Annotated in this window: 48 protein-coding genes and 2 tRNA genes (2 of these 50 cut by a window edge); 17 read left to right on the top strand and 33 right to left on the bottom strand. The window is 47.2% G+C overall.

Translation table 11 applies throughout. From position 1 onward, the window contains the following. Window positions 1-536, bottom strand: partial view of an HDOD domain-containing protein gene (locus tag HG547_RS02460; RefSeq protein ID WP_169546910.1) — the 5' portion only. 304 nt of this gene lie to the left of the window's left edge; the window shows 536 of its 840 coding nt (coding positions 1-536); the start codon lies at window positions 534-536; the stop codon falls past the left edge of the window. A gap of 365 nt (window positions 537-901) precedes the next feature. On the opposite strand from HG547_RS02460, the gene yegQ reads away from it, so the two are divergent. Next, window positions 902-2,275 carry a tRNA 5-hydroxyuridine modification protein YegQ gene (gene yegQ, locus HG547_RS02455; RefSeq protein ID WP_037415375.1) on the top strand — a complete coding sequence of 458 codons (1,374 nt, stop codon included), beginning with the start codon at window positions 902-904 and terminating at the stop codon, window positions 2,273-2,275. A 3-nt stretch (window positions 2,276-2,278) separates the two neighbouring features. After that, entirely contained in the window at window positions 2,279-2,530 is a 252-nt protein-coding gene (locus tag HG547_RS02450; RefSeq protein WP_011621854.1) for a YfhL family 4Fe-4S dicluster ferredoxin, read from the top strand. An 85-nt stretch (window positions 2,531-2,615) separates the two neighbouring features. On the opposite strand, the gene HG547_RS02445 is transcribed toward HG547_RS02450, so the two are convergent. Further along, window positions 2,616-3,152 carry an SCP2 sterol-binding domain-containing protein gene (locus tag HG547_RS02445; protein WP_037415374.1) on the bottom strand — a complete coding sequence of 179 codons (537 nt, stop codon included), beginning with the start codon at window positions 3,150-3,152 and terminating at the stop codon, window positions 2,616-2,618. A gap of 138 nt (window positions 3,153-3,290) precedes the next feature. Between HG547_RS02445 and HG547_RS02440 the strand changes: the two genes are divergently transcribed. Next, entirely contained in the window at window positions 3,291-4,292 is a 1,002-nt protein-coding gene (locus HG547_RS02440) for a peptidase U32 family protein (RefSeq protein WP_169546908.1), read from the top strand. 31 nt (window positions 4,293-4,323) lie between these two features. Beyond that, a complete protein-coding gene (locus HG547_RS02435) occupies window positions 4,324-5,196 on the top strand; it encodes a U32 family peptidase (RefSeq protein ID WP_169547036.1) in 873 nt (290 codons plus the stop codon). A 15-nt stretch (window positions 5,197-5,211) separates the two neighbouring features. Here HG547_RS02435 and HG547_RS02430 read toward each other — a convergent pair whose 3' ends face one another. Beyond that, complete coding sequence (locus tag HG547_RS02430; RefSeq protein WP_037415369.1) at window positions 5,212-5,931, bottom strand: DUF998 domain-containing protein; 720 nt, start codon at window positions 5,929-5,931, stop codon at window positions 5,212-5,214. Between the two features lie 702 nt (window positions 5,932-6,633). Here HG547_RS02430 and HG547_RS02425 point away from each other — a divergent pair. Continuing rightward, on the top strand, window positions 6,634-7,992 hold the full coding sequence (locus HG547_RS02425; RefSeq protein WP_037415367.1) for a YjiH family protein: 1,359 nt from the start codon (window positions 6,634-6,636) through the stop codon (window positions 7,990-7,992). Window positions 7,993-8,485: 493 nt separating this feature from the next. On the opposite strand, the gene HG547_RS02420 is transcribed toward HG547_RS02425, so the two are convergent. Continuing rightward, a complete protein-coding gene (locus HG547_RS02420; RefSeq protein ID WP_169546906.1) occupies window positions 8,486-8,821 on the bottom strand; it encodes a hypothetical protein in 336 nt (111 codons plus the stop codon). Window positions 8,822-8,889: 68 nt separating this feature from the next. After that, window positions 8,890-9,267, bottom strand: coding sequence for an SMI1/KNR4 family protein (locus HG547_RS02415; protein WP_169546904.1), 378 nt, complete (start codon window positions 9,265-9,267; stop codon window positions 8,890-8,892). 546 nt (window positions 9,268-9,813) lie between these two features. On the opposite strand from HG547_RS02415, the gene HG547_RS02410 reads away from it, so the two are divergent. The 3 genes from HG547_RS02410 to HG547_RS02400 all read left to right on the top strand — a co-directional run bounded on the left by HG547_RS02410 (window position 9,814) and on the right by HG547_RS02400 (window position 13,343). Then, the gene (locus HG547_RS02410) at window positions 9,814-10,908 is read left to right on the top strand and encodes a UDP-2,3-diacylglucosamine diphosphatase (protein ID WP_169546902.1); all 1,095 of its coding nucleotides are present in this window, start codon (window positions 9,814-9,816) and stop codon (window positions 10,906-10,908) included. Window positions 10,909-11,009: 101 nt separating this feature from the next. After that, on the top strand, window positions 11,010-12,812 hold the full coding sequence (locus HG547_RS02405; protein ID WP_248278683.1) for a lysophospholipid acyltransferase family protein: 1,803 nt from the start codon (window positions 11,010-11,012) through the stop codon (window positions 12,810-12,812). A gap of 99 nt (window positions 12,813-12,911) precedes the next feature. Then, complete coding sequence (locus tag HG547_RS02400; RefSeq protein WP_055647269.1) at window positions 12,912-13,343, top strand: CBS domain-containing protein; 432 nt, start codon at window positions 12,912-12,914, stop codon at window positions 13,341-13,343. Window positions 13,344-13,373: 30 nt separating this feature from the next. Here the strand turns inward: HG547_RS02400 and HG547_RS02395 are convergent, their stop codons facing one another. Next, a complete protein-coding gene (locus tag HG547_RS02395) occupies window positions 13,374-14,726 on the bottom strand; it encodes an NCS2 family permease (RefSeq protein WP_069453326.1) in 1,353 nt (450 codons plus the stop codon). A 517-nt stretch (window positions 14,727-15,243) separates the two neighbouring features. Between HG547_RS02395 and torE the strand changes: the two genes are divergently transcribed. From torE to torD, 4 genes are all read left to right on the top strand, one after another. Further along, window positions 15,244-15,414 carry a trimethylamine N-oxide reductase system protein TorE gene (gene torE, locus HG547_RS02390; RefSeq protein ID WP_011071462.1) on the top strand — a complete coding sequence of 57 codons (171 nt, stop codon included), beginning with the start codon at window positions 15,244-15,246 and terminating at the stop codon, window positions 15,412-15,414. Window positions 15,415-15,440: 26 nt separating this feature from the next. Next, window positions 15,441-16,619 carry a pentaheme c-type cytochrome TorC gene (gene torC / locus HG547_RS02385; RefSeq protein ID WP_169546898.1) on the top strand — a complete coding sequence of 393 codons (1,179 nt, stop codon included), beginning with the start codon at window positions 15,441-15,443 and terminating at the stop codon, window positions 16,617-16,619. Window positions 16,620-16,634: 15 nt separating this feature from the next. Further along, a complete protein-coding gene (torA, locus tag HG547_RS02380) occupies window positions 16,635-19,124 on the top strand; it encodes a trimethylamine-N-oxide reductase TorA (RefSeq protein WP_169546896.1) in 2,490 nt (829 codons plus the stop codon). A 67-nt stretch (window positions 19,125-19,191) separates the two neighbouring features. Next, window positions 19,192-19,845, top strand: coding sequence for a molecular chaperone TorD (torD, locus tag HG547_RS02375; RefSeq protein WP_169546894.1), 654 nt, complete (start codon window positions 19,192-19,194; stop codon window positions 19,843-19,845). Window positions 19,846-19,933: 88 nt separating this feature from the next. Here torD and torS read toward each other — a convergent pair whose 3' ends face one another. Beyond that, a complete protein-coding gene (gene torS / locus HG547_RS02370; protein ID WP_169546892.1) occupies window positions 19,934-23,008 on the bottom strand; it encodes a TMAO reductase system sensor histidine kinase/response regulator TorS in 3,075 nt (1,024 codons plus the stop codon). A 56-nt stretch (window positions 23,009-23,064) separates the two neighbouring features. Here torS and torT point away from each other — a divergent pair, with 56 nt between their 5' ends. Next, window positions 23,065-24,132 (top strand): TMAO reductase system periplasmic protein TorT, encoded by a 1,068-nt coding sequence (gene torT / locus HG547_RS02365; protein ID WP_169546889.1) that lies wholly within the window; start codon window positions 23,065-23,067, stop codon window positions 24,130-24,132. Between the two features lie 28 nt (window positions 24,133-24,160). Here torT and torR read toward each other — a convergent pair whose 3' ends face one another. Continuing rightward, window positions 24,161-24,871, bottom strand: coding sequence for a two-component system response regulator TorR (torR, locus tag HG547_RS02360; protein ID WP_037430273.1), 711 nt, complete (start codon window positions 24,869-24,871; stop codon window positions 24,161-24,163). A gap of 179 nt (window positions 24,872-25,050) precedes the next feature. On the opposite strand from torR, the gene HG547_RS02355 reads away from it, so the two are divergent. Then, entirely contained in the window at window positions 25,051-25,443 is a 393-nt protein-coding gene (locus HG547_RS02355) for a PilZ domain-containing protein (RefSeq protein ID WP_086024078.1), read from the top strand. Between the two features lie 96 nt (window positions 25,444-25,539). Here the strand turns inward: HG547_RS02355 and radA are convergent, their stop codons facing one another. Further along, entirely contained in the window at window positions 25,540-26,904 is a 1,365-nt protein-coding gene (gene radA, locus HG547_RS02350) for a DNA repair protein RadA (RefSeq protein ID WP_037415324.1), read from the bottom strand. A gap of 102 nt (window positions 26,905-27,006) precedes the next feature. Between radA and HG547_RS02345 the strand changes: the two genes are divergently transcribed. Continuing rightward, the gene (locus HG547_RS02345) at window positions 27,007-29,385 is read left to right on the top strand and encodes a PilZ domain-containing protein (protein WP_169546887.1); all 2,379 of its coding nucleotides are present in this window, start codon (window positions 27,007-27,009) and stop codon (window positions 29,383-29,385) included. 1 nt (window position 29,386) lies between these two features. Here HG547_RS02345 and HG547_RS02340 read toward each other — a convergent pair whose 3' ends face one another. Further along, a complete protein-coding gene (locus HG547_RS02340) occupies window positions 29,387-30,373 on the bottom strand; it encodes an alpha/beta hydrolase (RefSeq protein ID WP_169546884.1) in 987 nt (328 codons plus the stop codon). A gap of 104 nt (window positions 30,374-30,477) precedes the next feature. Continuing rightward, window positions 30,478-31,470 (bottom strand): phosphoserine phosphatase SerB, encoded by a 993-nt coding sequence (gene serB / locus HG547_RS02335; protein WP_169546882.1) that lies wholly within the window; start codon window positions 31,468-31,470, stop codon window positions 30,478-30,480. Between the two features lie 43 nt (window positions 31,471-31,513). Between serB and HG547_RS02330 the strand changes: the two genes are divergently transcribed. After that, complete coding sequence (locus HG547_RS02330) at window positions 31,514-32,725, top strand: AhpA/YtjB family protein (RefSeq protein ID WP_211164520.1); 1,212 nt, start codon at window positions 31,514-31,516, stop codon at window positions 32,723-32,725. A 168-nt stretch (window positions 32,726-32,893) separates the two neighbouring features. Here the strand turns inward: HG547_RS02330 and deoD are convergent, their stop codons facing one another. From deoD to pnp, 11 genes are all read right to left on the bottom strand, one after another. Beyond that, entirely contained in the window at window positions 32,894-33,604 is a 711-nt protein-coding gene (gene deoD / locus HG547_RS02325) for a purine-nucleoside phosphorylase (protein ID WP_011621831.1), read from the bottom strand. A 91-nt stretch (window positions 33,605-33,695) separates the two neighbouring features. After that, window positions 33,696-34,910: a phosphopentomutase gene (locus HG547_RS02320; protein WP_169546880.1), complete on the bottom strand. Its 1,215-nt coding sequence runs from the start codon at window positions 34,908-34,910 to the stop codon at window positions 33,696-33,698. Window positions 34,911-34,919: 9 nt separating this feature from the next. Next, on the bottom strand, window positions 34,920-36,251 hold the full coding sequence (gene deoA, locus HG547_RS02315; protein ID WP_037415345.1) for a thymidine phosphorylase: 1,332 nt from the start codon (window positions 36,249-36,251) through the stop codon (window positions 34,920-34,922). A gap of 184 nt (window positions 36,252-36,435) precedes the next feature. Then, complete coding sequence (deoC, locus tag HG547_RS02310) at window positions 36,436-37,206, bottom strand: deoxyribose-phosphate aldolase (protein ID WP_169546878.1); 771 nt, start codon at window positions 37,204-37,206, stop codon at window positions 36,436-36,438. Window positions 37,207-37,617: 411 nt separating this feature from the next. Then, window positions 37,618-38,475, bottom strand: a complete 858-nt coding sequence (locus HG547_RS02305; RefSeq protein WP_169546876.1) for an outer membrane protein OmpK — start codon at window positions 38,473-38,475, stop codon at window positions 37,618-37,620. Window positions 38,476-38,823: 348 nt separating this feature from the next. After that, entirely contained in the window at window positions 38,824-40,083 is a 1,260-nt protein-coding gene (locus HG547_RS02300; RefSeq protein ID WP_037415347.1) for a NupC/NupG family nucleoside CNT transporter, read from the bottom strand. A 176-nt stretch (window positions 40,084-40,259) separates the two neighbouring features. Next, window positions 40,260-41,024, bottom strand: coding sequence for a TatD family hydrolase (locus HG547_RS02295; RefSeq protein WP_169547034.1), 765 nt, complete (start codon window positions 41,022-41,024; stop codon window positions 40,260-40,262). Window positions 41,025-41,034: 10 nt separating this feature from the next. Continuing rightward, window positions 41,035-41,217 carry a hypothetical protein gene (locus HG547_RS20955; protein WP_306299126.1) on the bottom strand — a complete coding sequence of 61 codons (183 nt, stop codon included), beginning with the start codon at window positions 41,215-41,217 and terminating at the stop codon, window positions 41,035-41,037. Between the two features lie 69 nt (window positions 41,218-41,286). Next, a complete protein-coding gene (gene prfC, locus HG547_RS02285) occupies window positions 41,287-42,867 on the bottom strand; it encodes a peptide chain release factor 3 (protein WP_037415348.1) in 1,581 nt (526 codons plus the stop codon). Window positions 42,868-42,966: 99 nt separating this feature from the next. Continuing rightward, a complete protein-coding gene (nlpI, locus tag HG547_RS02280) occupies window positions 42,967-43,869 on the bottom strand; it encodes a lipoprotein NlpI (protein WP_047535362.1) in 903 nt (300 codons plus the stop codon). 191 nt (window positions 43,870-44,060) lie between these two features. Next, complete coding sequence (gene pnp, locus HG547_RS02275; RefSeq protein WP_037415351.1) at window positions 44,061-46,160, bottom strand: polyribonucleotide nucleotidyltransferase; 2,100 nt, start codon at window positions 46,158-46,160, stop codon at window positions 44,061-44,063. 195 nt (window positions 46,161-46,355) lie between these two features. Between pnp and HG547_RS02270 the strand changes: the two genes are divergently transcribed. Next, window positions 46,356-48,410, top strand: coding sequence for an EAL domain-containing protein (locus HG547_RS02270; protein WP_047535359.1), 2,055 nt, complete (start codon window positions 46,356-46,358; stop codon window positions 48,408-48,410). Window positions 48,411-48,496: 86 nt separating this feature from the next. Here HG547_RS02270 and rpsO read toward each other — a convergent pair whose 3' ends face one another. From rpsO to glmM, 11 genes are all read right to left on the bottom strand, one after another. Next, entirely contained in the window at window positions 48,497-48,766 is a 270-nt protein-coding gene (gene rpsO / locus HG547_RS02265; RefSeq protein WP_037415266.1) for a 30S ribosomal protein S15, read from the bottom strand. Window positions 48,767-48,891: 125 nt separating this feature from the next. Further along, window positions 48,892-49,845: a tRNA pseudouridine(55) synthase TruB gene (gene truB / locus HG547_RS02260; protein ID WP_037429691.1), complete on the bottom strand. Its 954-nt coding sequence runs from the start codon at window positions 49,843-49,845 to the stop codon at window positions 48,892-48,894. Beyond that, entirely contained in the window at window positions 49,845-50,288 is a 444-nt protein-coding gene (gene rbfA / locus HG547_RS02255) for a 30S ribosome-binding factor RbfA (RefSeq protein WP_037415260.1), read from the bottom strand. The genes truB and rbfA overlap by 1 nt, the downstream gene beginning before the upstream one ends. Before the next feature lie 66 nt (window positions 50,289-50,354). Further along, window positions 50,355-53,012, bottom strand: coding sequence for a translation initiation factor IF-2 (gene infB, locus HG547_RS02250; protein ID WP_169546874.1), 2,658 nt, complete (start codon window positions 53,010-53,012; stop codon window positions 50,355-50,357). Between the two features lie 25 nt (window positions 53,013-53,037). Then, complete coding sequence (gene nusA, locus HG547_RS02245; protein WP_169546872.1) at window positions 53,038-54,537, bottom strand: transcription termination factor NusA; 1,500 nt, start codon at window positions 54,535-54,537, stop codon at window positions 53,038-53,040. 29 nt (window positions 54,538-54,566) lie between these two features. Further along, window positions 54,567-55,022, bottom strand: coding sequence for a ribosome maturation factor RimP (gene rimP, locus HG547_RS02240; protein WP_037415241.1), 456 nt, complete (start codon window positions 55,020-55,022; stop codon window positions 54,567-54,569). A gap of 168 nt (window positions 55,023-55,190) precedes the next feature. After that, window positions 55,191-55,267 (bottom strand) — tRNA-Met (locus HG547_RS02235). Between the two features lie 83 nt (window positions 55,268-55,350). Next, window positions 55,351-55,437: transfer RNA gene (locus HG547_RS02230), tRNA-Leu, on the bottom strand. A gap of 11 nt (window positions 55,438-55,448) precedes the next feature. After that, on the bottom strand, window positions 55,449-55,781 hold the full coding sequence (secG, locus tag HG547_RS02225; protein WP_011716140.1) for a preprotein translocase subunit SecG: 333 nt from the start codon (window positions 55,779-55,781) through the stop codon (window positions 55,449-55,451). 1 nt (window position 55,782) lies between these two features. Next, window positions 55,783-56,565, bottom strand: a complete 783-nt coding sequence (gene tpiA / locus HG547_RS02220; RefSeq protein WP_011071430.1) for a triose-phosphate isomerase — start codon at window positions 56,563-56,565, stop codon at window positions 55,783-55,785. Window positions 56,566-56,758: 193 nt separating this feature from the next. Continuing rightward, a protein-coding gene (gene glmM, locus HG547_RS02215; protein WP_047535342.1) for a phosphoglucosamine mutase crosses the window boundary here: on the bottom strand, window positions 56,759-57,671 show its 3' portion. The gene runs 425 nt beyond the window's last position; the window shows 913 of its 1,338 coding nt (coding positions 426-1,338); its start codon lies beyond the right edge, outside the window; it ends in the stop codon at window positions 56,759-56,761.

Here is a 57,671-nt window from a genome sequence, read left to right as displayed (position 1 = left end):
AATTGCTCAATACTGGTAAATAACTCAGGATGGGCCTCCGCCTCGGTGAGCACAGGCAAAGCACCGATATTATGGACTAAACCTGCAAGGGTTAAAGTGTCTAAATTTAACTGGCTAGTACGACGCTTATTGTACATCTGCAATATGGCACAAGCCGCGGCCGTCACATCGATAGAAGTACGCCAAACCTCATCCATCACTTCCCACACCATTTCATTGGTGGAAATAAATAGCTGCTCCATCGCCACTGATGTCGCAATACTCTTAATTTGGATTAAGCCAATGCGGGAGACTGCGCTATTAATACTCTCGGCGGGAATCCCACGACTATACAAGGCACTGTTGGCCACTTTAATAATACGCGCCGAAATGGCCGCATCTTGACCAATCACCTCAGCCACTTGCTTAAGACTTGCATCTGAGCGGCTCACCACTTCTTGCACCCGCATGGCGACTTCAGGCAAGGTTGGCAATACTAAGGCATCATCTTTTAATTTTTTAAGTAATCCGACTAACAGTAGATGTTCAGTAGACATCTTCGCTCCCATCAATCTGCAAACATAAAGCGGTAATAGTTGGAGTATATCAGTTGACGATCATTTGATGGGCAGAAAAAAGCATCAGACGTTAATTATTTGTATTACGCTGTTATCAATTTAGTCTCACGACAAAACATTTTACGCTTTGATATCTCAGATTAACTTAAAAGTGAAAATCAATGGAAACACACAAATGGATTCATGGTCTCGCGCGATCGTCAGAGCAAGAATGGTAGGTATATTCGTAAAACGCGAACTATACCTAATCTTAGACGTAGCAATTTGCATAACCCTACTTTGATTGTGTAAAATGCCGCCCCCGCGCACTGCGCCTCCATCTACCAACCAATTCGAGAGTCATTATGTTTAAACCAGAGTTGTTATCTCCCGCTGGGACGCTGAAAAACATGCGTTACGCCTTTGCCTATGGTGCAGATGCCGTGTATGCCGGTCAGCCGAGATACAGCCTAAGGGTACGTAATAACGACTTTAAAATGGAAAACCTCGCAACGGGTATCGAAGAAGCCCATGCGTTAGGTAAAAAGCTTTATGTAGTGAGTAATATTGCCCCGCACAATGCCAAGCTCAAAACCTACATCAAGGATATGGAACCCGTGGTAGCGATGAAGCCCGATGCGCTGATCATGTCAGACCCAGGTTTAATCATGATGGTACGTGAGGCCTTCCCTGAGCAGGTGGTGCATTTATCGGTACAAGCCAACGCCATTAACTGGGCATCGGTCAAATTCTGGCAGACCCAAGGCATTAAACGAGTGATTTTATCCCGCGAATTATCCTTAGATGAAATCGAAGAAATCCGTCAACGTTGCCCCGATATCGAGTTAGAAGTGTTTGTCCACGGCGCCCTGTGTATGGCCTACTCTGGCCGTTGTTTGCTGTCGGGTTACATCAATAAGCGCGATCCAAACCAAGGCACTTGCACTAACGCCTGCCGTTGGAAATACGATGTGCATGAAGCCCAGCAAACTGACTCGGGGGATATCATTGCTCTGTCGCCACAAGCTAATGCGGTGCAAATCGAGACGCCGACCTTAGGCGCGGGTCCTGCGACCGACCAAATATTCCTGCTGCAAGAAGCCAATCGCCCCGGCGAATATATGCCAGCGTTTGAAGATGAGCATGGCACTTATATCATGAACTCTAAGGACTTACGCGCAATCCAACACGTTGAGCGTTTGGCGAAAATGGGCATCGACTCGCTGAAGATCGAAGGTCGTACTAAGTCTTTCTACTATGTGGCCCGTACCGCACAGCTATACCGTCAGGCCATCGACGATGCCGCCTCAGGCAAGAGCTTCGATCGCAGCCTGATGAACCAACTCGAAGGCTTAGCGCACCGCGGCTACACCGAAGGTTTCTTACGTCGCCATGTACATGATGAATACCAAAACTACGACTATGGCTACTCGGTCAGCGATACCCAACAATTTGTCGGTGAATTAACCGGTAAACGCAATCTGGCTGGCCTTGCCGAAATCGAAGTGAAGAACAAATTCTCTGTCGGTGATAGTGTTGAATTAATGACGCCGCAGGGCAATATCAGCCTCACTATCGAACAACTCGAAAACCGCAAAGCCGAAGCGGTTGAAGCGGGATTAGGTTCGGGCCATACCGTTTACTTGCCCGTGCCGAAAGAGGTTGATCTGAACCACGGCATTTTACTGCGTAACCTGCCTCAAGGTCAGGATACCCGTAACCCACACGAAGCAGGCTAAGGCATGGCATTACTGATCGACGACAGCTGCATCAATTGCGACATGTGTGAACCTGAATGCCCAAATCAGGCCATCACCATGGGGGAAGAAATCTATGAAATCGACCCAGACCGCTGCACCGAATGCGTAGGCCACTACGATAAGCCGACCTGCGTCTCCGTCTGTCCGATTGATTGTATTGACCCTGACCCTAACCGCGTCGAGTCCCACGACGAGCTGTTGGTCAAATTTGCCATTCTCACGCAAAAAATTTGAGTGAGCGTCAGCCGTTTAAACTTAACAAAAAGCCCCGCAATCTAAGCGGGGCTTTGTTTATCGGTTGATTACAACCACGTTCGCATCAGCTTAAGCTTGGGGATTTAGCTAAAATCACCGTCGGTTTTGCCTCAAGCTGCAAACGCACAATGGCATCGGCCAGCTTTTCAACGCTTAAGCGGATCGGCGCAGGTAAGCTGGCAAATTCGATACTGAGCAGCAGATTTTTCACCTCAAGCCCTAACTCGGTATCGCCCTCGATGCTGAGTTTACGTTGGAAAAACAACGTGTCTGGGTCTTCTTTCGCCGCCGCGACTAGCAATAATTCAGCTGACTTGGCACTAAAGGTCACTTGGGCATCGGTGAGTTCACGCACCTGCCAACGGCCATCGAAACTCACTTCAAAATGCAGATTTAGATCTTCAACTCGAATCGCAACCCACTTACCAGCCAAAAAATCTAACTCGCCATCTTCAGCCTGCGACGCCAGCAGCTGTGTTAGTAGTTGGCTTAGCACCTTAGCCTTGAGGCTAAAGGGCACTTTAGAGAGTGGCAAACGGATCAGTTTTGGGGTGAGTTCTAACAATTGTTTAGCAAGATTAGCTGAAAAAACAGCGGACATAAGCAGTTACCTAAGGATAAAAAACACTATATCTCCCAGTTTACCGAGATTTTATGATCTTAAACCTGTTTTAAATCAATTCACCGCCATTCAATCTTCCCTACACTCTGCCCCTGTTATTTTATCGGGAGCACCATTATGGAGTTGTTGTGTCCAGCAGGAAACCTGGCCTCGCTAAAGTCGGCGCTGCAGGCCGGAGCCGATGCTGTCTACCTTGGGTTAAAGGATGATACCAATGCACGTTCATTCGCGGGCTTAAACTTCACCCCTGCAAAATTACAGGAAGCCGCCGAGCTCACCCATCAGCGGGGCAAGAAAATCTTCCTCACCTTAAATACCTTTCCTAAGCCAAATGAAGAGCACCGCTGGTATCAAGCCATCGACTTAGCGGCCAGTATTGGCGTTGATGCCTTAATCGTTGCCGATCTGTCGCTGCTCGACTATGCCCACAGGCAATATCCGCATATTCCGCTGCATTTATCGGTCCAGGCCAGCGCCACCAACTTGGGCGCACTGAGTTTTTATAAAGAGGCTTTTAATATCGCGCGGGTGGTATTACCCAGAGTGCTGTCGATGAAACAAGTACGCGACCTCGCCAAGGTCAGCCCTGTCGATTTAGAGGTCTTTGCCTTTGGCAGTCTGTGCATTATGGCCGAAGGCCGCTGCCACTTATCCTCCTATGTTACTGGTCAATCACCAAACACTGGTGGCTCTTGCTCGCCAGCGAAACACGTGCGCTGGCAGGAACAGGGCCAAGACAGGCTGACTCGCCTCAACGAAGTCTTGATTGATAAATCAGGGCTCGATGAACAAATGGGCTACCCCGTCGTCTGTAAAGGCCGTTATCTCACCCAAGACGATGATAAACCGCAATATCTGCTCGAGTCTCCCACCAGCCTAAATACCCTTAGCTTGCTGCCTGAGCTTGCCAAGGCGGGCATAGTGTCACTCAAGATTGAGGGGCGTCAGCGCAGCCCTGCCTATGTAGAACAGGTGACCAAGGTTTGGCGCCAAGCGATTGATACCTATCTTCATCAGCCAGATAAATTCCAGACGCAGGCCCATTGGGAGCAAGCCCTCGCGAAAGTCTCCGAAGGCCAAATTACCACCTTAGGCGCCTACGAGCGTGACTGGCAATAGCCCTAGCGATAACCACGAAGAAGAAACGATTATGAAAATTTCCCTCGGCCCACTGCTCTATTGCTGGGAAAAACAACAGGTCATCGACTTTTACCAGCAGGTGGCCAATAGTCAGATCCCGTTAGTTTATTTGGGTGAAGCCGTCTGTAGCCGTCGACGCGAACTCAAATTTGGTGACTATCTCGAACTGGCCAAAATGCTGAAATCTGCGGGTAAAGAGGTGGTGCTGTCAACGCTCGCCCTTATCGAAGCGCCCTCGGAATACACAGAGCTTAAACGTCAAGTCGATAATGGCGAATTTAGCATCGAGGCCAACGACATGGCGGCCGTGTATCTCGCCAATGAGCACAAGCTGCCCTTTGTCTGCGGCGCCAGCATCAACAACTATAATCGCGCTAGTCTAGATATTTTGCAGCGCTTTGGTATGCAGCGCTTTGTGATGCCAGTAGAACTGTCAAAGGCTTGGCTGAGCCAAGTGGTCGCGCACAAGCCCGCATTCGAAGTCGAAGTGCTCGGCCATGGCTACTTGCCGCTCGCCCACTCGGCGCGCTGCTTTACTGCAAGGCATCAACATTTGTCGAAGGACAGCTGCGAAACCGTTTGCCGCCAATACAGCAAGGGTTTACTAGCGCAGACGCAAGAGGCGCAACCTTTACTGAGGTTAAATGGCATTCAAACCCAGTCGGCCAGCAGTGTCGATTTACGCAGTGAAATCAATGAAATGATAAAGGTTGGCGTAGATGTGTTTCGGGTTTCGCCCAGCAGCGTAGCCTGTATCACTAAAGCCGATGCGCTGGTCGAGGCGTTAACTAGCAAGGCAACGGACGCTCAGTTTCCTCTTAGCGATGAGCACTGTAATGGCTACTGGTTTGGCGAAGCAGGGCTAAAATCCTTAGTCAGATAAAAGACATAGCCTACTTCACTCAAGCGTTTGCTCCTGGGTCAATGTGGGGATACATGATGGTGGCGTTAATAGCAGCGCCACCGTCCAACTTAATAGACTCCCAAGCCCAATCCATTCCAGCAATGCAGGCCACCATAAATCGGGCCTTGGCAATTGCAGTACCATTTCTTGATAGAAAGGTCTGTCTCCTTCCGTTAAGCCCAATGCTAACAGCGGCACATAGAGAAAAGTCATCATACTGAGCAATACCAACAGCGCTAATAATATCGTCAAGCGCTGACGGTGCTGCGAGCCGAATCCCACCCATAGTAGATAACAAATTGCACTTAAGCTGCCAAAGTAGAAAAACCATTTAAGTGCGAGGATATGCAAGTGATACACATTGACCGGAAATAGCCCAACACAGGCCAAGGCTAAAAACGTCAGTGCTAAAGCGCAAAAGAAAGGATACCCCCAAAACCCGCTTACAGTCTGTAGGGAGGAAAGACAATAAAAAACAACGCTTAAACTGCCAAAAAATAAACCGCCATTGAGCACCACGGCAAAGCTAGAATGGCCATAGGTTCCCAATTCACTCAGTGTATGATTTAAAAAATTGAAGGAGCGTGTTTCAGAGTAATCAAATCCGAATACTGCCACACAGATCCCCAGCATCAATCCAAAAATACCAAGAAAACCAAACTTAGTGGCAAGTGCCGAGCCCCTTGTCGCCATATTCATTTTTATAACAGTCATGGATAATTTAGCCAAACCAAAGTAGTACTAACTTACATGGAATTACAAAGAATTAAAGCGGCCCCCATCCTCTTTAGCGTAATATTTTATTTCATCACTATTCGCGATTTTTTAGTCATCGCAAAAACACTCGGAATTTAGTCATTTTTCAATAAAATATATGCAAATTCAAAGTTAAAAATGAATAAATAATCACAACAAATTCAATTATCGCTGTATCGTCCCAAAAGGTTAACCCATCATTGCCACCAGTGTTAGTTCGCTCACATTAAGTTAGCAACAACTGAAGCCCCGATACGATTCATGGACAAAAAAGCATCTAAAAGTGTATTTAGTGAAGATCCATTGAGAAAATTTTGAACAAAATATCACAAAAAAACCAATAACCCCAAGAGCAAAACAACTCAATAAACAATTCGCAACATAACAATGTAATCACTTGATTCAATTAAAATAAATCGCATCAAAACGTAATTTCGCACCCAAATCATTCATTAGAAATCGCCCAAATAACTATGCTATTTTGCTGCTTATCTCAAACAAATTTCCGAATCGTTTTACATGGCGGCGCTAAGCGAGTAATCTTCCCCCTTCTCGATTTTGAGTTGAATGAAAATGCACCTCACCCCAGCAAAGAATGCGGTTTTGAGAGAGCATTTATTCAAGTTTATTTGTGCGACTCGTACTTTAAGGTGTACACCATTGGCTACTGAACATAAAAACCGCAACATTAAGACGATACTCACCTTTATCGTCCCTTCGCTGATCGGTCTGCTGCTGTTTATGACCCCTATCAGCTATAACGATGCGATAACTATTCCAATCGCAATCATCTCTAAAGCACTGCAAAGCGTGTTAAGCGATGTATTAACCTTAATCGTGACAGTGATTGTTGTCGCCATGGCCTTTGCCTCTGTGCTGACAAAGTTACTCAAACCTAAGTTTGTGCTGAACAATCACTTCCTCAATGGTTTACTCAACATCAGCCCGCTATGGCTTACCACCCGTGTCGTTGGCGCTGTCTTTATCGTGCTGACCTACTTTGGCATTGGCCCCGAAGCGATTAACTCTTCAAGTACCGGTGCCTTAGTGCTGAACGACCTGTTACCCGTACTCTTCTCGGTGTTTATCTTCGCCGGTATGTTGCTGCCACTGCTATTAAACTTCGGTCTATTAGAGCTATTTGGCACCCTGCTGACTAAAGTGATGCGCCCAGTGTTTAACCTGCCAGGTCGCAGCGCCATCGACTGTATGGCCTCTTGGTTAGGTGATGGTAGCGTTGGGATCCTGCTGACCAGCAAGCAATACGAAGCGCGTTTTTACACCCAAAGGGAAGCCGCGGTTATCGGTACCACCTTCTCGGCGGTGTCAATTACCTTCAGCTTAGTAGTGATCTCTCAGGTGAAGTTAGAGCATATGTTTGTGCCCTTCTACCTGACTGTGTGTTTAGCGGGTTTTGCGGCGGCCGTGATTGTACCTAAGTTACCGCCACTGTCGTGGAAGAAGGATAACTATATCGACGATACGCCACGTCAACCCGATGATGAGATGATCCCCGCAGGACACGGCGCACTCTCTTGGGGCTTTGATAAAGCGCTCGAGAAAGCGGCCAGTGCTGGTGGTATCAAAGCCGTCTTAAATGAAGGTATTAAAAACGTTATCGATATGATATTTGGCATTCTCCCTGTAGTAATGGCCATTGGTACCACGGCGCTGATCATCGCCGAGCATACGTCCATCTTCAATTACTTAGGTATGCCGTTTATTCCGTTACTGGAACTGCTGCATATCCCTGAAGCGACCGAAGCCTCTAAAACCATCGTTGTCGGCTTTGCCGATATGTTTATCCCGTCGATTTTAGCCAGCTCTATCGAATCGGATATGACCCGCTTTGTGATTGCTGCGTTATCTGTAACTCAGCTGATTTACATGAGCGAAGTGGGCGCACTGCTGATTGGCAGTAAGATCCCAGTGAATTTTGTTGAGCTATTTGTCGTGTTCGTACTGCGTACCTTAGTGACTCTGCCAGTGATTGCCGGGGTGGCTCACCTGCTGTTCTAAGCGCAACATCACCTTAAATATCAAGGGGAGTCAGATTAACTGACTCCCCTTTTTTGTATCACTTATAAATGCATTCATTAACGAACTCATACACAAACAGGCTGTTTTGATTACTTCGTTGGGTGTGGGTTAGTCGTACAAATTCCACTCATCATCACATAACTCAGTTGGGACAAAAGAACGTTCAATATAAAAGGGCGACCCATGGTATTTGCTCGACGACACGCAGCGAGTCCATCCGTGGATGCTCGACCGCCCCGTCCATGGGGCGGACGGTCGTCTCGCAAACCTCCATGGCTAACCTATTTAGCGTTGGCGTAATCTGTAAGTTTTAAAAAGAAATACGCAGCATGTTTTGGGACATTTTCGAGTTAGACTTTTAGCTCGAATTAGTGAGTTTCGAATTAAAATTTCTATGGATTAACGCCCGCCACACACGCGAGCAACTTGTTGCGAGTCGAGCGCCCAACGGGCGCATTTGTGCTGGCGATTGTTAGCAGCGATTGCTGATAAGGCCATACTGCGTTTCAAATAATTCAACTAGCTGATTTAATTCTGCGCTTTGGGGAGCTGGATTTATCAGTTCAATATTTTGTACTTTGCTACATTCATCATCTTCAAATTGCAAAGCTAAACTGCTGGCCCCACAACTCCAAAAAGAACTGTTGCTTGTAAAACTATGATATTCCCAAGTGCCACCAACATCTCGGCATTTCAAGGTTTCCCATATAAGCGTTTCAATGCCCTTAGAGCTTTCAAAATTGGCCCATCCGTCTTCAGGTATTATTGAAATTCTCACGTTTAAACCTTTTCCTGCTAACGCCGCCATAAAGGGCGAGCGAAGCGAGTCCAGCCCACGGCCTTTTGTGGGCGGTCTTTGATGGCCTGGTTATGTGATTACTCTTCATCGTATTCAAAATCTGAGGCCACCCATTCACTAAAACTGCTACAAACAAACTCACTTAACTCAGGGTCCATGCTTCCATGATCTATAAGAGCAACTTTCGGATCTTGATCACTAAGTTTAAGAATAAATGCCATACCACCGCCATCACTACCGATATTAATATAGTCTGGAGCGTATTCCTTTGTTTGATAGCACTCATTTCTCTCAATAAGCATATCTGGCAAATAAAGGTAAACATCTCCGTCCAGCTCTTTGTCGAAGGACAAAAGGAATTGTCGATAGGTTTTAGGTAGAGTGCACCCAAAATATTTTTCTACTTCGACTATATGATTCATAATATTTTCACATAACATTTTATTAGTGCGCATGCGCGTTTACCTCATTAGACCAGTAAAAAACGCGCACCATTAACAGTTTGTATTGCAAAGAACTTATCAGCTTTTTATCTAATACACCATCCGGAAAAACGCGCATGCGCGTTTTCCAAACCTATTAACTAATTTTGGGAAAGTTTATACGGATGATTTTTAAGGGTTTTATAAATTTTAGTCTGGATAAACGCGCAAACTAATGAGTTTAAAAACACTCAAAAGCATCTAAATTTAAATACGACTGTATATCCATATATTGTTAGTCGCTTTACGGTAGGGCCAAACATTGGGTAAATAGATGAGATTTTGTAGAGCAATTCATTCGTCAGTTTTCAATTCACTAAATGAATGCTAGCCAGCTTTGGGGCAAAAATGAGTTAACTCAATCTATCGACAGTCAATGCCCCCAGAACGGAATCTTGTTGGATTAACTCCAGCCTAATCCACCCTGTTGTCATCTGCATGTCACTTAAGCTTCATCATTCAGTCAAAGCCCGTCACTAATCTCTAAGGCAGTCAACAGCCGCATAGGGTGAATATGAGATGACTGGAGCTAATTACAGGGGACTTGATCGAACGCTTATCGACGCACTTAAGACTCCCCGCAATTCTTCCCGTAACACTCCTTCCAACTCTTCCGACAATGCTCCATCCAGTGTTTACGACACTTCTTTCTCAACCCCTCATATTGCGAACGCCAGCAATGCCGCAAATAACCAAACCCTCACAGTTAACGCCCTCTGGTTATCGGATATCCATCTCGGTTGTAAGGATTGCAAAGCCGACTATCTGTTAAACCTATTAAATACCGTGCGTTGCCAGCACTTGTATCTGGTCGGCGATATTGTGGATTTATGGGCGCTCAAACGCCGCCTGCACTGGCCCGAGAGCCACAATAAGGTATTGCAAAAGCTGATTGAACTGGCACAAAACGGCACTCAGGTGATGTATCTGCCGGGTAACCACGATGAGCTAATCAAGCCCTATGCCGAACTGACGCTGCTGAACATCAAAATTGCTCGCCAACATATTCATCAGGGGATTGGTGGCCACAAACTGTTAATGCTGCATGGCGATCAGTTCGATGCAGATGTTTGCGTTGGCCGCTTCTACGCTATCTTGGGCGATCACCTCTACGACTTGTTGCTATTCCTCAACCGCAATCTCCATCGCCTGCGAGAGCGTTTAGGCTACCCGTATTGGTCACTTGCCAGCTATATCAAATCCCGCGTTGGCAAGGCGCAGACGGCTATAGCCCGTTTTCGCCAAGCCGTGGTGAATTATGCCCAGCACTATGATGTGGATGGCGTGATCTGCGGCCATATCCACCAGCCAGAGCTATCGATTCACGCTCGAGATAACCAATACAGTACGCCGGATAAACGCCAGATAGTCTATGCCAATGATGGTGACTGGGTAGAAAACTGTAGCCTGATCACCGAAACCTTAAACGGGGAATTACAGCTCTGCCGCTGGAATGAGCAAAGCTTAAACCTCGATATTCTGAACAGTATTGTGCTGGCGAAAACGCCGCCCAAAGCGCCCATTCGAATGCCTACTCAAGCCTCAAAACCTATTCCACCAACGGCCACAAACAGCCCCAAACAAACAGAAATCCAACCAAGGGATGTCGCCTAATCATGAATCAATTAACTCCTCATACCCCAAACACTGAATCATTAAGTCCTAACACATTAAGCGCCAACGCATTAACGCAGGACGCAGCCAGCGGAGCAGCCATGCTAATGCCTACCTTAAAAGCCAGTTCGATGATCTTTACCGTCGATAATGTGGTAGAGCAAAACCTGCCCGCCCTCAAGGACAAACCTTGGTTAGCCAAGCCGACTAAGGCCATGCTGCGCTACCTGTTGAATGAAAAACAATGTAACGACATAGCCAATCAATTTGCCTATCTGCAAGGGGTCGATTTTGTCGAGCAAGTGCTCGCCAGCTTCGATTTTAGCTTTACCGTGCCCGCCAACGAGGTCGAAAATATTCCCTGCGAGGGCCGCGTGGTGATCTTCGCCAATCATCCGATTGGCTCCCTCGATGCCCTCGCCCTGATTAAACTCATCAGCGAAATTCGCCCCGATATCAAGGTTGTCGCGAACGAGCTCCTGATGGCGCTCGAGCCTTTGCATTCGATCCTGCTACCAGTGCGCAATATGACGGGCGGCACGCCGAAACAGCACCTCGAAAAAATCCACCAGCATCTGCGCAATGAAGGCGCGGTACTGATTTTCCCGTCGGGGGAAGTCTCTCGCCTGCGTCCGAGCGGCGTGCGCGATACCCAGTGGCACTCGGGCTTTTTAAAGATGGCGATTTCCTGTAATGCGCCGCTGCTGCCGATTTTTTTGGATGCCAAAAATTCTGCCACCTTCTACGGCGCCTCGATGATTTACAAACCCTTAGCTACACTGCTACTGGTCAAGGAGATGTTTAAACAGGCCAAACGCAACATGCCCATTCGTATCGGCGAGCTTATTCCGAATGAAGCCGTGCGCTCAATGGATTTCCCGCTAAAGACCAAGATAAAACTGCTTAAAAATCATCTGTATCGCATTGGTAAAGATAAAGACCCGCTGTTTATTACCCAAAGCGCCATAGCCCACCCTGAGTCGCGCCGAGAGTTGCAGGCCGCGCTGCAACAATGTGAACTCCTCGGTGAAACCCAAGATAACAAGCTGATTTATTTGTATCAGCATCAGGACAGCAACCCCATCATGCGCGAAATTGGCCGCCTGCGGGAAATTGCCTTTCGCACCGTCGGCGAAGGCACGGGCAAGCGCCGCGATATCGATAAATACGATTCCTACTACCAACATCTGGTGCTGTGGGATAAAGAACAGTTTGAAATTGTCGGCGCCTATCGTTTCGCCAGCGGCGAGCAAGTGCTAAATCGCTACGGCGACAACGCCCTCTACAGCCAATCCCTGTTCCAATATGCCGACAGCTTTATGCCCTACGTCAAACAAGGCTTAGAACTTGGCCGCAGTTTTGTGCAGCCCAAATATTGGGGCAAACGCAGTCTCGACTACCTCTGGTTTGGCATTGGCGCCTTCCTCGCTAAACACCCTGAATACCGCTACCTGTTTGGCCCAGTGTCCATCAGCAATCAACTGCCTGGCAGCGCGCGGGAGATGCTAGTGCATTTCTACTCCAAGGAGTTTGCGCCAGCAGAGCAGCTCGCGGTATCCATGTCGCCCTTTGGACTATCCAAGCAGCGCAAATTGCAGTTGGATGAAATCTATTCGGGCGAGGATTACCAAAGCCACTTTAAGCAGCTAAAACAAATGCTGGCGAGTATGGGCGCCGCGGTGCCAACCCTGTACAAGCAGTATGGCGAGCTGTGTAAGCAGGATGGGGTGAAGTTTCTAGCCTTTGGTATCGATGCCGATTTTGGCGACTGTGTCGATGGTTTGGTTCTGGTCGATACCCATAAACTCAAGGGGAAAAAGTATCAACGTTATATCGGTGCTCATTTACCTGAAGACTTACGCAATCCTTTGATGGCTGAAGATGGATCCGACGAGCAGGATTAAGCATAATCCTGTTTAAGGTATTGGCTAAATAAACATCGGTCTGTTATAAGTATCTGTAATACAGTGCATTAAGGATACATATCCTTGTAAGGGTTTATCATGCCGATCATTATCGCCGATATTATGCGCACCCGAGTCGTCACGGTCGAAATGGACGATCGTTTAACCGTGGCGAAGGAGATTTTCGAGCAGGCAAACTTCCACCATCTGCTGGTAGTGGATGAATATAAACTCGAAGGCGTACTGTCAGAGCGCGACTTGCTGCGTGCTATCAGTCCGAATCTGGGCAGCAGCGCCGAAACCTCGAAAGATCTCGAAACCCTGCAAAAACGCGTCCATCAAGTAATGACCCGCAATCCGGTGACCGTAGCGCCACATGTGTCGCTCGATGTCGCCAGCCGTACCTTGCTGGAACACAATATTGGTTGTTTACCCGTACTGGAAAACGGCGATCTGGTGGGGATAGTGACCTGGAAGGATTTACTGCGAGCCTATTGTGAACACAATGAGGTGAATGAAAGCGAGTGCTAACGGCACTCGCTTTCGACTTTATAGAGTAACCTAGATTGCCCAGCCACCCATATAGAAGGCCACAAGGCCCAAGGTAATGGCTAACACACCTAACTTAAGTTGACGCCATTCGCCGCTAAAAATACGGCCAACCACTAAGGTTACAAAGCCGAGCATAATACCGGTCACAATGTTACAGCTAAGGATAATGAACACGGCGCAGGTTAAGCCCGCCATCGCATCGACCTTGTCATTAAAGTCCAGCTTAGTCACATTGCTGAGCATCAATAGCCCCACATACATCAGCGCAGGCGCAGTGGCATAAGCCGGCACCAAATAGCTGAGCGGAGCAAGGAATACCATTAGCAGGAATAATCCGCCCACTATGGTCGCGGTTAAACCCGTCTTACCGCCCGCCGCCGTACCCGCTGCCGATTCGATATACACGGCCGCAGGTGCGCCGCCAACGATACCCGCAAACATGCTGCTGACAGAATCCGAAGTTAATGCCTTACCGCCACCAACAATATTATCGTCTTTATCCAGCAGATTAGCTTGACCCGCTACCGCGCGGATGGTGCCGGTGGCATCAAAAATCGCCGTCATCACCAGCGCCAGTACAATCGGTAATACCACAGGATTTAAGGCGCCCATAATATCCATTTGGCCAATCAGCGAGTGCTCAGAGGTAAAATCAGGCACGGCGAATAAACCTTGGAATTTCACGCTTGGATCAAACACTAAACCGAACAGGGATAGGCCGATAATCACCAGTAAAATCCCGCCGGGTACGCCGCGACGCTCTAAACCAATCGTCGCCGCTAAACCCAGCACGGTCGCGATAACGGGCAGGCTGTTAATGTCGCCTAACTTCACGGGCAGACCCGCGTCATTGGCCACAATCAACTGCACACTGTTAGTAGCAATTAAGAGTAAAAACAAGCCAATACCGATACCTGTACCATGGGCAATGCCCTTGGGTAGGTTAGCCAGCACCCATTGACGCACACCCGTAACGCTCACGATGGTAAAAATCACGCCCATCCAAAAGATGGCGCCTAAGGTGACAGGGATACTCATGCCCTGACCTAACACCAAGCCGAAGGCGGTAAAGGCGGTGAGTGAAATCGCACAACCAATGGCCATGGGCAGATTCGCCCAGAGTCCCATCAGCAGCGAGCCAAAGGAGGCAATTAAACAGGTAGCGACGAACACGGCACCGGGGTCGAACCCGGCTTTGCCTAACATATTGGGTACCACAATCACTGAGTACACCATAGCGAGGAAGGTGGTTAACCCTGCAATCACTTCTTGGCGAACTGTGCTACCACGTTGTTGAATTGAAAAAAAACGGTTCAGAAATGAACCAGAGGGTACGGCTGTTGAACTCAATTGCTCAGACATATCTTGTTATACCTTGTGATCTCTTAAAATAGGGTCGATACCAATTGGCTTTACCATTGGCGACGCCGGCTGCGGCAGATTAGAGCCCCAAATCCAATGACTTGGGTGAGAGATCCACATCATTCTCCTACATCGGGAAAAATCCATGATCTGCAAGCAGTGACGCTTTGCCCAGTTAAAATCACTTTAACCATGCAAACGCAGCCTTTGTTGGCCGCGGATAATACTGTAAACGCCGCCAGATAGCTAAGACCTCGCCTGCACTTCAGTAAATAATTAGCCAAAAAAGTCAAAATCAGTGTTTAAAAAAACACCTAAACTGCATATCAAACTGCCGATAGCGATCACAGAAATAAGATTAACGCTCTGTCAGTAAAATAAAAAATGATGAGATTTTTAAAATTTTCATAATTTTTCATATATTGTCAAAGCCCATTCATCCCAACAGGCAAGTCCATTCACATCTCCCCTTTATAGTGCTCCCATCAAAAATCGCTTTCGAACGGAGCTCTTCCCAATGACAAAGCCCACCATGCAAACATCGGATAAGTCCTCACGCAGCAATGAGTTAAAGGCGCTGGGATTCATCATTTTCATACTCTTTCCCGCACTGACTATCGCGGGGATCAGTCTCTACGGTTTCATCATTTGGATGATCCAAGCCTTCGGCGGCGTTGTCGGCCACTAATTCACTGATACTTTGAGGACGCTATTATGAAGTGGTTAATCAACCTCTGGCGCACACTAAACAAACCCACAAAAGCTCTCACCTTAGGCGCTGTCAGCATCAGTGCTTTTATCATGGGCATCATCTTCTGGGGCGGATTTAACACCGCACTGGAAGCCACCAACACCGAAGCCTTCTGTATTAGCTGCCACAGTATGGAAAGCAAGCCTTACCAAGAGTTACAGGAAACTGTGCATTGGTCGAATCACTCAGGCGTGCGCGCCACCTGCCCTGACTGCCACGTGCCCCACAACTGGAGCCGTAAGATTGCCCGTAAGATGGAAGCTTCCCACGATGTCTGGGGCTGGTTATTCAATACGGTCAACACCCCAGAAAAATTTGAAGCTAAACGCCTCGAAATGGCGAGCCGCGAATGGAAACGTTTCGATCGCGATAATTCACTGGCCTGTAAAAACTGTCACAACTACAACTCGATGAAATGGGAAAGCATGTCCCCGCTGGCACAAAAACAGATGAAACGCGCCGCCGAAATCGACCAAAGCTGTATCGATTGCCACAAAGGCATTGCTCACCATCTACCTGAAATGGGCACGGCCCGTGCACCTGAACTCATCGCCGAAGTGGGCGCTGGCGTCAGCTCAGTCGAAACCAACCAAACCTACTACAGCGCCCTGACTAAGCCACTGTTTTTTATTGAAAAAGGCGATGTCGAAGCCGGTACCTTAAACGTAGCGACTAAAGTCAAAGTGCTCGAAACTAAAGGTAAGCGCATCAAAATTGCTATCGATGGCTGGCGTAAGAAAATCGGCGCAGGCCGCGTCATCTACATGGACTTTGGCGTAAACATTCTGTCGGCGCAGTTAAGTAAAGATGCAGCAGAAACCGAAGGTGTTATCCAAACCTTTGAGGAGAAAGAAGACCCAATGACAGGCCTGAAATGGCAACGGGTTGAAGCCCAAATCTGGACCGATAAAGATTACTTGCTCACAGAGCTGCAACCGCTTTGGGGCTATGCCCGCGATACCTTCCGCTCAAGCTGTAGTGTGTGCCACACCCAGCCAGATGAAGCGCATTTTGACGCCAATACCTGGCCAGGCATGTTCCAAGGCATGTTGGCCTTCGTGAACATGGACCAAGACACTCAAGCGCTGGTGCAGAAATATCTGCAAGAACATTCGTCAACCTTCGTGAAAAAAGAGCACTAATTCGGGAGTAATACCATGAACAGAAGAGACTTTTTAAAAGGCTTAGCCTCAACCTCTTTCGTTGCTTTAGGTGGCAGCTCAGTGTTAGCGCCCTTAAATGCGCTGGCCAGCACAGGCTTAAATGAAGACGAATGGCTGACCACAGGCTCACACTTTGGCGCCTTTAAAATCAAACGTAAAAACGGTGTAATTGCCGAGGTCAAAGCCTTCGATTTAGATAAATATCCAACGGATATGATTAACGGTATCCGCGGTATGGTCTATAACCCATCCCGCGTGCGTTACCCTATGGTTCGCTTAGACTTTTTACTGAAAGGCCATAAGAGCAATACCCAGCAACGGGGGGATTTCCGCTTCGTTCGCGTGACCTGGGATAAAGCATTAAAGCTGTTTAAACACTCACTCGATGAAATCCAAACCCAATACGGTCCATCGGGCTTACACGCAGGACAAACAGGTTGGCGCGCAACCGGGCAACTGCATTCCAGCACCAGCCATATGCAGCGCGCGGTGGGGATGCACGGCAACTATGTGAAGAAAATCGGTGACTACTCCACCGGTGCTGGCCAAACCATTCTGCCCTATGTGTTAGGTTCAACCGAAGTATATGCCCAAGGCACCTCTTGGCCGCTGATCTTAGAAAACAGCAACACTATCGTGCTCTGGTCGAACGATCCTTACAAAAACCTGCAAGTGGGTTGGAACGCCGAAACCCATGAGGCCTTCGCTTACCTCGCGCAGTTAAAAGAGAAGGTCAAACAGGGCAAGATCCGCGTGATCAGTATCGACCCTGTGGTCACCAAAACCCAGGCTTACCTTGGCTGTGAGCAGTTATATGTCAACCCACAGACTGACGTAACCCTGATGCTGGCGATCGCCCATGAGATGATCACCCAAAAGCTACACGATGAAAAATTCATCCAAGGTTACAGCTTAGGCTTTGAAGAGTTTGTACCTTACGTGATGGGCACTAAAGATGGTATCGCCAAAACCCCTGAGTGGGCGGCGCCAATCTGTGGGGTTGAGCCACATATCATCCGCGATCTGGCAAAAACCTTAGTTAAGGGCCGTACCCAAATCATGATGGGGTGGTGTATTCAGCGCCAACAACACGGTGAGCAACCTTACTGGATGGCCGCGGTACTCGCGACCATGATAGGCCAAATCGGTTTGCCTGGCGGCGGCATCAGCTATGGTCATCACTATTCCAGTATTGGTGTACCTGCGACAAATGCGGCGGCGCCCGGCGCCTTCCCGCGTAACTTAGACGAGAACCAAAAACCCCTGTTCGACAGCACCGACTTTAAAGGCGCGAGCAGCACCATTCCCGTCGCCCGTTGGATTGATGCGATCCTCGAGCCCGGCAAAACCATTGATGCCAACGGTTCGAAAGTGGTGTATCCCGATATTAAGATGATGATTTTCTCGGGTAATAACCCATGGAATCACCATCAAGACCGTAACCGCATGAAGCAAGCCTTCCATAAGTTGGAATGCGTGGTCACTATCGATGTGAACTGGACGGCAACTTGCCGCTTCTCCGACATAGTGCTGCCCGCCTGCACCACCTATGAGCGCAACGATATCGACGTATACGGCGCCTATGCTAACCGCGGTATTTTGGCGATGCAGAAGATGGTCGAGCCGCTGTTTGAGAGTTTGTCAGACTTTGAAATCTTCACTCGCTTTGCCGCACTGATGGGTAAAGAGAAAGAATACACCCGCAATATGAGCGAAATGGAGTGGATAGAAACCCTCTATAACGAGTGTAAAGCCGCGAATGCGGGTAAGTATGAGATGCCAGATTTTGCCACCTTCTGGAAGCAAGGTTATGTGCACTTTGGTGATGGCGAGCTGTGGACACGCCACGCCGACTTTAGAAACGATCCTGAAATCAATCCATTAGGTACGCCTTCTGGTTTGATTGAAATCTTCAGCCGTAAGATTGAACAGTTCGGTTATGACGACTGCCAAGGCCATCCAATTTGGATGGAAAAAGCCGAGCGTAGCCATGGTGGCCCGGGGTCAGACAAATATCCTGTGTGGCTACAATCTTGCCATCCGGATAAACGTCTGCACTCACAGATGTGTGAGTCGAAGGAATACCGCGAAACCTACACAGTCAACGGCCGCGAACCCATCTATATCAGCCCTGTGGATGCCAAAGCACGCGGCATTAAAGATGGCGATATAGTGCGTGTCTTTAACGACCGTGGCCAACTGTTAGCGGGCGCAGTGGTATCGGATCGCTTCCCTAAAGGTGTAGTGCGAATTCATGAAGGCGCATGGTATGGCCCAGTGGGTAAAGATGGCAGCGTCGAAGGCGGCGCCGAAATCGGTGCCCTGTGTAGCTATGGCGATCCAAATACTCTGACCTTAGACATTGGCACCTCGAAGTTGGCTCAAGCCTGCTCAGCCTATACTTGTCTGGTCGAGTTTGAGAAATACCAAGGCAAAATCCCTAAGGTTAGCTCCTTCGATGGTCCCATCGAAGTCGAAATCTAACCGAGCCCACAAGGCGATACGCCTAGTCAACTAGGCGCATTCCACTGTTAATCTTGAGGAATATGCAATGAGCAACATCGATATCAATCATGCCAGAGCCTTAGTGTATCAGCTGCTGTCTTCTCTGTTTGCCCGTGAAATTGATGAGCAGCGCCTTAAGCAACTCACCAGTGAGCAAGCGCAGCAATTCTGGACACAACTGGGTTATGCGTCTGAGCTTAGTGCGCCAGTCGTCAGCATACAGAAGGTGCTGAATGGCTTAACGAGCGATGAAGCCTTGCTCGAACTTGCCGCCGATTATTGCGGTTTATTCCTCGTAGGCACAAAACACAGCGCCTCAGCCTATGCCAGCCTGTACTTGAGCCCCGAGGAAGAACCCTTGCTATTTGGGCTGCAGCATCAACAAATGAGCGAGTTTTTACACCAGAGTAAACTGCAAGTTCAGAGTCACTTCCCTGAACCTGCCGATCACTTAGCCGTGATCCTCGCCTATATGGGACACTTAGCTTGCCACAGTGAAGATGCTGCCCAGTTAAGCTTCCTAAACGCTTGTATAGACTCTTGGTTATCAAAGTTTGTCGCCAAGGTCGTTGAGTGTGATAGCAAGCACTGCAATGGCTTTTACAGTGCTCTTGCCACGCTGACATTGGCTTGGGTCAAGCAAGATAAACAACTGTTGGAACAGACAATCAACTCATCAGTAGAACAAGTCTTAAGCTAATTGTTTTTTGATGCGGTTGAACGAAAGCGGCTCCTACTCTTGGGAGCCGCTTTTTTTATGTATTTCGTTGAGCGTTGATACTTAAGCACTATTCCACTGTGACTAACCATTGTTCGAATGCCGTCATCGATGCCAGCCAGCAGGTTCTCAGTTCATTGGCCGACTGTATTTCAAGCTTTTGGGCGTCTGTGGTTTTAAGCTGCTTTTCCCATACCTGACAACACTGAGTCAGTGCTTTTAGTCCCATGCTAGCACTGCTACCCTTAAGCGCGTGCAATAGTTTTGCGCCCTCGCTGAAATGTGTCACAGAAGTTAGCTTAGAGAGCCGCTCAATTTGCTCGGCACTGGAGGTTCGATAGAGCGCCAACATATCGCTCAATGTTTTCACACCTAACACCTCAAGATCTTGCTGTAACTGATTAAGATCTAATAAGGTTTTAGCCGATTGAGCCAATGACTCCGAAGATGCGAAGGTTAAGGAAGGACTCGCTGGCAACGCAGGACTCTCACTCCCCGAAGAAGATGGCACACACGCTGGCAACGAAGCAACGCCCAGCCATTCTGTCAGGGTTTGCAGGCTCAAGGGTTTGGCTAACACAGTATCAAACCCCGCCTCCCGATAGAGGCTAAGATCCTCCGTCTGCATCTGCGCGGTAAAGGCGGCAAACTTAATACTCTCATTAACACTCTCATTAACAATGTCATTTGTCAGTAATGCCTTTAGCTGTGGTAATAATGCTAGCCCAGAACCATCACTCAGTTGAATATCGAGCATCACGGCATCGAATGCCTTATCGCCACTCACATGCGTCAGCGCCTGCTGACAACTGATGGCCAAGCTGGAACTGTGGCCTAAATGCGCCAAAAACCCTTGCGCGACCATGGCATTGACCTTGTTGTCTTCGATCACTAACACCCGCAGGGGATTAACCCGTTTTTGCACCTGAGTTTGCGTATCGAATGCCTTATCACACTGGGAAAAACTCAGCTCAAAACCAAACTCGCTGCCCTTACCTGGCTCACTCTTGACCCAAATTCCTGGCCCCTGTGCATCCATCAGTTCAACTAACTGTTTGCAAATGGCAAGCCCCAAACCAGTCCCACGGCTGCGCCCCTGATTAGGCAATACGCAGTAAGGCATAAATAATTGCTCGCGCACCTCGGGCGCAATCCCCACGCCGGTATCTGCCACCACAAAAGCGAGTTTATCGCCCCGCACGCTGACATTCAGACTCACGCCGCCTTCGGGGGTGAATTTAATGCCGTTACCAATCAAGTTAAACAGTACCTGCCTCAGCTTAGGGCCATCAATCTGGATACACGCGGGTAACTGGGGACGATTAAGTCTTAGACTCAATCCCGCCAAATTGGCGCCCGCTACCATGATCGCTAGGACTTCATCGAGCAAGGCGTTGATATCCGTAGGCCTAGGCTCATTGGTTAAATTGCCCTGCTCGAGGCGGGAGAAATCGAGAATATCGCTCAGCACGGTTTGCAGCAGCGTGCCGCTGTATTGCGACAGCGCGAGCATCTGTTGCTGCGCGGGCGGTAACTGGCTATGGCCGAGCAAGGTGAGCGTCCCGAGTAAGCCGTTGAGTGGGGTGCGAATTTCATGGCTCATGGTCGCTAGGAATTGGGATTTTGCCTGACTCGCCTCCTCGGCAACGATTCTTGCCTTAGCATGGCCTTTGGCCTCCGCATCAAGGCGCAGGTTGGCTTCGGCCAATTCCTGTGTGCGCGTGGCCACGGTTTGTTCAAGGGCCTTTTTATGCTCGGTCAGCTCATCGGCGACCTGACGTAAATCCGCCTGCAATTTCAGGTTGTGGGCTGTTTTTCGCTTAAATGCCTCGATGGCATTGGCCATGGCGGTCAACTCATCGTCGCCGTGGGCATCGAGGCTCACATTAGTGTCCCCTAAACTTAAGCGCGACATAGCCTCGGTCGCCTGATTTAACCTCAAGGCAATGCCGCGATAGATCACCCGATAAACCACGACTGCTATGATAAACAACATTAATATGCCCGTGCCCCACAACCCCAAGCGGGCGTAAGACAACTGCATTAAATAATCACTACGCGCCAACTCCGCCCGCTGTTGCTGTTGATTAAGCGCACTATCCACCAGCGTGTTGAGGCTATAGAGTTTTTCCGCTAACTCCTGCTGCTGCCGCTGTTGCCGCTGCAAACTTTGACTCAGTTCTCGCTGTAATTTAATAATTTTGGGGGTATGGAGAAGAACAGCCAGCTCCGCCTTTAGCGCATTGAGCCTGCCGGGATCGCGTATCAGCTCAGAAACTGTCGTTAGCGCCATTAAATCGATACCCACCTCTGCCGCAGGCGAATCTGTGTTTGCGCTCGATGCCTGATCGATAGCCGTCCCTTGTTTTGGATGATTCTGCGCCATGGGGTGCGATGATGCAGTGCTGGCAAAGGTTGCCAATAAACGGGGAACACTCAATTGCAGCTCGGACTGTAATTCAGATGCCTCAAATAACTGACTGAGCAGCGCAATTTGATGCACTAACTTGAGCGCGCGATTGAGCTGTTCTTGGATATCGAGCTCACGTTCAATCACATCATCAAGCAGTTGCCCACTGCGTTTATCTCCCGCCATATCCGGATAGGCTTGGCTGAGTTTTGCCAAAATCGCCGAATCGACAACCGCCAATTCGGATTGCAATAGCTCAGAGGCTCGGCCTGCGGCAACCGATAATTCGCGGGCCCTGAGCTGCAACTCATCGCCCAAGGTAAGGCGCTGGCCCACGCTCTTACCCAGTAAGGTTAATTGCTCGATGATTTGCCCAGCTAATACGGATAAATGATTATCTTCGTTCACATCCAGTGTTAGTAACACTTTGATGCTATTTAACATTGTGGCGCTTTCAAGGCTGAGCTTACGGCCGATAAATTCCCGCTGCCGCTCATCCTCTACTTGGCCTAACTGGGTCACGCCATCGGATAAGGCATTAGAGGCCTGCACTAATTGGCGCGCGGCTTGAGAGGCGGGTAAGGATTCTTCATACAGGTAACTGTCGGCCTGTTTGAGCCAATGCAAACTCAGGCTACCTAAGCTAACCAGTAGCAACAGCAATACCCCAAGCACACCAAAGGCGAGCATGAGTCTGCCGGTTAAACTACTTCGCGATAAAGATAAAGGCGCCACACTTGTTCCTTCTGTTACAATGCCTTCGAGATAATCACTGTGGATGATACGAGACAATGGGAAAATTTTGGCAAGCTTTGCTCACACTCACCACTTTTGGGCTGTTATGTTTATCGACTGCTGACGCCAACAGCCAAACTTGGCCATTAGAGCAACGCCAACCCTTTAATGCCAAAATTCAACAGGCGCAGGCACTTGATTATCATCCCCTGAGTAAGGCACAACAGGCTTGGCGCATTTGTGCCTTAGTGCCTCATCTTAAGGACGCCTATTGGATTGGCATCAACTACGGCCTGATCCAACAGGCGAAACATCTCGGTGTGTCGCTGGACCTGTTCGAAGCAGGCAGCTACTACCATCAAGATAAACAGCTCGAGCAATTAAGCGCCTGTATGAAGGGTGATTACGACGCGATTTTGCTCGGCGCCGTGAGTCCCAATCTGCTCGAACAGTTTTCTGAGCCGTTAACCAAACCCGTGCTTGCCCTAGTCAATAAACTCAATGCAGAGCAAGTGCAGACCCATATCGGTGTTAACTGGTATCAAATGGGACTGAGCGCAGGCAATTTTATTAAGGCAGATGCCAAGGCGCATTCGCCCACCCAGCCAACTACCTTGGCCCTCTTAGCGGGCCCTGAAAACCTAGGCGGCACAGATTTAGTCGAGCAAGGCATTCGCCATGCCCTCGAGGGCAGCAATGTCAGTATCAGTGCGATTCAGCATGCCGATAACAATCGCAATCTCTACCGCGACCAATTACAGATACTGCTTAAGGCTCAGCAGCCTAACTATATTCTAGGTAGTGCGGTGGCGATAGAAGCCGCCGTCAGCACCCTCAAACAAAAACAGCTGACGCAAGACATTAAGCTGGTGAGCAGTTACTTATCCCCCGCGATTCTGCGCGGCTTGATGCGGCAAAAAGTGGTCTACAGCAATGATGATCTGGTCGTATTGCAGGGCAAACTCGCCATCGATGTTACGGTAAAACAGCTCGAAGGCGCCGCGCCTTTTGGCGATATAGGTCCAGCTATCGTTGAGCGCACCACCTCAAAAAATACCCTGTCTGCACTTGGCTTTAGCCTTGCCGAAGCGGATTTTTATCCCTTGTATCAAGTGCGCCCTTGAGCGCTTAACACAAGATCTAAGTTAGAGATCAGTCATCCACCTTAGCGGCAAATAAATACCCCTCACCATGGACAGTGACAAAGAGCTCAGGATTGAGCTTATTACGTAGACGGCGGATAATGACATCTATGGTTCTGTCATTCACATCATGATTGCGATGACTGGTTTGCTGCATTAAGCGCTCGCGGGAAAGTACCTGCTGCGGATGCAAAGCAAAGGCGGTTAATAACTCAAATTCGGCCTTAGTGAGCTTGATAAGCTCCTCCCCTTGGCGCAGCTTACGACTATTTAATTCAAGCTGATAGCCTTCAAAACTTATCAAATCATCGGGCTGTGATAATTCCTGCACCAGCGCCTGTTCGGCTTGTTTTACCAAAGAAATCCGCCAAAGCAGGTTTTTTACCCTCACCAATAGCTCCCGCAGTTCGAAGGGCTTAGTCACATAATCATCGGCGCCCATCTCCAGGCCAACGATTTTATCAATCGATTCATCACGGCCAGAGACTAAGATAATCCCCACATGGGAGCGGCTGCGTAACTCACGGGTTAAACTTAAGCCATCGACCCCAGGCAGGTTAATATCTAACATAATTAAATCGATATGTTGACGATTAAACTCGTACCACATTTGCTCGCCATCGGCAGCCTCAATCACACGATAACCTTCCTTTTCAAAGTATCCCTTCAATCGCGCACGAATAACCGCTTCATCATCGACAACGAGCACACTATAGGCCATGTTCTACTTCTCTTATTTTGCTTAACTGAATTATTCATACTTTTTCATATTTGCATATGAAGGAAAGGTAAAATATGCGATCTGCATTACTTTATTGCACAAAAATCTGCCGAGCTTTTACAGTCTCCTCAATATGACATATGCTTAGGCATATTGATTGGTGTGGGCGCTAACAAACTATGAAAGATAAAGAATTAGTGATTGATGAAAGACGACATTTTTCACGGATCCTCTTTGCCGCAAGTGCGTCAATACACCAAGGTGAAAAGCAATGGCAAACCTCAATATTGGATCTCAGCCTAAATGGCGCTTTAGTGGAAGAACCCGCAGGATTTAGCCATTCAGATGAGCCTATCATCCTTAACTTTACTCTGCAGGGCTCGGATATTGAGCTGCAAATGGAAACTGAGTTGGTGCATCAACGTAATCACCAACTTGGGCTTAAATGTAACATTATCGATGTCGACAGCATCAGCCACCTCAAACGCATCGTTGAGCTTAACTTAGGCGATGCCTCAATTCTGAACCGTGAATTGGCGCTCTTTGTCGAAAAACATCATTCCGCCGATTAAACACCACGGATAGTGATTGCACGGATAATGATTGGGTACGGGCTTGACTCCCGAGAAAAAACAAACAGCGCTTAAGGCGCTGTTTGTTTTTTTAGATTAGATTGCTTCAAGGGCTTCTGACAGTTTGGAAACGCCCACCACTTCCATTCCCACTGGTGGTTTTTTCGGCACGTTCGCTCGAGGCACTATCGCTCGTTTAAAACCATGCTTAGCGGCTTCGACTAAACGTTCTTGCCCATTTGGCACAGGTCGAATTTCGCCAGATAAGCCCACTTCACCAAACACCACTAAATCACTCGGTAAAATATCGCCACGAAAACTCGATACCATAGCCAGTAGCAGGGTTAAGTCGGCACTGGTTTCGGTTACTTTAACCCCGCCAACCACGTTCACAAACACGTCCTGATCCGACATTTGCAAGCCACCGTGGCGATGCATCACCGCAAGCAACATGGCCAAACGGTTTGCATCCATCCCCACTGCCACACGGCGCGGATTGGACATGGCAGAATTATCCACCAGCACTTGCAGTTCAACCAGTAACGGGCGCGTACCTTCCCACACCACCATGACCAAGGAGCCCGAGGATTCTTCCTCGCCGCGGGAGAGGAAAATTGCGGATGGGTTAGCCACTTCCTTCAGGCCACGTTCCGTCATGGCAAATACGCCCAGCTCGTTGATCGCCCCGAAGCGGTTCTTGTGGGAGCGCAAAGTGCGATAACGACTGTCGCTATCCCCTTCAAACATCACCGAGCAATCGATACAGTGCTCGAGCACTTTTGGCCCGGCGAGGCTGCCATCTTTGGTGACATGACCCACCATAATAACAGCAATGCCATTTTGCTTGGCGAAACGGGTTAGATAGGAGGCTGATTCACGTACCTGCGACACACTGCCGGGACTCGACGCTACATCGCTCATATGCATAACTTGAATAGAGTCGACAACGATGACTTTTGGTGATTCTTTCAGGGCGACTTCGCAGATCAACTCCACACTGGTTTCGGATAACATCCTCAGTTTATTGGTCGGTAAGCCAAGACGATGGGCCCGCATCGCCACCTGCTGGAGCGATTCTTCCCCAGTAACATAAAGCGCGGGCATTTGCTCGGCTAAATGGCATAAGGTCTGAAGCAGCAAAGTACTCTTACCAGCTCCGGGATGACCGCCAATCAAAATCGCCGATCCAGGCACAATGCCGCCTCCAAGTACCCGGTCGAGTTCACCAAAGTGGCTCACTATACGTGGCAAAGCATTGAGATCAATTTGGTCTAAGGTTTTGACTTCGCTACTGCCTGCACCAGCGTAACCGGCAAACTGAGTCCCCCGTCCGGGCGAGGCAGCACCTAAGCGCACTTCAGTTATCGTATTCCACTCGTGACAAGCACTGCATTGCCCTTGCCAACGGGGAAAATCCTGTCCACACTCATTGCACACGTACGCGGTTTTATTCTTTGCCATAACTTATTAAAATCTGTATAAAATCAATTTAAGTAACTGTGAATACTGCCGACATTAGACTAACACAGCACGCATAAAATCAGCATTAGAAAAGACCACTACATGAGTTTAGATAACCATAGTGCACTCATAGAACAACTCAAGCCGCTGCTCATGGAACCTAACTTCCAGGAGATTTTCCAGCAGCTGACTGTCGATGAAAACAATTCCACCCGTTTTTTATTAAAAATGGAGTTGAATCGTTTAGCTTCGCCCTGCACGCGGATTATTGACCTTAGGGATAAGTCAGAGTTGCCCTGTAGTGAAGTCATGCTGGGTCAACAACGCCATTTTCTCGATGAACCCGCTAAACATAGCCTGCAAGAGGCCATGTCCTTATACCGTAACAAATACACTTTAGGCGTATATGAATACGTCATCGCCGCCCATCAACTTCGGCGACAAAAATTACGCCAGGTGACACAACAAAGCGATACCGTCGAACTCGAACCCTTTATGGTGCCAGGCGTTGTACTCGGCAGTTATTTTAATCGCACTGAAGAGCGGATGAATTACAGTATCCGCATTGCCGTTTCCCAACCTGGCAGACCTGAAATGCCGGGGATCACCGTTGATTTATCCATTGGTGGTGCGCGCATTCGCTTGGCGGCGAATCATCCTTTTGACCTCGATAAACCGCTAAAGGTAAAGCTTCTCGAGCTAAGTGAAGAATATTATTACCCCGATCTACAACTTGGAGTCGATTACCACATTGTTGATAGCCAAACTAATGGTGAATTTATTTGGTTAAGATTGAAGCGTATTGGTGGCACTGATGCGCTAGGCGAAATGCTGGGCAATTTGATTCGAGGCTATAAACTCCGTTATAAACTCGATGTTAATGACGTATTAGTAACCGCATCCGGCCTTGGATTCGAGCGTCATTATCTGCCGCATTTGCCACATTTACCGTTATTTTTGAATCAACAAACCCAATCAATTAGCCATATGCTGCTGAGTCGAGATAATCAGCAGATAGTGCATTATTTTCAAGATGAGAACGATATCAGCCAGTTACCAGCAATGCTGACATCAGCACGGCTTTCTGCGCTACTTAGCCATCCCGAAAATCCTGACTATGGGTTATTTTTTACGTTTACCTACAACGCCCAAGGCTGCTTGTATTTTTATTCGGCAACCTTAGCCGAATTAAAAGCTAAAGGCTTGGTATCATTGTTTTTAGGTTTTGCTTCAACCAAACCAAGCTGGCGTATTTTCAAACTGGTTCCTGATAAAATTTACCATGCTAAAGGCTATCGCCGAGCGACATTACCGGGAGATGATGCCAAATATAGTCCGCTGGTCGAACAACAGTTAGCGCTGTTTAGCCATATGCTACAACTTATCGATCTGACCAATGAGGATGAAAGAGCGACCTATAAAGCCTGGCAGGATGATAGCAATGCCAATGCCCTAAAAGCTTTCGGCCAGCAACGGCTCAGCACCCACCAAATCAAACCGATTGCAATGCAATTTAGTGAACGGCGGCAGGAAGCACGCTTCGCCTTTAAAACCTTAGTCAATGTCTCGCAGGGTGGCCTAAAAGCAACAGGAATCACCTTAGATATCTCAGGTCGTGGCATGCAGCTCACGCTCGACAATCCCACGGCGTTTGTAACCAATAAACCCTTAATGATCAGTTTACCTAAACTGCAAACCATTGCCGGCAAAACTCAACTCGAGAATTTACCCTACCGCTTGGTTCGAACCCGTAAGAATGGCGTCACATTACATTTAGCCGCTGTCATGGGCCATACGCCCCATGTTGGTGTCGAGTTTTTAAACAAATTAATCGCCCACAATAAAGAAAAGCTAGAACAACTCACTGAAAATAATAGTGAAGCAAACGAGCTTGCTGATGGACTTAAAAATATCCTATTACGCGAACTCCATTCTGTGCCCTACTTCGTTGAAAAAACGACTAAATCAGCACAAGTGGCTTGCTTAGGTGTCAGTACTGAACATGATGAAATTAGTGATATTTTTGCCGCGGGTTCTTCAGATACGTTGCAATATAACCTCGCTCCGCTGCTCAAGGATGGCTTTTTTAAACGGGATATTCTCGACCCCATCCGCCAAATGAAACCCCAGCAGGATATGGATTTTATTGAAGTTTTTATTCAACTGACGCGTCAGTCCCGCGGCCGATTCCATTTAAAATGTATACCCGCTATTGAAGTCGGTGATGCTCAAGCTAAAGTCGCATTTATCACCCAAAGTAAATTGGCCGGACGTTTTATGGCGCTACGAATTTATCGAGGTGCCACCGAAAAACCGGATATGGGGTATCTGCGCCGCGAATTGGAATATATCAATATCCATGCAAATCACAGGGCAAAACAACTTGAAGATCAGCTCTGGCGTATTATCGGTGTAGGTGAATTGCTGGATATCACCCAAGAGGTGGAATTAAGATACCCAGTGTTACATAAACAGGCCTAACTTATTCCTCGTCTTTTAATACCGCGAGTTCAAAGCCTAAATACCAATCGCGGATCAGCGGAAAATGGTCACTCATCGCATCCAGATGAGTCAGCATATCCGCATGGCCATAGTCGTGTTTAAAGCCGTTCGCCTTTGAGAGCAAAGTGAATTTCACTTGGCGAAAGCCACACTCAGAGATCATATCGGCGACATCTTCAGGATGCCCAAGCACAGTATCGTTTTGCCCCGCTATAAACCAAGCGACGGGCCAGTTGGCTGCCTTCGCCGCCTTGGCATAATCAAAACCGTCATCGTGATCGCGCCACTCACCTCGCACCCAATCGATACTTTGATTCAATGATGCCCGGCTCTCGTTATCCATACCGACACGCAGTTTATCGGCGGCGAGATATCCCTGCCCAACCGCTAAACTTGGGGCAAGGCGATTCCAAAACACATCGACCATCAACCATTTTTTGAAAGATTTGACGCGAATAGTGCGTTTACTGCCGAAGGTGAGTAGTGAACGCACACTTTGCTGCAGTTCAGGGTAACGTGCTAAGGCGCTCGCCATCAACACGCCACCCCAGGAATGGGCGCACCAATGCACACGTGAGGGGGATATTTTCCCCTGTTCCTGACAGGCCTGATTATGAATATTCAAAATAGACTGCTGTACTAATGGCAATTGCTCACGGATCACCTCACCTTGTCCTAAGGTAAAATCTCGACTGATTTTTGGTAAACTTAATCCTCGTCCAGCGGTATCGAGCACATAAACCACAAAACCCGCCTTAGCAAGAAAACATCCCAAACCACGACCGCTCTGGCTGTAAAAAACTCGGCCATTTGACATAGCGCCATGCAACATCAGGATCGGCGGTTTAGAAAAATCAGCAGTAGTTGGCAACAACTGGCGCAGGTGTAACTGTCCATCCCGATAAGGAAGATAGAGGGAGGTTTGTGAAAGTGTTTGAGCAGAATGCTCATCTGGAGTTGAAGTCAAAGTCAGTCACTGGTAGTCCATTAATGAACACTAAACTACCAGTTAAGCCTCAAAAAACAAGAGTCATTACTCTAATGTCACCACATAGTCGACTGAGTCACTTATTAAAACTGCAACAGATAAGGCAATACTCTAAGGTCCAAACTACGGATCCGAGCATCTGCTGCGGCGGCAAGTTTGGGCTTGGCATGGAAGGCAATCCCAAAGTCAGCCGCCTGCACCATAGGAATATCGTTAGCACCATCACCTATCGCCACACGTTGCCCCACTGGGATTTGCCATTCTTGGCTACAACGGTTGACCACATCGGCCTTAAACTGGGCATCGACGACTTTTCCGGTGACGGCTCCCGCCAGCTTACCGTCCGTTATGACTAATTCATTGGCAAAGGCCGCATCTAAATTCAGCAGCTGTTTTAAGTGGCCAACAAACGGCGTGAAGCCTCCTGAAGCCACAACGAGGCGCCAATGATGCGACTTAAGCTCGGTCAACATAGCCTCAAGACCCGGCATCAATGGCAAAGTGTCACACAAGGTTTGAATAATCTTGGCATCGGCGCCCTGAAGCTGGGCAACCCTTTGGCGCAGACTCTGCTCAAAATCGAGCTCCCCCTGCATCGCGCGCTCAGTGATCGCCGCCACTTGCTCGCCGACCCCAGCCATCGCGGCAAGTTCATCGATACATTCAATTTGGATCGCGGTAGAATCCATGTCCATCACCAGTAAACCGGGCTCGCTCAGTTTAGGTAATGGGCCGTGAATTAAATGTAACTCCACCTGAGATGGACAGGTTGCTAACAATTCAGCACTGGGTTCTACAGGCAGCGCTAATTCGACGCAATGCAGTGCCACTTGACGACGAATAGGTGCGATGGAGAGCATGGTTAATTTGAGACTTTCAGCCAGAGAAACAATCCAAGTCGCAAGAGAGTCTTCAAGACTTAAATCTTCGTAAATCAGACGCATAGCAAATACACTCAAGGATGGCCGCGTAGACGATTCCTGATAAGCCTCGAAACTGAGCCCCTGATATTCAAAGCGAGGTAAAGGGTTAGCTGCTAACCATACAAACAGCGGATTTTGGTTCAAGCTTTCCATAGGACTCGTGTTCTCCAACTATCGGGCTCACGCAGAATCAATTATGATTAGGCAAGCGCTCTCATTATTAAGGGTCAAAGTGTTATATCTTAAAGGGCTAAAGAAAAGCCATAAAATCAGTAGACTGCTCCAAATCGCCATCGCCTTGACCTTGATGGTCGGCTTAGTGCAATTGTGGCAAACAAGCCTACTACAAGGTCAGCTGCTTCTAAAGTCCCAAACGCAAAAGATGGCCAGATTACTGGTGCAGCAAACGGCCTATAGCGCGGCGCCCGCCCTACAATTACAAAATGATGAGCAACTCCAGTGGCTCGCCAGCGCCCTAGTTGAAGATCCTAAGGTGATGTCGGCTGCAATATTTAGCGATCAAGGAATACGCTTAGCCTTTGCTCAAAGCCTGACTAAAGATGCCTTAGATCCCGAATCAGAAGAAATGAGTCTGCTACTGAGCAAATATCCCCCCTATGTTGAACCCGTGACTCAGGATGGCAAGAATTTAGGTTATGTCGAGGTTAGGCTCGATACCAAACTATTTTTTAATGAAATCAAAGAAGCGCATAACCTGAATATGGAGCAGCAACAAATAATGCTGCTGGTTGCAGGCCTAATAGGCATGTTGTTATCCCGCGCTTTATCTTTTAAACGCGCCGATTTTGACCGTCGCCGCACCCGCGCCAAATTGCGTAAAAACCCTAAAAAGAATAAAGCGATAAAAGCCCCTGAAGCGGCTGAGGAATCGAAGTCTGCGGGTCATCAGGATGAGCAATTGGATGAAGTCATCGCGAGTGATACAGAGGCCGCTCAAAAGCCGACAGAAAATAAAGAAACCGAAGAAAATAAACAAACTACAGATACTTTGCCTTTAGGAAAAATCACAGAAAACGCTAAAGTGCCGGATGAAAACAGTAATCAAGCCAGTATTCAGACTAAAGTGAAGAAGGCCAAAGCCATTACAGAAACAAAAACTGAGTCTGAGCAAATGCCAGAGCAAGTGTCTGATCTGAAAACTGAGTTGAAACCAGAAACAGCACCTGAGATAGGAGCAAAGGATGATTCATCATCCAACACTATACCTCAGTCTAAAACGCAGTCGACGCAAGCTGTTGCGTCGGCCACAGAGCCACAAACATCAGTATCCACCCCGAATAAACCTAAGGTTAAATCGGTCCGCCGCGTGAAGACCAATACCTCGAAATCCTCCGCGGAGAAAGTCCCTGTTCAACCGAGCGATTTAGACACAGACTCAACGGGTTAATTGAAGCGTCTCAGGTCAAACTGAGGCATCTTTGGTCTGCGCCGCATTACAGGATTTTATCCATCGAACATTTGGCAGCACGGTTTAGCAGGCTAATCTAAAAGAAGACAGGGTAATAAAAAGGGTTCGCAATGCGAACCCTTTTCTTATGACTGCATTAGCAACACATTACAGCGTAATTGCAGCGTCTAATGTCATCACGATCATATCGTTGAACGTGGTTTGACGCTCATCAGAAGTGGTTTTTTCGCCAGTACGGATATGGTCAGATACCGTTACCACACACAGTGCACGGGCACCGAATTCATGGGCAACACCGTATAAACCAGCGGCTTCCATCTCTACGCCTAACACGCCCATTTTTTCCATCACGTCAAACATTTGTGGATCAGGAGTGTAGAACAGGTCGGCAGAGAAAACGTTACCAACACGGATCTTAGTGCCTTTCACTTTGGCAGATTCGATCACGGCATTCATCAGCTCGTAGTTCGCGATAGCCGCGAAATCTTGGCCTTTGAAACGTAAACGGTTAACTTGAGAATCGGTACAAGCACCCATGCCGATGATCACATCGCGCACTTTAACGTCAGTGCTGATCGCGCCACAAGTCCCCACGCGGATCAGGTTCTTAACGCCGTAGTCTTTAATTAATTCAGTTGCATAGATTGAGCATGAAGGAATACCCATGCCTGAACCCATAACAGAAATACGTTTACCTTTGTAAGTACCAGTAAAACCTAACATGTTTCGAACGTCAGTCACTTGCTCAACATTTTCTAAGAATGTTTCAGCGATATATTTTGCACGTAATGGATCGCCTGGAAACAGAACTGTCTCAGCGAATGCGCCCTCTACAGCATTAATGTGTGGTGTTGCCATCGAAATAACCCCTGTTTATTTTATTAAGACTTAAGTCTTTGTTTACTGGCGGCCCAATGTTGGCCACCAAATCGAGATCTTGCTCGTTTACTTAGATAAACGACTCACCGTATTCCATCGGCTCAAGCTTGAAGTAGCTTGCGATAGATTGGCCGATATCGGCGAAACTGTTACGGCGACCGAGTGAGCCGGCTTTCAGTCCTGCGCCATAGGCCAATACAGGCACATATTCACGAGTATGGTCCGTACCTTGCCATGTTGGGTCGCAACCATGGTCAGCGGTGAGGATTAACAGATCGTCCTCATCCAGCAGCGCCAGCATTTCAGGTAAACGCGAGTCGAAATACTCCAGCCCTTTCGCATAACCTGCTACATCACGGCGGTGGCCATAGTGGGAGTCAAAATCAACAAAGTTAGTGAATACGATAGTATTTTCACCCGCTGATTTCACTTCGGCTAACGTTGCATCAAATAACGCTTCTAAACCGTTTGCCTTCACCTTTTTGGTGATGCCACAGTAAGCGTAAATGTCGGCAATCTTGCCCACACTCACCACTTCACCACCGGCGGCTTTTAACTTATCTAACACTGTCTTCGCTGGCGGCTCGAGGGAGTAATCCTTACGGTTACCAGTACGAGCAAAGTCGCTTGGGCCAGTACCATCGAATGGACGCGCAATCACGCGGCCAATGTTATAAGGTTCTAACTCTTCACGAGCGATTTCGCAAAGACGATATAAATTTTCTAAGCCAAATGTGCCTTCATGGCAGGCAATCTGGAATACAGAATCTGCCGAGGTGTAAAAAATTGGCTTGCCAGAGCGCATATGCTCTTCGCCTAATTCTTCCAGAATAGTAGTACCAGAAGCATGGCAGTTACCTAAAAAGCCATCGAGTCCCGCACGGGCCAAAATCTTATCGGTCAGCTCTTTAGGGAATGAGTTTTGGTGCTCGCTAAAATAGCCCCATTCGAATAATACGGGTACTCCCGCCATTTCCCAGTGACCGCTCGGAGTATCTTTACCCGAACTTAATTCCTGAGCGTGGCCATAGGCACCAATCAAGTCAATATTGTCCGCAAAGCCTGGTGCAAACGCCCCGGTACTCTCCATCGCGGCATGGGCTAACCCTAAACGAGCCAAGTTTGGCAGAGCTAATGGGCCTTTACGACCAGTATCCGCTTTACCTTCGGCGCATGCTTTGGCGATATGGCCAAATGTGTCAGAACCTAGATCCCCAAACTTAGCGGCGTCACCAGCAGCGCCCACGCCAAAGGAATCCAACATCATTATAACTGTACGTTTCATAATTCTTCCTTAAAGATCCGAAGCTCGAATATAAGCATAGATCTCAGGTGTTTTTTCTGGAGCGACTTCATCGATATGAATCGCTTTTTTCACCGCTTCTTCTGCCTGCGCAAAGGCTTCTTCAGATTGCGCGTGGATCACAGCAATCGGCGTAGAAGCATCAATTTTATCGCCAAGGGCACAGACTTGCGTCAAACCAACACTGTAGTCGAGTGCATCACCAGGTTTGCGACGACCACCACCTAAGGTAACCACGGCTAAACCGAGTTCGCGGGTATCCATGCTGTAGGCATAACCTTGGGTATCCGCAAAGACAGGGCGAATAATTTGCGATTGCGGTAAGTACTTACTGTAGTTTTCGACAAAATCGACGGGGCCACCGAGGCCTGAAACCATCTTGCCAAAGATCTCGGCAGCACGGCCATTATCGAGTACACGGTTTAACTTGGCACGGGCATCCGCTTCATCAGTCGCTAAGCCACCAAGGAGTAACATCTCAGCGCAAAGACCCATAGTCACAGCGTACAGACGAGGATTACGGTAAGCACCGGTTAAAAAGTCGATGGCTTCTTTCACTTCAACCGCATTACCCGCACATGAGGCTAACACTTGGTTCATGTCGGTGAGTAAGGCCGTCGTTTTAGTACCTGCGCCATTGGCTACCGCCGCAATGCTGCGAGCAAGCTCTTCAGAGGCTTCGTAAGTTGGCATAAATGCGCCGCTACCGACTTTAACGTCCATCGCCAATGCATCGAGACTACAAGCTAATTTCTTAGAGAGAATAGAGGCGGTAATGAGGGAGATGGATTCGACGGTCGCAGTGTTGTCACGGATGGAGTAGAAACGTTTATCGGCGGGGACCAGATCACCAGTTTGGCCAATAATCGCTACACCAACGTCTTTAACCACTTTGCGGAACAATTCACTCGAAGGTTCGGTTTGATAACCGGGAATAGCGTCGAACTTATCGAGCGTACCGCCTGTATGTCCGAGTCCGCGACCCGAAATCATCGGCACATAACCACCGCAGGCAGCAGCCATGGGACCGAGCATAAGACTAATCACATCACCGACACCACCTGTACTGTGTTTATCGATGACAGGGCCATTAAGACCAAGTGATTGCCAATTGAGTACAGTGCCAGAATCGCGCATTGCCGTGGTCAAAGCGATTCTTTCATCCATATTCATGTCATTAAAATACACAGCCATGCCTAATGCGGCGATCTGACCTTCCGACACTGCATTAGTGGTAATGCCCTTAACGAAGAACTGGATCTCTTCGGTACTCAAGGCTAACCCATTGCGTTTCTTACGTATAATTTCTTGAGCTAGAAACATGATACTGCCTCCAAGCTAAATACTAATACAACATATCCGTTATTTAGCTTTGCAATGAAACATCAAAACTGTAGCAATATTACAATTGCATGCTATCGAAGTTTTGATGTTTCCAACTAGATTTAGGTCACACTTAATTAGTTTCGATATACGATTTTGGTATTAATCGAGATGCAATGTTCGATTAATAGCCTTGAGTCGGCTTAGGCGCATCGGCTAATTCTAATGTGTGTAACAAGCTGTTGAGTAAGCTTGAAGCACCAAATCTAAAGGTACGTGGAGAAACCCAATCCGCACCGAGAATACACTCAGCCACACCTAAAAACTCTGCTGCTTGAGCAGCATCACGTACGCCGCCAGCAGGCTTAAAGCCTACTTTGGTGTTCTTTTCACTGATCACAGTCAGCATGATTTCAGCCGCTTCAAGTGTCGCGTTGACTGGCACTTTACCGGTAGAAGTCTTGATAAAATCAGCACCCGCATCGATAGACAGTTCAGAGGCGCGGCGAATAAGCGCAGGATCGGCTAATACACCCGATTCAATAATGACTTTCAACAATACTTCACCACAGGCTTCTTTACAGGCTTTGACTAACTCATAGCCGACTGTTTCGTTGCCTTCCATCAGCGCGCGGTATGGAAATACCACGTCCACTTCATCGGCGCCATAGGCAACCGCTGCACGGGTTTCTAATACCGCAATAGCGATATCGTCGTTACCGTGTGGAAAGTTGGTTACTGTCGCGATTTGAATGTCTTCAGCGCCCAATTCATCGAGGGTCTTACGTGCGATAGGAATGAAGCGAGGATAGATACAGATGGCAGCAGTATTACCCGCTGGCGTCACAGCTTTGTGACACAGGTCGATCACCTTCTGATCGGTATCGTCATCATTTAAGGTGGTTAAATCCATAAGTTCGATGGCGCGTTGTGCTGCTTTTTTTAAATCAGTCATAATAGCTCTCCAAAAGAAAAAACAAATAAACAGAAATCAGTCGCTTATAAGCAACGCTTAGAGGTGGCATTATTTTGATTATTTTTATATGGCCGGGCCTTCAGGCGATGCCGAGTAATTTGTGTAGGGCAAATTACATATTTATTAGGTATTCAATCTTGCCTATACATAACTAGGCATCCTGACACTTAAATTGACTATAAGTGATCACGACTTGAATCCTTGAAGACCGGAAGAGAGGATACGAATAATGTCTTGTTCCTACTTTTCCGCGAAAAATCCGTTTTAGCGCGAGAAAAACACAAACCTTTATATAAACGCACTGCTCAAATTATAAATGGGTTTAGATCAAGATTCATGACACATAAAAGATGGAGCCGCCATCGCGGCTCCAACGGCTCTTACAAGAAATTAAAACTTGTAAGTAGCAGACAGGTAGTGTGACCAACCTGTTGATTCTAGGCCAGTAGCGCCATCGTCTGTCAGTAAGTAAACATCTTTAAAGCCTTTCAGGCCATAGCCCAGAGCATAACGATCTGAGTGCCAGTATAGACCGAAGAAGATGTTACCACCGTTAGTTGACTTGCCTTTTACTAATGGACCATTTTCAACTACAGGCCAGTAAGCTTCGTCTGCACCAAATTGGTAATCGATATAACCTTGGAATGACAGGAAGCTCTTGTTGTCGAAGAAGTAGAAAGGCTTGAACCAGTTCGCAGAGAATTGGTAACCATTCCACTCTTTAGCGTTCATGTCGTAGTAACCGTACAGGTTCATACCTGTTTTGCCTAACCAAGGCACGTTTACGTCAGCACCAACACCCCAGAAGGTAGAGTTAACGCCTGAACCAACATTACCGTCCCAGTTGAACAGAGTAGAGAAGTAAACTTCTTGTACTGGACCGAAAGATAAGTCTTTGCCAGTTAATGCATCAATAGATACACGTGGTGCAAACTTCATAAACAGCTTGCTTTTACCTGTACCAGGATTCTTGTCACCGTTGCTGCTTGATTGGTTTGCTAAGTTAAATACGTCAACATAACCATAGAGATCAAATACACCAGAACGGCCGCCGAATTCCATTTCTAAGTAGTCGTGCTGGTCACCTGCCGCTGGGTTCTCTGGCTTTTCGCCGATAGAGTACATAGCGTTGAACTGCATCCACTTGTAGTCAGAACCGTGAAGGTCAGTACGGTCTGCAGCAAATGCGTTGCCGGAGATTGCTGCTACTGCTGTAGCGGCTAAAGCTAAAGTTTTAACGTTTTTCATCATCAACCCCATTATTTTGGTTGCTACCGTCTTGGGTAGCGTTCTTTTTGTGGCGCTCGCATTTTACCTCGATTAAAAAAAATCTCAATAATCTTGCGTAAAATCACGAACACAAAATTCTTAATTGTGAACAAAGTCGCGACTTATTGTTTACGACTAATTAACTTAACCGTACGTCACGACCGTAAGACAGCATCACAGCTAAAGTTTAGTTGTAATCTGACCTATACAATCGGAGAAACTATTCACTACAGGAATCACTACTGGAAAATGGTTGAATTAACTTAGGTCCTGCCCTGCATGGTCAGGACCTAGTTAGTGGGGAATTTCTCCCCAACGTTTCTGTGCTTAGATAGCTAAGAACAGACCCGCAATTGTTGCACTCATTAAGTTAGCTAACGAGCCTGCGATAACCGCACGAATACCCATTTTAGCTAAATCGTGACGACGGTTAGGAGCCATAGCACCTAAACCACCCAACAGAATCGCGATAGAAGACAAGTTAGCGAAACCACACAGTGCAAACGAAACAATCGCTTTGGTTCTGTCGGTCATAGCTAAACCAGTTTCAGCCACAACCATACCGCCATCAGCGATGTCTTTTAAGTATGGAGCAAAGTTCAGGTAAGCTACGAATTCGTTAACAATGATCTTTTGACCAATGAAAGAACCAGCAACTAATGCTTCATTCCAAGGCACACCGATAAGGAATGCTAAAGGCATGAACACATAGCCAAGGATCAGTTCCAGTGTTAAACCCTCAACACCAAACCAACCACCTACACCACCGATGATGCCGTTGATCATAGCGATCAAGCCAACGAAGGCTAACAGCATTGCACCTACGTTCAGCGCTAAATGCATACCAGATGAAGCACCCGCAGCAGCAGCGTCTAATACGTTAGCTGGCTTATCAGGATCTTCTGGTAATTCATCCATGTCGTTTTTAGCAACTTCAGTTTCTGGGTGCATCAGTTTAGCCATTAATAGACCACCTGGTGCCGCCATGAATGACGCAGCAACTAAGTACTCAATAGGCACGCCCATTTGCGCGTAACCAGCCAGTACTGAACCTGCAATAGAAGCTAAACCACCCACCATGATCGCAAACAGTTCTGATTGAGTCATAGTAGGAATGAATGGACGAACAACTAACGGCGCTTCAGTTTGACCAACGAAGATGTTAGCAGTCGCAGACATAGATTCAGTACGGCTTGTGCCTAATGCTTTTTGCAGACCACCACCGATGATACGGATGATCCACTGCATTACGCCTAAATAGTACAGAACGGCGATAAGAGAAGAGAAGAACACAATAACTGGCAACACGTTTACCGCGAAGATAAAGCCAAGTTTGAAGTTAGCTAAATCACCGAACAGGAAACCGATACCGTTTTGTGCATAACCGATAACGCTAGATACGGCGTCAGATACACCTTTCAGGATATCTTTACCGACAGGAACGTACAGTACAAAACCACCGAAGGCAGCTTGGATGGCTAATGCCCCACCCACAGTACGCAAGTTAATTGCTTTTTTGTTATTCGATAGGAGGAAACCTATCGCAAGTAGGACGACCACCCCTACTAAGCTCATCAATATATTCATTAACCATCACCCTATTGTTAACACTTTTTAATTATGTTGTTAATCAACCTATTTCCGAGTCAGATTATACCCGAGAGAAAGTCGAAAATCGTCGTTTTGATCAAAATTTTGGAGTTTAATTTCAATCGCTTAGAGCAAAATGCTATTGCGACATACACCTGTTTAACCAAAAACAACTAAAGGTCAAACAGTTGCATTGCATTCGACACCAAGTGTTCTGATATTAGAACACTAGATTTTTTTTGCAAAGTTGCAATTTTGTCTATAAAAAGTACAGCATTAGCGGGTTGATTCCGTTTTTCGGTAACATTTAGCGGAGTCATGGCAGGAGAATCAGTCTCAAGTAGGAAACTTTCTAAGGGCAATTCACTGACAGTTTTGAGCAGTTTTTTCGCATTCGGATTCATCACTAAACCACCAATGCCTAGTTTAAAACCTAACTTAGTGTATTCGAGTGCAATATCAGGACTGCCAGAAAAGGCGTGTATTACGCCCGCTTTTGGGAGTTTATGGCGCTTTAAATGGAATAGCACCTCTTGATGTGCCTTTACCGCATGGACGATAACGGGCAAATTCTGCTCATAAGCAAGCGCCAACTGAGCGTCAAAAAATGCTAACTGGCTGCTCCAATTGTCAGCATAAAGTTTGTCTAACCCACACTCACCAATGGCAACAAAGCGGGGACATTCTCGTAACTGAGCAACCTGTAATGTTAATTCTGTGATGGCCTTATCAACATCTCCCGGGCAAAACCAAGGGTGGATCCCTAAGGCAAAATAACACTGGTATTGCTCAGCAATGGCCAATTGTTTAGTCCAGTGTTGTGGTGAGACTCCTGGGATAATCAGATTATCGATGCCCGCATGATGCATACGCTGTATGACTTGATCGCGGTCACTATCAAACTCGACAAAATCGAGGTGCGCGTGAGTATCTAGCATCATCAATCTGTCACTCCGTTTTTGTGTCTCCATTCGATGATTGCGCTTTTATTTGACAATCAGCTTTAGTTCGAATTAGTGGCGGATCTTCTAATCTTGGCATGCAACAACGGCGATTCTCGGGCGTGAGTCCCATCTTGTCGCACCAACGGATATAAGCCTGCCACGCGCGAGTTATCCAACTTATCATCAGTCACCTCACAAATTTTAGATACAAAAAAGGCGGTGAATCACCGCCTTTAACCCTAGAGCTACTTACCTGTTAGTGCTCGCGCGTTTTAGCGAACTCGATATCAGGGTATCTTTCCATTGAAAGATTTAAGTTAACCATAGTTGGCGCAATGTAAGTTAAGTTATCACCACCGTCGAGCGCCAAGTTTTGGCTACACTTGCGGCGGAACTCTTCTAGCTTACGCTCATCTTTACAATAAACCCAGCGCGCAGTTGAAACGCTAATACCTTCGTAAATCGCCTCAACGTTGTACTCGCTCTTTAAGCGGCCAACAACCACTTCAAACTGGAGTACACCCACGGCACCCACGATCAAGTCATTGGTATCTAAGGGACGAAACACCTGCACAGCCCCTTCTTCAGATAGCTGAACTAAGCCCTTAAGTAATTGTTTTTGCTTGAGCGGATCGCGCAGACGAATACGGCGGAACATTTCGGGCGCAAAGTTAGGTACACCGGTAAAGCGGAACTTTTCACCTTGAGTGAACGTATCGCCGATACGAATGGTTCCGTGGTTATGTAAACCAATAATATCACCAGGATACGCAACTTCAGCGCGCTCACGGTCGCCCGCCATAAAGGTCAACGCATCGCTGACGTTAACATCTTTGCCGATGCGCACATGGTGCATCTTCATGCCTTGCTCATAGCGACCAGAGCAAACACGCATAAAGGCAACGCGGTCACGGTGCTTAGGATCCATGTTTGCTTGAATTTTAAACACAAAACCGGTGAATTTTTCTTCGTCAGGCATGATCATCCGCACATCGCTTTCACGAGGTAGCGGTTTAGGCGCCCATTCCACAATACCATCGAGGATATGGTCAACACCGAAGTTACCTAATGCGGTACCGAAGAACACTGGTGTAAGCTCACCCTTTAGGAAGGCTTGATGATCAAACTCGTTTGATGCTCCGCGAACCAGTTCCATTTCATCACGCAGATCAGCGGCATAGCTACCAATCGCTTTATCCAGATCAGGGTTATCGATACCTTCAATCACACGGCGCTCTTGAATCGTGTGTCCCAAACCGCTTTGGTATAGCACCACTTCATCGCGCAGAATATGGTAAACACCCTTAAATTCTTTACCGCTACCAATAGGCCAAGTAATAGGCGCACAGGCGATATTAAGTACGTTCTCGACCTCATCCATCAGTTCGATAGGATCGCGAATATCACGGTCGAGTTTGTTCATAAAGGTCACGATGGGTGTATCGCGCAGACGGGTCACTTCCATCAATTTGATGGTACGATCTTCAACACCCTTTGCCGAGTCGATAACCATCAAGCAAGAGTCGACCGCCGTTAAGGTGCGGTAAGTATCTTCCGAGAAGTCTTCGTGGCCAGGGGTGTCGAGTAGGTTAACGAGCGCGCCACCATAGGGAAACTGCATGACAGACGTTGTAATCGAAATACCACGGTCTTTTTCCATTTCCATCCAGTCAGACTTAGCGTGCTGACCCGACTTTTTGCCCTTAACGGTACCCGCTTTTTGCAGCGCGTTTCCGAATAACAGCACTTTTTCGGTAATGGTGGTTTTACCCGCGTCGGGGTGCGATATAATCGCGAAGGTGCGACGTTTATCGACCTCTACTTTATTGTCTGACATTTAACCTATGCACTCGTATCGCTAAAAAAGGCGCAAATTATAGCGCCTCAGTGCGTGCTTGGCTAGGCAAAGCCCAAGATGAGCCTCGGGCGATAAGACTTATTTTGTGCCTTCGAGCAACCCTTTGACCTTTGCCAGCTCAATTCGCGCATATCTATGCTCAACAAAGTCATAAATATTAGTCGCAAGGGCGAGGCGGAAATAATTTGCAGCCTCTTGATATTGCTTATTGGCAATGGCCATTTTGGCAAGATAGAAATAAGCTTCACATAAACGTTCAGCATATTCTTTAGGATGAGTGAGGCCTAACTTGGCATCGGCAAATACCTGTTCACGACTCTTAACGCCCAAATAATAATCAACAATCACGGTTGACCATGCATCCGCTTCAAGCCCCTTACGGTGTTCCTGTAGCTGGCGTTTAGCCTCAACGGTATTATCCTTTGATTGGATCAAATACAACCATAATGCTCGGTAACCATCTTTATTATCGGCAGCATAGAAGGATTGCATATCTTTTAAGGCAAGATCATTACGGTCACCATAATAAAGCGCGATACCACGATTCAAGTAGGCATAATCATAGTTTGGCGATAACTCTAATACGCCATCAAACGCCTCATAGGCACTATCGTATTCCCCCTCTTGGGTATAATAAATACCAAGGAAATTATAGGCATCGGCTAAGTCTGGTTGCAATTTTAGCGCTTGCATAAAATCAATGCGCGCCATTAAACGCAAGCCCACGCTGTCGTAAATTACCCCACGATCGTAATGGAAACGAGCGCGCTGCTCGTTGGTCAATTCAACAGCTGATAAAATCTCATTGAGCTTAGCAAGGGTCACCTCGACTTTATAATCAGTCATCACTGGGGCGATAACCAATTTACCTTCAACGTCATTTTGGTTGTCTAAGGGGGATTGAGTGGTCGCACATCCAGCCAACATCAAGCTGGCACCCGCCAGCACAGCAACAACAGCGGTTCTAATTTTAAGACTCATCCATTTCTACCTTTTTAGATTCCCAACTCACGCAGAAGAATGTTCATGATAGCAATCCCACAACTGGACTGCTATTGAGGAATAGCATTAAACACAACTTTATTAAACCCAAACAAACAAAAAGGAGATCAATTGATCTCCTTTTAGTCACGTCACGTCGAAACTGACACCGATAATGTCTGTTTAGACCATTATTCAGCAGCTGGCTCTTTAGTCTGTGCTTCTTTGATTGACAGTCTTACACGGCCTTGACGATCCACTTCCATCACTTTAACGGTGACTTCTTGGTTCAGTTCAAGGTGGTCAGAGACATTAGCAACACGCTCATCGCTGATTTGCGAAATGTGCACTAAACCATCTTTACCTGGCAGAATGTTAACGAAGGCACCGAAGTCAACGATACGGATAACTTTACCGTTGTAGATACGACCCACTTCAACTTCTGAAGTGATTTCTTCGATACGACGGATAGCTTCTTTGGTGGCTTCACCATTAGAAGAAGCAATTCTTACTGTACCGTCATCTTCAAGCTCGATAGTCGTGCCGGTTTCTTCGGTCAGTGCACGAATTACCGCGCCGCCTTTACCGATAACATCACGGATCTTCTCTGGGTTGATCTTGATAGTTGTGATACGTGGAGCATGGTCAGAGATATCATCACGGTGCGAACCAATCGCTTGATCCATCACGTTTAGGATATGTACACGTGCGCCATAGGCTTGTTGCAGTGCAATTTCCATGATTTCTTTGGTAATACCTTCGATCTTGATATCCATCTGCAGTGCAGTCACACCGTCACGGGTACCGGCTACTTTGAAGTCCATATCACCTAAGTGGTCTTCATCACCTAAGATGTCAGACAGAACCACAAAGTCATCGCCTTCTTTCACTAGACCCATAGCGATACCCGCTACAGAAGTCTTGATAGGTACACCCGCATCCATCAGCGCAAGAGACGTACCACAGACTGATGCCATAGAGCTTGAACCGTTAGATTCAGTGATTTCAGAAACCACACGCACACTGTATGGGAACTCTTCAGCAGATGGCATTACTGCGTTGATACCGCGCCATGCTAACTTGCCGTGGCCGATTTCACGACGCTTAGGTGAACCCACCATACCTGTCTCACCAACAGAATAAGGAGGGAAGTTGTAGTGCAGCATGAAGCGGCTAGTGCGCTCGCCCATAATGCTATCAATCTTCTGTGCGTCACGCTCAGTACCTAAAGTACAAGTCACCAGCGCTTGGGTTTCGCCACGGGTAAACAGTGCACTACCGTGGGTACGTGGTAATACGCCTGCCAATACGCTTAATGCGCGAATCATATCTGGCTCACGACCATCGATACGCGGCTCACCACGGATGATGCGACCACGAACCACTTTCTTCTCTAAGCTACCGAGCAGACCATCAACTTCACGTAAATCAATGTTAGGATTGCTTGCTAATAACGCTTCTTTCGTTGCAGCTTTAACAACAGCAACTTGAGCATAACGATCTTGCTTTACTTGGATTTTATACGCATCGCCTAAACCCGCTTCAGCAAGCGCTTTAATTTGAGCAACCAGCGTTTCATCTTGCACTGGAGCAGTCCAATTCCAAGCAGGTTTACCGGCTTCTGCTTTGAATTCAGCAATCGCTTTGATAACCACTTGTTGTTGGTCGTGACCATAAACTACTGAGCCTAACATCACTTCTTCTGGTAAGGCTTGAGCTTCTGACTCAACCATCAATACCGCGCTCTCAGTACCTGCAACAACCAAGTTTAGTTGGCTGCTTTCTAACTGAGTCACTGTTGGGTTCAGTACGTATTCGCCATTGATGTAACCCACACGCGCCGCACCTAATGGACCGCTGAATGGAATACCCGAAATGGCAAGCGCCGCCGAAGTACCGATCATCGAAATAATATCTGGCTCGATTTGTGGATCGACAGATACCACAGTGATGATAACTTGAACTTCGTTGGTGAAACCATTGGGGAAAAGAGGACGAATTGGACGGTCGATCAGGCGAGCGATTAATGTCTCATCTTCTGAAGGACGGCCTTCACGCTTAAAGAAACCACCAGGAATTTTACCCGCTGCGTAGCTCTTTTCTTGATAGTTAACAGTCAGAGGAAAGAAGTCACGGCCTGCTTCAGCTTCTTTTTTACCTACAACAGTGACTAACACTGTCGTGTCACCCATACTCGCTAACACGGCTGCATCAGCTTGACGCGCTATAACGCCTGTTTCCAGGGTGACTGTATGTTGACCATACTCAAAACTCTTTACAATTGGATTCACGTGACCCATTCCTTAATTAATGACCTTGAATTACGCGCGTAAGTATACTGCAATTATGAACCATAGATAAAGAGCAGATAATGATGACAAACTGCTATCTTTTCACTAAAGTGGTTAAATCAACAAAGAGTTATGCTCTACAGTGATATAGGCAATCCCCTCTGGTGAAAAATAACAATTAAAAGGAAGATCTGAATGACGGGTCGTTTTAAATCCCTAACTTGGAAACAGACTAACCTCGTCGTTTTTACTGCGTTATTTTTTGCTATCGCTATTTTTATTGTTGAAATTGCCCTTGTGGTGGTATCCACCAAACATCAACTCACTACCACTCAACAGGAATTACTCGATTCGGTAGAACAACCCTCTGCTAATGCCGTTTGGGCACTGGATGATAATCTCGCAAGACAAACCTTAGAAGGTGCAATAAAAGTTGAGCATGTAGGCTCAGCAGTCATCGAACTCGATGATGGTTCCATGTTTGTGTCTGTGAGTAATAATCAGAAAACCAGCTCACAAACTTTTATAAGCCTCAGTAATAAACTGTTTGATGATCTTAAAGAAATTTCACGCCCACTGTATCGTCCCTTCTATTTCGAAGGCACACAAAAACAACAACTTATTGGCACATTGACTATTTTCTATGACACACAGGAACTGACTAATACCCTCTTTAGCCAACTCAGGTTTAGTTTTTTTGCAACCTTAGCCCGTGCGCTTTTGCTCACCTTGGTATTGTCTGTCGTCTTCCACCGCTTCTTAACCCAGCCGATAGCCCGGATAAGTGAAGCAATCGATAAAATTGCACCCGATTCACCTGACGAAAACCTCCTGCCCATGTCCAATGCCCATAAGGATGATGAATTGGGACTGGTAACGTCGAAATTTAATCAGATCTTAATTCAATTTAGTCAAACTCAGTCAAAACTTCGAAAAATGGCAACACGAGATCCACTCACCGGATTGCCTAATCGTACTTTACTGCTCGAAACAATTGCCGTCACAATCCAACGCTCTAGAGTGCACAAACGTAGCTTTGCCCTGATGTTTATCGACCTAGATCGCTTTAAAAATATTAATGACTCCCTAGGACACGCCCTTGGCGATCAATTCCTCGCCCGTATCGCTCGCATCCTCGAACGTGTAGTGGGTGATAAAGGCACAGTATCTCGCCTAGGCGGTGATGAATTCGTTATTTTAGCCGACTCAGTTCACTCTCCTGACCAAGCTGCTGACTTTGTCGATAAACTCTTAGTGCAACTTAATGTACCCATCCAATTGAATGAACACGCGATTCACCCTGCGGCTTCTATCGGAATATCTATCTATCCTGAGGATGGAAATAGCGCCGAAGATCTTATCCGCCATGCTGATATTGCGATGTACAGTGCAAAAGCGGCAGGTTCTAATCAATGGGCTTTCTTCAAACAGCAAATGACAGAACGAGCTGCGGTTAGACTTCGGACAGAAGCATCACTACATGATGCACTGAAAAATAATGAATTTCTGCTCTACTTCCAGCCTAAGCTTGATCTGCAAACAGGTAAAATTACTGGTTGTGAAGCCTTAATTCGTTGGCAAAAAGATGGCCGCTTAATTAGTCCCATGTCCTTTATTCCGGTGGCAGAAGAAACCGGCATTATTATCCCTATCGGTCGTTGGGTGATAGAGCAGAGTTGCCGAGTACTGCGGGAGTGGCAGAAGAAATATAACTATGCCATTCCCATCGCAATTAACGTCGCCTCACAACAATTTGCCGACGCAAGCTTAGTCTCTGATATCAAACAAATGGCGCTACGATACCAAATTCAACCAGAGTTATTAGAAATAGAGATTACTGAAACCTCATTAATGAATGATATAGAACTTGCTATCAACAAATTAGAGCAACTTAAATCGGCAGGATTTGGTATCGCGGTAGATGATTTTGGTACTGGTTATTCCTCCCTCTCTTACTTACGCCATCTGCCAATCACCACTATGAAAATTGACCGCTGCTTTGTTTCCGATCTTCCCAAGGATAGTGCAATTGCATCAACAATCTTGATGTTAGGTAAGCAATTAAACCTAACTATTGTGGCTGAAGGGATTGAGAACGAGCTGCAACTCGATTGGCTTAAGAGTAATGAGTGCCAGATAGGTCAAGGCTTTTACTTTAGCCAACCTTTACCACAGGCTGAGTTTGAGACGCTATATATTGCCAGTCAAACTGCAACCATTAGTAATATTGATGGATTACGTGGTGCCTAATGTACTGAGGATATAGTTCAACATACTGAATTTTAGGCAATAAAAAAGGAGGCTAAGCCTCCTTTTTTACGTTAATCGACGAGAGATTAACGACGTAAACCTAACTTTTGGATCAGCTCATTGTAACGTGTAGCTTCGGTACGCTTCAGGTAAGCTAATAACTTACGACGAGCGCTAACCATACGTAACAGACCACGACGTGAGTGGTGATCGTGAATGTGCTCTTTGAAGTGATCTTGCAAATGGTTGATTTGAGCAGTTAACAGCGCAACTTGAACTTCAGTTGAACCAGTGTCGTTTGCGCCACGGCCAAATTCAGCCAGGATTTTTGCTTTCGCTTCAGTACTTAGTGACATGTGTCTCTCCAAATATAAAATGTGAATCCCTAGCCGATCACTAACTCAGCCAGAGGGCGCGCTATTCTACCCATAATCTTTGGCGTGCGCAATAAAAGCGGTGGAATAATATCCGAGCAAATCCATTAAGATGCTTTAGGTTCGTCGTGAATAACGACTAAACGCTTCGGGGCCAGTAAGCCATCATCATTCATCTCACCGATACCAACAAAACGACGTGCAGTCCCTAAGGTAATCCGTACCAGCTTATTTGCTTCTAAGTTCGCAACTCGCACCGCTTGACCTTGCATTAAGTAAGCTGCACTCGCATCAGGGACATTGACCTCAGGAAAATCGGCAACCGCCGTATCCATAGGTAACAGTAACGAATCCAACAAACTGCTTGGATCAAGTTGTTGTTCCTGTGCTTTAGCGACTAAGGCTTCAAGCTGCTCAAGAGTGACCATTTTATCGTAGGGATAATGTGCAACTTGAGTACGGCGCAGCATGATCACATGGGCGCCACAACCGAGCATTTCACCTAAATCGTCAATAATAGTGCGAATATAAGTGCCCTTAGAGCAATGAATGTCTAAGGTTAGCTCATCGCCTTCTAGACCGATGAAGTTCAGTTCAAAGACAGTGATTGGACGCGCCTCACGCGGCACTTCAATCCCCTCACGGGCATACTTATACAAGGGTTGACCTTGATATTTGAGCGCTGAATACATGGATGGCACTTGCAAAGTATCACCACGGAAATGCGCTAAGGCGGACATTAACTGCGCCTCTGTAAACTCGAGCGGGCGTGTTTGTACGACTTCGCCGTCTGAGTCGCTGGTATCGGTACGTTGCCCCAGTTTTGCTGTGACCAGATAACGCTTATCCGAATCGAGCAAATGCTGGGAAAACTTAGTCGCTTCACCTAAACAGATTGGCAGCATGCCCGTCGCCAGTGGATCGAGCGCCCCCGTATGCCCCGCCTTGTTGGCATTAAAAAAGCGCTTTACTCGTTGCAATGCAAAGTTGGAGCTCATGCCAGTGGCCTTGTCCAACAATACAATACCGTCAATAAAGCGGCCCTTTGAACGTCTTGCCATTACGCTTTACCTTCGGTGTCATCGCTCTCGTCAATGTCATTATCAACAACATCATCTTCAACGCTGCCAAACTGTTGTTGTTTGGCTTTATCGCTGTTGATGACTTGACTGACGAGATTAGACATACGCATGCCTTCAACCAATGAGCTGTCGTAAACAAAGCGAATTTCTGGCATCACGCGCAATTTCATGCGGCCTGCCACTAAGGTGCGAATATAAGGAGCGGCAGCGATCAGCGCGTTCAGCTTTTCTTGCACAACTTCTTTGTCTTCTTCAAAGAAGGTGACAAAGACTTTGGCGTAACTTAAATCGCGAGAAACATCAACGTCATTGACGGTCACAAAACCAATACGGGGATCTTTCATGTCGCGTTGTAGGACAACAGCCAGCTCTTGCTGTAACTGCTGACCTATACGACGTGTACGACTGAATTCTTTTGCCATAATAGAGTTACCATAATAGCTAATGTCATTAAATTGAAAGGGCGGCTAATGCCGCCCTCTTTATCGTTACAGTGTACGTGCCACTTCGACGGTTTCGAATACTTCGATTTGGTCACCCACGCGGACATCGTTGTAGTTCTTAACACCGATACCACATTCCATGCCATTGCGAACTTCGTTAACGTCATCTTTAAAGCGACGTAATGATTCGAGTTCACCTTCGAAGATCACCACGTTATCACGCAGAACGCGAATTGGTGCGCTACGCTTGATGGTGCCTTCAGTCACCATACAACCAGCGATTGCGCCCAGTTTTGGTGATTTGAACACGTCACGAACTTCAGCCAGACCGATAATCTGTTGTTTGAATTCAGGTGACAGCATACCTGTCATCGCCGCTTTCACTTCATCAATCAGATTATAGATAACGCTGTAGTAACGTAAGTCAACACTTTCGTTTTCGATAGTCTTACGCGCTTGCGCATCGGCACGCACGTTAAAGCCAACCATAATCGCGTTAGAAGCCGCAGCTAAAGTCGCGTCGGTTTCGGTCAGTGCACCTACACCACGAGCGATGATATTTACTTTCACTTCGTCGGTAGACAGACCCATTAAGGAGTCGGTAATCGCTTCAAGTGAACCTTGAACGTCTGCCTTCAGAACGATGTTCAGTTCTTTGACTTCGCCTTCGGTCATGTTCGCGAACATGTTTTCCAGCTTAGACTTCTGCTGACGCGCTAATTTCACGTCACGGAACTTGCCTTGACGGTACAGCGCGACTTCACGGGCTTTACGCTCGTCACGCACAACGGTAGCTTCATCACCAGCTGATGGCACACCTGACAGACCTAAAATCTCAACAGGGATTGATGGGCCAGCTTCAGTGATTGAACGGCCGTTCTCGTCTTTCATCGCACGGATTTTACCGTACTCTAAACCACATAGAACGATATCACCTTGGCGCAGCGTTCCTTCCTGAACCAGAATCGTTGCTACAGGGCCGCGACCTTTATCCAGTTGAGACTCAATAACCACACCAGCAGCCATACCATCACGAACAGCTTTGAGTTCAAGCACTTCAGCTTGGAGTAAGATACCCTCAAGCAAATCATCAACGCCTTCACCCGTCTTAGCAGATACGAAGGCAAACATGTTGTCTCCGCCCCATTCTTCAGACATCACGCCGTGCTGAGACAATTCGCTCTTCACGCGGTCGATATCGGCTTCTGGCTTGTCCATCTTGTTAACTGCAACAATTAATGGCACGTTACCCGCTTTAGCATGTTGAATCGCTTCAATGGTTTGCGGCATAACACCGTCATCGGCAGCCACAACGAGTACAACGATATCCGTCGCCTTAGCACCACGAGCACGCATTGCGGTAAACGCAGCGTGACCAGGGGTATCTAAGAAAGTGATCATGCCGTTTTCGGTCTCAACATGGTATGCACCAATATGCTGAGTAATACCACCGGCCTCACCCGCAGCCACTTTCGCGCGGCGGATATAGTCAAGGAGCGATGTTTTACCGTGGTCAACGTGACCCATAATGGTTACAACAGGTGCACGAGGCTCAAGCTTCACGCCGCCTTCTTCGTCACGCTCAGAAAGTACTTGTTGTTCTAATTCGTTTTCACGAATAAGTACCACTTTGTGGCCCATTTCTTCAGCAACTAACTGGGCGGTTTCTTGATCTAACACTTGGTTGATCGTAACCATTGAGCCCATCTTCATCATTTGCTTGATGATTTCAGTCGCTTTAACTGCCATTAAGTGAGCAAGTTCTGCCACTGTAACTGTTTCACCGATACGCACATCACGGTTAACGGCTGCAACTGGCTTATTGAAGCCATGAGCCATTGATTCTGGCGCTGTGCTGCGGTTACGCATGTGTTTTTCGCGACCATCGCGAGCATCTTTACCACCACGTTTGGTTTTGGCGGTATTTTTGTTACGCGCACGACGGCCACGTTTTTCTTCATCCATATCAGACGAATCTTCAGCAGCGCGAGCCACTTTAGAGGTAGTGATATGGTGATCGCTATAGCGCTCAGCTTCTAAACGTTGACGCTCTTCTTCGGCCCAACGCTTAGAGTTTTCTTCTGCTAACAGACGCGCTTTTTCTGCCGCTTTGGCGGCTTCTTCGTCTTGTTTACGTTTAGTCGCAGCTTCTTGTACTGCTTTTAAACGTTCAGCTTCCAAACGAGCTGCTTCAGCTTCTGGTGAAATATCTTTGGCTACTTTCACTTCCGCTGCTGCTTTCGCTTTTGCTTTCGCTTCAGCTTCTGCCTTCGCTTTCGCCTCTGCTTCCACTTTAGCCTTAGCTTCGGCTTCTGCCTTCGCTTTCGCTTCAGCTTCTGCTTTGGCCTTCGCTTCGGCTTCTGCTTTGGCTTTAGCCTCTTCTTCCGCTTTAAGCACTGCGTCACTCACATCACGTTTAACAAAAGTACGGGTTTTACGCACTTCAACTTTAACGTCTTTAGATTGACCACCATTACCGGCCACACTCAGGGTCGATACGGTTTTACGTTGCAGCGTCATTTTAGTCGGCGCATTATCGGCGCCATGTTGCTTCTTCAGATAATCCAGTAACTGCTGCTTCTCAGCTTCAGACACATTATCAGTGTGGCCTTTCTTAATTCCGGCCTGAGAGAATTGCTCAATCAGACGTTCAACACTTTTACCCACTTCCGTGGCCAATTTCTCTACGGTAGTATCTGCCATCAGTTAAATCCCCCTGTTGATCGACTTATGCTTCTTCGCCAAACCAACAGATGTTGCGGGCAGCCATGATCAGCTCACCTGCTTTTTCTTCTGTCAATTCTTCAATTTCGATCAAATCATCAATGCCTTGTTCAGCCAAGTCTTCTAGAGTCACGATACCTTTGCTCGCTAAAACATAGGCTAAGTGTCTTTCAACACCATCAAGTGCTAATAACTCTTCACTTGGCTCCACACCATCTAGTGCTTCTTCGGATGCGAGCGCTCGAGTTGAGATCGCAGCCTTAGCACGTTCACGTAACGCTTCGACGAGATCCTCATCAAAGCCATCAATTGCCAATAATTCTGACACAGGTACATAAGCCACTTCTTCGAGCGAAGTAAAACCTTCATCAGCCAGTACTTGTGCAAAATCTTCATCTACATCCAGAGATTTCATAAATAAGCTCTTCACCTTAGCGCTTTCGGCTTGGTGTTTCTTATTCATGTCTTCCACTGTCATCACGTTCAGTTCCCAGCCTGTTAACTGAGTCGCTAAACGCACGTTTTGACCATTGCGACCAATGGCCTGAGCTAAACTTTCCGCTTCAACAGCGATATCCATTGAGTGATTGTCTTCATCAACGATGATAGAAGCCACATCAGCTGGCGCCATGGCGTTGATCACATATTGTGCTGGATTATCATCCCACAATACGATATCAACACGCTCACCACCGAGTTCATTCGATACCGCTTGCACACGTGCCCCACGCATACCAACGCAAGCACCAATTGGGTCGATACGACGATCGTTCGATTTCACTGCGATCTTAGCGCGAGCACCAGGGTCACGCGCCGCGCCCATCACTTCGATCAGTTCATCGGCAATTTCCGGCACTTCAACACGGAACAGCTCAATCAGCATGTCAGGCTTAGTGCGAGTTAAAAATAACTGCGCACCACGCGCTTCAGGACGAACAGAGTAAAGCAGTGCACGAACACGGTCACCAGGACGGAAAGATTCGCGTGAAATCAAGTCTTCACGGAATAATACGCCATCAGCATTGTTGCCTAAGTCCACAACTACACTTTCGCGGGTTGCTTTCTTAACGACACCAGTGATCAGCTCACCTTCTTTATCTTGGAACTGCTCAACCACTTGCGCACGCTCAGCTTCACGTACTTTTTGTACGATCACTTGCTTAGCCGTTTGGGTAGTAATGCGATCGAACGCCACTGATTCAATTTGGTCTTCAATAAATTCACCTGGTTGAATCTCTGGATCTTCGAAACGTGCTGCTTCCAGCGTAATCTCACGGTATGGATTTTCTAACGCAACACCGTTGTCATCGATCACCATCCAACGGCGGAAAGTTTCATAAGCGCCAGTTTTACGGTCGATAGCAACACGAACGTCGATATCACCTTCGTATTTTTTCTTGGTAGCGGTAGCCAGAGCAGTCTCCAGCGCTTCAAAAATCTTCTCGCGTGGAACGGCCTTTTCATTTGAAACCGCTTCAGCGACTAGCAGAATCTCTTTATTCATTTTGTCTTGCCTCGTTCACCTTGAAACCATCAAAACTTTGCGATGATGTTGCCTTTACGGATATTATCCAAGGCGACAACCAGCTCTTTACCATTTACTTTCACCGACAGCATTTGACCGTCAACCTGAGTAATGGCGCCTTTTAAATTACGACTGCCCGCGACAGGCATAGTCAGTTGAAGCTTGACATCCTCGCCGATATAGGACGCATATTGCTCAGCAGTGAACAGCGGTCTATCTACACCAGGCGAAGAAACCTCTAAGGTATATTCAGTAGAAATAGGGTCTTCAACATCGAGCACAGCACTGACTTGGCGACTCACGTTGGCACAATCTTCGATATTGATGCCATTCTCACCATCAATGAACACGCGCAGGACTGAATGGTTACCCGCTTGAACATATTCAATGCCCCAAAGTTGGAAGCCGAGTGCTTCCACAGGCACTTTGAGCATGTCTGCCAGTCTGGATTCTAATGTTGCCAAATTTGACCCCCGAAAAAACAAAAAAGGGCTTAATAGCCCTAGTAAAACGCCGTAAACAATACGACAAATTTAAAAGTCCCAGACAACAAAAAACCCCGTAATGACGAGGTTATTAGCTTCAAGAACCTGTAAACCATAATGAATTAAACAACATTCATTACTAGGAGCTGGTTGCGGGGGCCGGATTTGAACCGACGACCTTCGGGTTATGAGCCCGACGAGCTACCAAGCTGCTCCACCCCGCGTCAACTGTGTGCAAGTATATTGACTATCGTCTTTGCTTGCAATAACTAAGTCAGTTCTTGTTTGGACTTACTTAGTTTAATTATGGTGCCGAGAGCGGGACTTGAACCCGCACGTCCGTTAGGACACAGCCACCTCAAGGCTGCGCGTCTACCAATTTCACCACCTCGGCGACACCTTTTACTAGTCAGGAATTTTGGTTTCTGACTTTTCGGTTGCTTGATCAACTGGCTGGGTAACCTGTTCATCAGCACCTAAATTTTTCCATGCATCTTCATTTTTTGCGTGGTTTGCACTTAAGTTGCCAATCAGCAGACTTAACGTGAAAAACGCAATGGCAAGAATCGCCGTTGTGCGTGTCAGGAAGTTACCTGAACCGCTTGAACCGAATAAGGTACCTGATGCACCGGCGCCAAAAGAGGCCCCCATATCAGCTCCTTTACCTTGCTGGATTAAGATTAGGCCAATTAAACCTAATGCAACCAACAAGTAAACAACCACTAAAACTTCATACATATTATGCGCTCATCGCTATGGTACACAGACTTAAAAACTCGGTAGAGTTTAAACTGGCACCGCCAATCAGTCCACCATCAACATCAGGTTGGGCAAATAAATCTGCTGCATTACTCGGTGTCACACTGCCACCGTACAAAATCCTGATATTTTCTCCGATAAACGGAGACACTTCAGAGAGACGCTTGCGTATAAACGCATGTACTTCTTGTGCCTGCTCTGGTGTCGCACTCTTACCAGTCCCTACAGCCCATAATGGCTCGTAGGCGATAATGGCGTTATCAAAAGCCATAGTGCCATTTTTTTGGATCACTATATCCAACTCTTCTGCAATCACCTCGAAGGTACGTCTTGCTTCACGTGCTGGACCCGATTCACCTACACATAAGATGGGGGTTAAACCGTGCTTTTGTGCAGCGGCAAATTTCTCCGCTACGATATTACTCGTCTCTCCGTACATACGGCGACGTTCTGAATGCCCGATAATGACATATCGGCATCCGCAATCTTTAAGCATCTGACCCGAAACTTCTCCGGTATAAGCGCCAAAGTCATGTTGACTTAAATTTTGAGCGCCCATCCTAACAAGTGAACCGTCTAACGCTTCCTTGTTTGCTTCTAGCAGTTGCCTGACGCTTTCTAGATAGATAGAAGGCGGGCATAAAACCACTTCAGCTGAATCATTTTGGAGCTTTGAGGCAAACTTCTTGAACAACTCTTGGGCTAACGCCGCACTGCCGTTCATTTTCCAATTGCCAGCTACCATAGGACGTCTGAGTGCCATCACTGTCTCCTCTGAAAGCGGCGTGAATAATAGCGAACCACTTATTAAGTTACAATAGCTAAATTCGAAATTTTTCAGATATTAGGTTGGAATGCTTACTTTTTACACGCCAAACCCTATTCCTGCTCATTAATGCAGCTAACACCTTCATTTTTAATCGGTATCAGCTGCACTCGACTAAAGATTGGTTTGATTAGCTCGCCGATTTTACCGCATCTGCAATCAAATTAGCGTGCGCTAACACAGCATTGTGATCATCACCTTCAACCATCACGCGAATTAACGGTTCAGTACCTGATTTGCGTAGCAATACGCGACCTCGAGCGCCCAGTTGTGATTCAACCTGAGCTTGAGCAGCTTTAACTTTATCTGAGCTTAATGGATCATGTTCGCCTTCAAAACGCACATTCACCAACACCTGTGGCAACATTTCCATTGGCGCAGTTAACTGCTCTAAGGTTGCATTTTGACGACGCATGGCCGCCAGCACCAAAATACCAGCAACAATACCATCACCGGTCGTGCCATGGTCGAGGTTAAGAATATGCCCCGAGTTTTCACCGCCGATACGCCAATCGAGTTCTTTGAGTAACTCCATCACATAACGGTCGCCCACTTTAGAGCGAGCAAAGGGAATATCCAACGCCTGAAGTGCTAAATCGAGGCCAAGGTTAGACATTAACGTCCCAACCACACCTCCGCGTAACACACCACGAGCCTTGGCATCACAGGCAAGGATATAAAGAATTTGATCGCCATCGATCACCTCACCTTTGCTATTGACCATCATAATTCGGTCACCATCGCCATCGAGCGCAATCCCTAAATCGGCACTTTCGGCCAAAACAGTTTCACAAATCTTTGCCATGGACGTTGCGCCAACTTTGTCATTGATATTGACTCCGTTTGGTTTATCACCAATGGCAATCACTTCGGCGCCTAACTCGCGAAATACCGCTGGTGCGATGTGATAAGTTGCACCATGGGCACAATCGACGACAATTTTTAACCCTGTTAATGTGTGATCTGCAGGGAAATTACCTTTGCAGTATTCGATGTAACGGCCGCGTGCATCTTCAATTCGTGACACTTTGCCCAACAGATGT

This window comes from Shewanella sp. DNRA4 (assembly GCF_012843185.1).
Lineage (GTDB): Bacteria > Pseudomonadota > Gammaproteobacteria > Enterobacterales > Shewanellaceae > Shewanella > Shewanella xiamenensis.
This window is presented reverse-complemented; position numbering and strand designations above follow the sequence as displayed.

Excerpts from the sequence above, each read along its gene's own strand:
- yegQ (WP_037415375.1), top strand. The coding sequence starts at position 902 with ATGTTTAAACCAGAGTTGTTATCTCCCGCTGGGACGCTGAAAAACATG.
- HG547_RS02450 (WP_011621854.1), top strand. The coding sequence starts at position 2,279 with ATGGCATTACTGATCGACGACAGCTGCATCAATTGCGACATGTGTGAA.
- HG547_RS02445 (WP_037415374.1), bottom strand. The coding sequence starts at position 3,152 with ATGTCCGCTGTTTTTTCAGCTAATCTTGCTAAACAATTGTTAGAACTC.
- HG547_RS02440 (WP_169546908.1), top strand. The coding sequence starts at position 3,291 with ATGGAGTTGTTGTGTCCAGCAGGAAACCTGGCCTCGCTAAAGTCGGCG.
- HG547_RS02435 (WP_169547036.1), top strand. The coding sequence starts at position 4,324 with ATGAAAATTTCCCTCGGCCCACTGCTCTATTGCTGGGAAAAACAACAG.
- HG547_RS02430 (WP_037415369.1), bottom strand. The coding sequence starts at position 5,931 with ATGACTGTTATAAAAATGAATATGGCGACAAGGGGCTCGGCACTTGCC.
- HG547_RS02420 (WP_169546906.1), bottom strand. The coding sequence starts at position 8,821 with ATGGCGGCGTTAGCAGGAAAAGGTTTAAACGTGAGAATTTCAATAATA.
- HG547_RS02415 (WP_169546904.1), bottom strand. The coding sequence starts at position 9,267 with ATGCGCACTAATAAAATGTTATGTGAAAATATTATGAATCATATAGTC.
- HG547_RS02410 (WP_169546902.1), top strand. The coding sequence starts at position 9,814 with ATGACTGGAGCTAATTACAGGGGACTTGATCGAACGCTTATCGACGCA.
- HG547_RS02405 (WP_248278683.1), top strand. The coding sequence starts at position 11,010 with ATGCTAATGCCTACCTTAAAAGCCAGTTCGATGATCTTTACCGTCGAT.
- HG547_RS02400 (WP_055647269.1), top strand. The coding sequence starts at position 12,912 with ATGCCGATCATTATCGCCGATATTATGCGCACCCGAGTCGTCACGGTC.
- HG547_RS02395 (WP_069453326.1), bottom strand. The coding sequence starts at position 14,726 with ATGTCTGAGCAATTGAGTTCAACAGCCGTACCCTCTGGTTCATTTCTG.
- torE (WP_011071462.1), top strand. The coding sequence starts at position 15,244 with ATGACAAAGCCCACCATGCAAACATCGGATAAGTCCTCACGCAGCAAT.
- torC (WP_169546898.1), top strand. The coding sequence starts at position 15,441 with ATGAAGTGGTTAATCAACCTCTGGCGCACACTAAACAAACCCACAAAA.
- torA (WP_169546896.1), top strand. The coding sequence starts at position 16,635 with ATGAACAGAAGAGACTTTTTAAAAGGCTTAGCCTCAACCTCTTTCGTT.
- torD (WP_169546894.1), top strand. The coding sequence starts at position 19,192 with ATGAGCAACATCGATATCAATCATGCCAGAGCCTTAGTGTATCAGCTG.
- torT (WP_169546889.1), top strand. The coding sequence starts at position 23,065 with ATGGGAAAATTTTGGCAAGCTTTGCTCACACTCACCACTTTTGGGCTG.
- torR (WP_037430273.1), bottom strand. The coding sequence starts at position 24,871 with ATGGCCTATAGTGTGCTCGTTGTCGATGATGAAGCGGTTATTCGTGCG.
- HG547_RS02355 (WP_086024078.1), top strand. The coding sequence starts at position 25,051 with ATGAAAGATAAAGAATTAGTGATTGATGAAAGACGACATTTTTCACGG.
- radA (WP_037415324.1), bottom strand. The coding sequence starts at position 26,904 with ATGGCAAAGAATAAAACCGCGTACGTGTGCAATGAGTGTGGACAGGAT.
- HG547_RS02345 (WP_169546887.1), top strand. The coding sequence starts at position 27,007 with ATGAGTTTAGATAACCATAGTGCACTCATAGAACAACTCAAGCCGCTG.
- serB (WP_169546882.1), bottom strand. The coding sequence starts at position 31,470 with ATGGAAAGCTTGAACCAAAATCCGCTGTTTGTATGGTTAGCAGCTAAC.
- HG547_RS02330 (WP_211164520.1), top strand. The coding sequence starts at position 31,514 with ATGATTAGGCAAGCGCTCTCATTATTAAGGGTCAAAGTGTTATATCTT.
- deoD (WP_011621831.1), bottom strand. The coding sequence starts at position 33,604 with ATGGCAACACCACACATTAATGCTGTAGAGGGCGCATTCGCTGAGACA.
- HG547_RS02320 (WP_169546880.1), bottom strand. The coding sequence starts at position 34,910 with ATGAAACGTACAGTTATAATGATGTTGGATTCCTTTGGCGTGGGCGCT.
- deoA (WP_037415345.1), bottom strand. The coding sequence starts at position 36,251 with ATGTTTCTAGCTCAAGAAATTATACGTAAGAAACGCAATGGGTTAGCC.
- deoC (WP_169546878.1), bottom strand. The coding sequence starts at position 37,206 with ATGACTGATTTAAAAAAAGCAGCACAACGCGCCATCGAACTTATGGAT.
- HG547_RS02305 (WP_169546876.1), bottom strand. The coding sequence starts at position 38,475 with ATGAAAAACGTTAAAACTTTAGCTTTAGCCGCTACAGCAGTAGCAGCA.
- HG547_RS02300 (WP_037415347.1), bottom strand. The coding sequence starts at position 40,083 with ATGAATATATTGATGAGCTTAGTAGGGGTGGTCGTCCTACTTGCGATA.
- HG547_RS02295 (WP_169547034.1), bottom strand. The coding sequence starts at position 41,024 with ATGCTAGATACTCACGCGCACCTCGATTTTGTCGAGTTTGATAGTGAC.
- prfC (WP_037415348.1), bottom strand. The coding sequence starts at position 42,867 with ATGTCAGACAATAAAGTAGAGGTCGATAAACGTCGCACCTTCGCGATT.
- nlpI (WP_047535362.1), bottom strand. The coding sequence starts at position 43,869 with ATGAGTCTTAAAATTAGAACCGCTGTTGTTGCTGTGCTGGCGGGTGCC.
- HG547_RS02270 (WP_047535359.1), top strand. The coding sequence starts at position 46,356 with ATGACGGGTCGTTTTAAATCCCTAACTTGGAAACAGACTAACCTCGTC.
- rpsO (WP_037415266.1), bottom strand. The coding sequence starts at position 48,766 with ATGTCACTAAGTACTGAAGCGAAAGCAAAAATCCTGGCTGAATTTGGC.
- truB (WP_037429691.1), bottom strand. The coding sequence starts at position 49,845 with ATGGCAAGACGTTCAAAGGGCCGCTTTATTGACGGTATTGTATTGTTG.
- rbfA (WP_037415260.1), bottom strand. The coding sequence starts at position 50,288 with ATGGCAAAAGAATTCAGTCGTACACGTCGTATAGGTCAGCAGTTACAG.
- infB (WP_169546874.1), bottom strand. The coding sequence starts at position 53,012 with ATGGCAGATACTACCGTAGAGAAATTGGCCACGGAAGTGGGTAAAAGT.
- nusA (WP_169546872.1), bottom strand. The coding sequence starts at position 54,537 with ATGAATAAAGAGATTCTGCTAGTCGCTGAAGCGGTTTCAAATGAAAAG.
- secG (WP_011716140.1), bottom strand. The coding sequence starts at position 55,781 with ATGTATGAAGTTTTAGTGGTTGTTTACTTGTTGGTTGCATTAGGTTTA.
- tpiA (WP_011071430.1), bottom strand. The coding sequence starts at position 56,565 with ATGGCACTCAGACGTCCTATGGTAGCTGGCAATTGGAAAATGAACGGC.